The sequence below is a fragment of the Paraburkholderia gardini genome, from assembly GCF_907164545.1.
Taxonomy (GTDB): Bacteria; Pseudomonadota; Gammaproteobacteria; order Burkholderiales; family Burkholderiaceae; genus Paraburkholderia; species Paraburkholderia gardini.
In genome coordinates this window covers 113,546-169,127 of the sequence record NZ_CAJQZB010000005.1, presented here as the reverse complement: position 1 = coordinate 169,127, position 55,582 = coordinate 113,546, and the positions used below count along the sequence as shown (strand labels likewise).

At 63.3% G+C, this 55,582-nt stretch carries 59 protein-coding genes and 1 tRNA gene (2 of these 60 cut by a window edge); 40 read left to right on the top strand and 20 right to left on the bottom strand.

Annotation, left to right across the window (positions count from 1 at the left end; genetic code table 11):
- The 3 genes in view from LPA37_RS06220 to LPA37_RS06210 are tightly spaced (at most 1 nt apart) and all read right to left on the bottom strand, a layout consistent with a single transcriptional unit that may run on beyond the window.
- Positions 1-289, bottom strand: partial view of an amino acid--[acyl-carrier-protein] ligase gene (locus LPA37_RS06220; RefSeq protein ID WP_229012079.1) — the start only. It extends 740 nt beyond the left edge of the window; the window shows 289 of its 1,029 coding nt (coding positions 1-289); it begins with the start codon at positions 287-289; the stop codon falls past the left edge of the window.
- A 1-nt stretch (position 290) separates the two neighbouring features.
- Entirely contained in the window at positions 291-1,550 is a 1,260-nt protein-coding gene (locus LPA37_RS06215; RefSeq protein WP_228974641.1) for an acyl-CoA dehydrogenase family protein, read from the bottom strand.
- Positions 1,547-1,798 carry an acyl carrier protein gene (locus LPA37_RS06210; RefSeq protein ID WP_228974639.1) on the bottom strand — a complete coding sequence of 84 codons (252 nt, stop codon included), beginning with the start codon at positions 1,796-1,798 and terminating at the stop codon, positions 1,547-1,549. The genes LPA37_RS06215 and LPA37_RS06210 overlap by 4 nt, the downstream gene beginning before the upstream one ends.
- A 264-nt stretch (positions 1,799-2,062) precedes the next feature.
- Between LPA37_RS06210 and LPA37_RS06205 the strand changes: the two genes are divergently transcribed.
- From LPA37_RS06205 to LPA37_RS06170, 8 genes are all read left to right on the top strand, one after another.
- Positions 2,063-2,596, top strand: coding sequence for a GNAT family N-acetyltransferase (locus LPA37_RS06205; protein WP_228974637.1), 534 nt, complete (start codon positions 2,063-2,065; stop codon positions 2,594-2,596).
- Positions 2,597-2,674: 78 nt separating this feature from the next.
- Positions 2,675-4,198, top strand: a complete 1,524-nt coding sequence (locus LPA37_RS06200; RefSeq protein WP_228974634.1) for a hypothetical protein — start codon at positions 2,675-2,677, stop codon at positions 4,196-4,198.
- Positions 4,199-4,209: 11 nt separating this feature from the next.
- Positions 4,210-5,388: a glycosyltransferase family 4 protein gene (locus LPA37_RS06195; RefSeq protein ID WP_407672490.1), complete on the top strand. Its 1,179-nt coding sequence runs from the start codon at positions 4,210-4,212 to the stop codon at positions 5,386-5,388.
- Positions 5,385-6,539 carry a glycosyltransferase family 4 protein gene (locus LPA37_RS06190; protein ID WP_228974630.1) on the top strand — a complete coding sequence of 385 codons (1,155 nt, stop codon included), beginning with the start codon at positions 5,385-5,387 and terminating at the stop codon, positions 6,537-6,539. The genes LPA37_RS06195 and LPA37_RS06190 overlap by 4 nt, the downstream gene beginning before the upstream one ends.
- A 14-nt stretch (positions 6,540-6,553) precedes the next feature.
- Complete coding sequence (locus LPA37_RS06185) at positions 6,554-8,983, top strand: NHL repeat-containing protein (RefSeq protein ID WP_229012078.1); 2,430 nt, start codon at positions 6,554-6,556, stop codon at positions 8,981-8,983.
- Between the two features lie 15 nt (positions 8,984-8,998).
- On the top strand, positions 8,999-10,123 hold the full coding sequence (locus LPA37_RS06180) for a glycosyltransferase (protein WP_229012077.1): 1,125 nt from the start codon (positions 8,999-9,001) through the stop codon (positions 10,121-10,123).
- On the top strand, positions 10,120-11,067 hold the full coding sequence (locus LPA37_RS06175) for a glycosyltransferase family 2 protein (protein ID WP_228974624.1): 948 nt from the start codon (positions 10,120-10,122) through the stop codon (positions 11,065-11,067). Before LPA37_RS06180 ends, LPA37_RS06175 begins: the two co-directional genes overlap by 4 nt.
- A gap of 23 nt (positions 11,068-11,090) precedes the next feature.
- A complete protein-coding gene (locus LPA37_RS06170; protein WP_228974622.1) occupies positions 11,091-12,242 on the top strand; it encodes a glycosyltransferase family 4 protein in 1,152 nt (383 codons plus the stop codon).
- Positions 12,243-12,414: 172 nt separating this feature from the next.
- Here the strand turns inward: LPA37_RS06170 and LPA37_RS06165 are convergent, their stop codons facing one another.
- The 5 genes from LPA37_RS06165 to LPA37_RS06145 form a co-directional block, all read right to left on the bottom strand.
- A complete protein-coding gene (locus LPA37_RS06165) occupies positions 12,415-13,470 on the bottom strand; it encodes a glycosyltransferase (RefSeq protein ID WP_228974620.1) in 1,056 nt (351 codons plus the stop codon).
- Positions 13,471-13,496: 26 nt separating this feature from the next.
- Positions 13,497-14,990, bottom strand: coding sequence for a flippase (locus LPA37_RS06160; RefSeq protein WP_229012076.1), 1,494 nt, complete (start codon positions 14,988-14,990; stop codon positions 13,497-13,499).
- A gap of 203 nt (positions 14,991-15,193) precedes the next feature.
- Complete coding sequence (locus LPA37_RS06155; protein ID WP_229012075.1) at positions 15,194-16,123, bottom strand: hypothetical protein; 930 nt, start codon at positions 16,121-16,123, stop codon at positions 15,194-15,196.
- 3 nt (positions 16,124-16,126) lie between these two features.
- Positions 16,127-17,677, bottom strand: a complete 1,551-nt coding sequence (locus LPA37_RS06150) for an MBOAT family O-acyltransferase (RefSeq protein ID WP_229012074.1) — start codon at positions 17,675-17,677, stop codon at positions 16,127-16,129.
- A 129-nt stretch (positions 17,678-17,806) separates the two neighbouring features.
- Positions 17,807-19,528 carry an ArnT family glycosyltransferase gene (locus LPA37_RS06145; RefSeq protein WP_228974611.1) on the bottom strand — a complete coding sequence of 574 codons (1,722 nt, stop codon included), beginning with the start codon at positions 19,526-19,528 and terminating at the stop codon, positions 17,807-17,809.
- 357 nt (positions 19,529-19,885) lie between these two features.
- Between LPA37_RS06145 and LPA37_RS06140 the strand changes: the two genes are divergently transcribed.
- From LPA37_RS06140 to lepB, 7 genes are all read left to right on the top strand, one after another.
- A complete protein-coding gene (locus tag LPA37_RS06140; RefSeq protein ID WP_229012073.1) occupies positions 19,886-21,754 on the top strand; it encodes an alpha/beta hydrolase family protein in 1,869 nt (622 codons plus the stop codon).
- Positions 21,751-22,575 (top strand): class I SAM-dependent methyltransferase, encoded by an 825-nt coding sequence (locus LPA37_RS06135; protein WP_228974607.1) that lies wholly within the window; start codon positions 21,751-21,753, stop codon positions 22,573-22,575. The genes LPA37_RS06140 and LPA37_RS06135 overlap by 4 nt, the downstream gene beginning before the upstream one ends.
- A gap of 59 nt (positions 22,576-22,634) precedes the next feature.
- Positions 22,635-24,290 (top strand): mannose-1-phosphate guanylyltransferase/mannose-6-phosphate isomerase, encoded by a 1,656-nt coding sequence (locus LPA37_RS06130; RefSeq protein ID WP_229012072.1) that lies wholly within the window; start codon positions 22,635-22,637, stop codon positions 24,288-24,290.
- Complete coding sequence (locus LPA37_RS06125; protein WP_228974603.1) at positions 24,262-24,849, top strand: flavin reductase family protein; 588 nt, start codon at positions 24,262-24,264, stop codon at positions 24,847-24,849. Before LPA37_RS06130 ends, LPA37_RS06125 begins: the two co-directional genes overlap by 29 nt.
- Positions 24,850-25,209: 360 nt before the next feature.
- Positions 25,210-25,929: a FadR/GntR family transcriptional regulator gene (locus tag LPA37_RS06120; RefSeq protein ID WP_228974600.1), complete on the top strand. Its 720-nt coding sequence runs from the start codon at positions 25,210-25,212 to the stop codon at positions 25,927-25,929.
- A gap of 117 nt (positions 25,930-26,046) precedes the next feature.
- The gene (locus LPA37_RS06115) at positions 26,047-27,027 is read left to right on the top strand and encodes a Gfo/Idh/MocA family protein (RefSeq protein WP_229012071.1); all 981 of its coding nucleotides are present in this window, start codon (positions 26,047-26,049) and stop codon (positions 27,025-27,027) included.
- A gap of 91 nt (positions 27,028-27,118) precedes the next feature.
- Complete coding sequence (gene lepB, locus LPA37_RS06110) at positions 27,119-27,805, top strand: signal peptidase I (protein WP_228974731.1); 687 nt, start codon at positions 27,119-27,121, stop codon at positions 27,803-27,805.
- 24 nt (positions 27,806-27,829) lie between these two features.
- Here lepB and LPA37_RS06105 read toward each other — a convergent pair whose 3' ends face one another.
- From LPA37_RS06105 to LPA37_RS06085, 5 genes are all read right to left on the bottom strand, one after another.
- Positions 27,830-28,876 (bottom strand): quinone-dependent dihydroorotate dehydrogenase, encoded by a 1,047-nt coding sequence (locus LPA37_RS06105; RefSeq protein ID WP_267478120.1) that lies wholly within the window; start codon positions 28,874-28,876, stop codon positions 27,830-27,832.
- Between the two features lie 39 nt (positions 28,877-28,915).
- Positions 28,916-29,788, bottom strand: coding sequence for an arginyltransferase (locus LPA37_RS06100; protein ID WP_228974597.1), 873 nt, complete (start codon positions 29,786-29,788; stop codon positions 28,916-28,918).
- Between the two features lie 117 nt (positions 29,789-29,905).
- Entirely contained in the window at positions 29,906-30,643 is a 738-nt protein-coding gene (gene aat / locus LPA37_RS06095; protein ID WP_228974595.1) for a leucyl/phenylalanyl-tRNA--protein transferase, read from the bottom strand.
- Between the two features lie 13 nt (positions 30,644-30,656).
- Positions 30,657-31,202, bottom strand: a complete 546-nt coding sequence (locus LPA37_RS06090; protein ID WP_228974593.1) for an NUDIX hydrolase — start codon at positions 31,200-31,202, stop codon at positions 30,657-30,659.
- A 187-nt stretch (positions 31,203-31,389) separates the two neighbouring features.
- Positions 31,390-31,466, bottom strand: a tRNA-Met gene (locus tag LPA37_RS06085).
- Positions 31,467-31,683: 217 nt separating this feature from the next.
- On the opposite strand from LPA37_RS06085, the gene LPA37_RS06080 reads away from it, so the two are divergent.
- Both LPA37_RS06080 and LPA37_RS06075 read left to right on the top strand, forming a co-directional pair.
- Entirely contained in the window at positions 31,684-32,181 is a 498-nt protein-coding gene (locus LPA37_RS06080; RefSeq protein WP_228974588.1) for a heme-degrading domain-containing protein, read from the top strand.
- Between the two features lie 10 nt (positions 32,182-32,191).
- On the top strand, positions 32,192-32,524 hold the full coding sequence (locus tag LPA37_RS06075; protein WP_407672489.1) for a DMT family transporter: 333 nt from the start codon (positions 32,192-32,194) through the stop codon (positions 32,522-32,524).
- Positions 32,525-32,565: 41 nt separating this feature from the next.
- Here the strand turns inward: LPA37_RS06075 and LPA37_RS06070 are convergent, their stop codons facing one another.
- Together LPA37_RS06070 and LPA37_RS06065 are read right to left on the bottom strand one after the other, a co-directional pair.
- Positions 32,566-32,919, bottom strand: coding sequence for a hypothetical protein (locus LPA37_RS06070; protein WP_228974584.1), 354 nt, complete (start codon positions 32,917-32,919; stop codon positions 32,566-32,568).
- Between the two features lie 73 nt (positions 32,920-32,992).
- A complete protein-coding gene (locus tag LPA37_RS06065) occupies positions 32,993-33,190 on the bottom strand; it encodes a hypothetical protein (RefSeq protein ID WP_228974582.1) in 198 nt (65 codons plus the stop codon).
- Between the two features lie 246 nt (positions 33,191-33,436).
- Here LPA37_RS06065 and LPA37_RS06060 point away from each other — a divergent pair, with 246 nt between their 5' ends.
- Positions 33,437-33,724 (top strand): DUF1488 family protein, encoded by a 288-nt coding sequence (locus tag LPA37_RS06060; RefSeq protein WP_228974579.1) that lies wholly within the window; start codon positions 33,437-33,439, stop codon positions 33,722-33,724.
- Positions 33,725-33,754: 30 nt separating this feature from the next.
- Here the strand turns inward: LPA37_RS06060 and LPA37_RS06055 are convergent, their stop codons facing one another.
- Positions 33,755-34,723 (bottom strand): NAD-dependent epimerase/dehydratase family protein, encoded by a 969-nt coding sequence (locus LPA37_RS06055; RefSeq protein ID WP_228974576.1) that lies wholly within the window; start codon positions 34,721-34,723, stop codon positions 33,755-33,757.
- Positions 34,724-34,863: 140 nt separating this feature from the next.
- Between LPA37_RS06055 and LPA37_RS06050 the strand changes: the two genes are divergently transcribed.
- Together LPA37_RS06050 and LPA37_RS06045 are read left to right on the top strand one after the other, a co-directional pair.
- Entirely contained in the window at positions 34,864-35,607 is a 744-nt protein-coding gene (locus LPA37_RS06050; RefSeq protein WP_228974575.1) for a TetR/AcrR family transcriptional regulator, read from the top strand.
- A 39-nt stretch (positions 35,608-35,646) separates the two neighbouring features.
- Positions 35,647-36,777 (top strand): enoyl-CoA hydratase/isomerase family protein, encoded by a 1,131-nt coding sequence (locus LPA37_RS06045; RefSeq protein ID WP_228974572.1) that lies wholly within the window; start codon positions 35,647-35,649, stop codon positions 36,775-36,777.
- 110 nt (positions 36,778-36,887) lie between these two features.
- Here LPA37_RS06045 and LPA37_RS06040 read toward each other — a convergent pair whose 3' ends face one another.
- A complete protein-coding gene (locus LPA37_RS06040; protein ID WP_228974570.1) occupies positions 36,888-37,313 on the bottom strand; it encodes a hypothetical protein in 426 nt (141 codons plus the stop codon).
- Between the two features lie 376 nt (positions 37,314-37,689).
- On the opposite strand from LPA37_RS06040, the gene ssuD reads away from it, so the two are divergent.
- The 4 genes from ssuD (at position 37,690) to LPA37_RS06020 (ending at position 40,986) form a co-directional block, all read left to right on the top strand.
- Positions 37,690-38,847, top strand: a complete 1,158-nt coding sequence (gene ssuD / locus LPA37_RS06035; RefSeq protein WP_228974569.1) for an FMNH2-dependent alkanesulfonate monooxygenase — start codon at positions 37,690-37,692, stop codon at positions 38,845-38,847.
- Positions 38,848-38,919: 72 nt separating this feature from the next.
- Positions 38,920-39,726 carry an aliphatic sulfonate ABC transporter permease SsuC gene (ssuC, locus tag LPA37_RS06030; RefSeq protein WP_228974567.1) on the top strand — a complete coding sequence of 269 codons (807 nt, stop codon included), beginning with the start codon at positions 38,920-38,922 and terminating at the stop codon, positions 39,724-39,726.
- Complete coding sequence (locus tag LPA37_RS06025) at positions 39,723-40,721, top strand: ATP-binding cassette domain-containing protein (RefSeq protein WP_229012070.1); 999 nt, start codon at positions 39,723-39,725, stop codon at positions 40,719-40,721. Before ssuC ends, LPA37_RS06025 begins: the two co-directional genes overlap by 4 nt.
- Before the next feature lie 49 nt (positions 40,722-40,770).
- Positions 40,771-40,986, top strand: a complete 216-nt coding sequence (locus LPA37_RS06020) for a TOBE domain-containing protein (protein ID WP_228974564.1) — start codon at positions 40,771-40,773, stop codon at positions 40,984-40,986.
- 122 nt (positions 40,987-41,108) lie between these two features.
- Here the strand turns inward: LPA37_RS06020 and LPA37_RS06015 are convergent, their stop codons facing one another.
- Positions 41,109-41,369: a hypothetical protein gene (locus tag LPA37_RS06015; RefSeq protein WP_229012069.1), complete on the bottom strand. Its 261-nt coding sequence runs from the start codon at positions 41,367-41,369 to the stop codon at positions 41,109-41,111.
- A 248-nt stretch (positions 41,370-41,617) separates the two neighbouring features.
- On the opposite strand from LPA37_RS06015, the gene LPA37_RS06010 reads away from it, so the two are divergent.
- From LPA37_RS06010 to LPA37_RS05945, 14 genes are all read left to right on the top strand, one after another.
- A complete protein-coding gene (locus tag LPA37_RS06010) occupies positions 41,618-41,812 on the top strand; it encodes a hypothetical protein (RefSeq protein ID WP_228974561.1) in 195 nt (64 codons plus the stop codon).
- 358 nt (positions 41,813-42,170) lie between these two features.
- Positions 42,171-43,541: a tyrosine-type recombinase/integrase gene (locus LPA37_RS06005; protein WP_229012068.1), complete on the top strand. Its 1,371-nt coding sequence runs from the start codon at positions 42,171-42,173 to the stop codon at positions 43,539-43,541.
- A gap of 31 nt (positions 43,542-43,572) precedes the next feature.
- Complete coding sequence (locus LPA37_RS06000; protein WP_229012066.1) at positions 43,573-43,890, top strand: type II toxin-antitoxin system RelE/ParE family toxin; 318 nt, start codon at positions 43,573-43,575, stop codon at positions 43,888-43,890.
- 3 nt (positions 43,891-43,893) lie between these two features.
- On the top strand, positions 43,894-44,175 hold the full coding sequence (locus tag LPA37_RS05995) for a helix-turn-helix domain-containing protein (RefSeq protein ID WP_229012064.1): 282 nt from the start codon (positions 43,894-43,896) through the stop codon (positions 44,173-44,175).
- 495 nt (positions 44,176-44,670) lie between these two features.
- A complete protein-coding gene (locus tag LPA37_RS05990; RefSeq protein WP_229012062.1) occupies positions 44,671-45,240 on the top strand; it encodes a hypothetical protein in 570 nt (189 codons plus the stop codon).
- A complete protein-coding gene (locus tag LPA37_RS05985) occupies positions 45,237-45,617 on the top strand; it encodes a hypothetical protein (protein WP_229012060.1) in 381 nt (126 codons plus the stop codon). The genes LPA37_RS05990 and LPA37_RS05985 overlap by 4 nt, the downstream gene beginning before the upstream one ends.
- On the top strand, positions 45,610-45,882 hold the full coding sequence (locus LPA37_RS05980; protein WP_229012058.1) for a hypothetical protein: 273 nt from the start codon (positions 45,610-45,612) through the stop codon (positions 45,880-45,882). Before LPA37_RS05985 ends, LPA37_RS05980 begins: the two co-directional genes overlap by 8 nt.
- A 162-nt stretch (positions 45,883-46,044) precedes the next feature.
- A complete protein-coding gene (locus tag LPA37_RS05975) occupies positions 46,045-48,243 on the top strand; it encodes a hypothetical protein (RefSeq protein ID WP_229012056.1) in 2,199 nt (732 codons plus the stop codon).
- A 129-nt stretch (positions 48,244-48,372) separates the two neighbouring features.
- Positions 48,373-48,576 carry a DNA-binding protein gene (locus LPA37_RS05970; RefSeq protein WP_229012054.1) on the top strand — a complete coding sequence of 68 codons (204 nt, stop codon included), beginning with the start codon at positions 48,373-48,375 and terminating at the stop codon, positions 48,574-48,576.
- Between the two features lie 4 nt (positions 48,577-48,580).
- A complete protein-coding gene (locus tag LPA37_RS05965; RefSeq protein WP_229012051.1) occupies positions 48,581-49,054 on the top strand; it encodes a helix-turn-helix domain-containing protein in 474 nt (157 codons plus the stop codon).
- On the top strand, positions 49,011-49,877 hold the full coding sequence (locus LPA37_RS05960; RefSeq protein ID WP_229012049.1) for a DUF7146 domain-containing protein: 867 nt from the start codon (positions 49,011-49,013) through the stop codon (positions 49,875-49,877). The genes LPA37_RS05965 and LPA37_RS05960 overlap by 44 nt, the downstream gene beginning before the upstream one ends.
- Positions 49,874-51,127: an AAA family ATPase gene (locus LPA37_RS05955; protein ID WP_229012047.1), complete on the top strand. Its 1,254-nt coding sequence runs from the start codon at positions 49,874-49,876 to the stop codon at positions 51,125-51,127. The genes LPA37_RS05960 and LPA37_RS05955 overlap by 4 nt, the downstream gene beginning before the upstream one ends.
- On the top strand, positions 51,120-51,524 hold the full coding sequence (locus tag LPA37_RS05950) for a single-stranded DNA-binding protein (RefSeq protein WP_229012045.1): 405 nt from the start codon (positions 51,120-51,122) through the stop codon (positions 51,522-51,524). The genes LPA37_RS05955 and LPA37_RS05950 overlap by 8 nt, the downstream gene beginning before the upstream one ends.
- Before the next feature lie 203 nt (positions 51,525-51,727).
- Positions 51,728-52,015: a hypothetical protein gene (locus LPA37_RS05945; RefSeq protein ID WP_229012043.1), complete on the top strand. Its 288-nt coding sequence runs from the start codon at positions 51,728-51,730 to the stop codon at positions 52,013-52,015.
- Positions 52,016-52,241: 226 nt separating this feature from the next.
- On the opposite strand, the gene LPA37_RS05940 is transcribed toward LPA37_RS05945, so the two are convergent.
- Positions 52,242-53,204, bottom strand: coding sequence for a hypothetical protein (locus LPA37_RS05940; RefSeq protein WP_229012041.1), 963 nt, complete (start codon positions 53,202-53,204; stop codon positions 52,242-52,244).
- 987 nt (positions 53,205-54,191) lie between these two features.
- On the opposite strand from LPA37_RS05940, the gene LPA37_RS05935 reads away from it, so the two are divergent.
- Positions 54,192-54,806 (top strand): hypothetical protein, encoded by a 615-nt coding sequence (locus tag LPA37_RS05935; protein ID WP_229012039.1) that lies wholly within the window; start codon positions 54,192-54,194, stop codon positions 54,804-54,806.
- 8 nt (positions 54,807-54,814) lie between these two features.
- Positions 54,815-55,297 carry a hypothetical protein gene (locus LPA37_RS05930; RefSeq protein WP_229012038.1) on the top strand — a complete coding sequence of 161 codons (483 nt, stop codon included), beginning with the start codon at positions 54,815-54,817 and terminating at the stop codon, positions 55,295-55,297.
- A 136-nt stretch (positions 55,298-55,433) separates the two neighbouring features.
- Here LPA37_RS05930 and LPA37_RS05925 read toward each other — a convergent pair whose 3' ends face one another.
- Positions 55,434-55,582, bottom strand: partial view of a hypothetical protein gene (locus LPA37_RS05925; protein ID WP_229012036.1) — the final stretch only. Its footprint extends 328 nt past the window's final position; only the last 149 of its 477 coding nucleotides appear in the window; its start codon lies beyond the right edge, outside the window; it ends in the stop codon at positions 55,434-55,436.

The window sequence follows — 55,582 nt, the reverse complement described above, 5'->3', positions numbered from 1 at the left end:
TGCCGGCGAGGTCCGGAAAACTCTTCAGGTACTCGCTGTCCTCGAAGTCCGTGCGGCGCATCGCGGGCGGGAAACGCAGCACTTCAGGCTGCTGGTCTGCGCCGAGATGCGTGATCGCGACGTTGAGGCGGTCGATCACGTCCTCGAAGACCTGGCTGCGGCCATACAGGCCGTTTTCTCCCGTGTCGATCAGAATGCCCTTTGCGAGCAGTTCGTCGCGAAAGGTCGGCGCGGCCGCTTCGTCGGGCTGTGCGGCGGCGAGCGCCGCGGCGTCGGTCATCGTGTTCATGTCAGGCTCTCCCCGGTGCGGCCGGACGCTGCGCCAGCAGCAGGCTCGCCGTGTTTTGCGCAATACGGTCGTTGTTGATCATCAGCGGCGCCGAGTGCAGGTCGCGCAGATGGCGTCCCACGCTGTATTCGGTGCCGTTCTTGTAGCCGGCCATGCCGCAGATCATCAGCACTTCCTGAACGACCAGCAGCGCGGTCGACGAAATGCTCGTCTTCAACGTGTTCATGTCCGAGGCAAAGCCGAGCATCGCCGACAGCGGCGCATCGGCCTGGCAGGCGCCGTGTTTCGCCTGATGCGCGGCGCGGGCGGCGTCGAGCGCCACCGACAGGCGCGCCTGCATCATCTGCAGCAGGCCTACGGCTTCGGCGAGGCGCAACCCTGCCGGCGGCACGGAACCGGGCTTCGAACGCGCCTGGGCGCGGAAAAACGCCTTGGCGCGATTCACGGCGTCGGTCGCGATGCCGGTCCATACCGACGCCCACAACGTGTGCGAGACGGGCAGCATGGTCTGGTCGGCGATATCGGCGAACGGTGTCGGCAGGATCTGTTCGGCAAGACCGGTGGCGACGAGACGAAAGCCCTCGCTGCAGGTGCCGCGCATGCCCATCGAATCCCAGCCGCCACGCTTTTCCAGCTGCGTTCCGGCTTTCAGCGCGACGATCAGCACCTGGTCGGCGGCAGCCGATTCGGCCGTGCGGCGCGCGGTGACGAGAATGCCGTCCGCGTGTGCGCCATACGAGATCGTCGGGGCGAGCTTTTCGATGCGAAAGCGCGCGCCGTCGAGTTCGACCGCGCAGGCGCTGGTGCGCATGTTGCCGCCGATCGTTTCTTCAGACGTAGCCGACGCAAGCAGCCATTGCTGCTCGACCAGCTGCGCGAGCAGGTTCTGCTGCCATGGCGTTTCGCTGCCGTGTTCCTCGATGCACGCGACCTGGATCTGGTGCATCGCATACACCATCGCGGTCGACGCACAGCCCTGCGCGAGAATTTCGCAGATCGCGGCGACGTCCGCGAGCGACAGCCCGGCGCCGCCGAAGCGGGCCGGCACCATCGCCGACAGCAGGCGTTCGCGCTTGAGCGCATCGAACGCTTCAACCGGAAAGCGCGCTTCGCGATCGACCGAATCGGCGTGCTGGGCGGCGATCTGCGCGGCACGCTGCGCGGCCGCGCGCCAGCCGGGCTCCGGTTCGACGGCGGCGAGCGCCGGTGTCGCGGGCGCATCCGCCGTGGGCGCGGCGGTCTGCATGAGCGGGGCGTTCATGCTGCCGCCTTCGCCTGTTGCAGTTCGGTGATCGCGGCGGCCAGCGAATCGATGCTCGAAAAGAGCCGGCGGGTCAGCATCCGGTCCGGAATCTCGATGTCGAATTCGTCTTCGACCGCCAGCATCAGATGCACCGTCGCGAGCGACGACAAGCCGGCCGCGTAGAGATCGGCGTCGTCGGCCAGGGTATCCGGCGGCACGTCGAGACGTGTCGATTCAGAAAGAATGCGTCGCAGTGCGGTTTTCATGGAAAGCGGCCCCCTCGTTGAGCTGTCACAAATGCCATCGCGTCGTTGGTTAACCGTGCCCCGGCGCCACCGTGGCCCTGCGGCCGCCGACGTCGCCAGTCGGATCCGGCCGCGCATGGCACGCCACGAGCCGGTTGTCCGTATTTAACGGATTGCGAAGCACCAGCGTCAGTGCGATTCCGCACGGAACCAGACCGGTCGCGGACGTAACGTGTCGCCATCGCAACGAACAAATCCGGTATTACGAACGGTCTGGGAGTAGAGATGAACTGGAAAACGCTGGAATTCGAGCAGCTCACCGCGCGGGAGATCTATCTAATCCTCCGGGCGCGGAGCGCTGTATTCGTCGTCGAACAGTCGCATGTGTATCTCGACGCGGATGGTCACGATGAACGTGCGCTCCATGTCTTCGCGGTCGAGGACATGTCGCGGCCGATGCCGGTGGTGGCCTATGCGCGTATCCAGCCCGGCGATCTCGAAGACCCGGAAGTGGTGATCGACAAGGTACTGACGAGCCCGGTGCGACGTGGCGACGGCACGGCGGAGATGCTGATCGAACGGGTGCTGGCCGCGATCTCGGAGCGCTGGCCCGGACGCGTCATGCGTGTGACGGCGCCGGTTCGTCTGAAGAGTTTTTACGAGCAGTTTGGCTTTCGCAAGACGGAAGGACCGTTTCTCGAGCACGGTGTGCCGTTCATCGGACTCACGCGTCAGCAACGCGGCGGGCCGGCGCTGTTCAACGGCCTGCGCCGTGAGCGCGCCGGGCTCGTGGTTGTCAATACATTTGAACTACTTTGACGGCGACGCGGCTACGCGTCGTTCCGCGATGTCCCGCGTTGCGGAATGTCGCATTGCCGTCCATTCCGGGGAGTGTGCATGTTGAGTTCGCCTTCCACGCTGCCGCCGCCCGCGCGCGCGTCGCGGATGCTGCCGGACGGGCGCAGTGGAGAGGCCGCGCCAGCCGTCCGTACGATGACGGGGACGCGGCCGGCCTTGCGTCGCCCGCTACGGTTGCCGCTGGCGCTGTTCGGCGTGACGGCGGTGCTGCTGATTGCCCACCAGGGGCGGCTCGTGGAAATCTTCTTTCCGCTCGGCGCGTTCCTCGTCGCGTTGAAGTTCTACCGCAGCTCGCCCGCGCACTACCTGGGGTTCGTCTGCTGGCTCTTCTTCCTTTCACCCGAAGTGCGCCGGCTTGCCGACTTCATGAATGGCTCGTTCAATCCGAAAAGCCCGGTCATGGTGGCGCCGCTCATCGCGGTCGCCCTGTCGGGGCTGACGCTTGTCACGGATTTCCGCGCGCTCGGCCAGCGCCGCGCCGCGCCGCTCGTGATGATCATGCTGGCGCTCTTCTACTCTTTCATCGTAGGGATGGTTCAGGTCGGACCGACGGGCGCAGCCTATACGCTCGTCAACTGGCTGTTTCCGGTTCTCATCGCATTCCAGATCGTCGTGACGTGGCGCGAGTACCCGGTCTATCACCGTGTGCTGTTGAAGACCTTCGTCTTTGGCGGCGCGGTCATGGGGCTGTATGGCGTGATCCAGTACGTATCGCCGCCGCCCTGGGACGCGTTCTGGCTGATTGCCTCGGGTATGGAGTCGGAGGGTGCGCCCGTCCCGTTCGGGATGCGCATCTGCAGCACGATGAATTCGGCCGGTCCGTTTGCCGTCGTGATGATGGCCGTGCTGCTGATGGCATTCGCGGCACGCGGCAGGATGCGCGTCCTGATGGTCGCGGTTGGAATGCCGGCGTTGATGTTCACCGCCGTGCGCAGCGCGTGGGGCGGTCTCATCATCGGCCTCATCTATCCGTTGATGATGCTGGACGGCAGAAGCCGGATGCGGCTCATCGGCGGCGTACTCGGTTTTACGATCCTGTGCTCGCCGGTTGTGATGATCGACCAGATCTCGGATCCGCTGATCAAGCGCTTCGACACGATCCAGGATCTCGGCAACGACAACAGCTACCAGGTGCGGGCGCAGTTCTACAAGGAGTTCCTGTCCTCGGCGCTGGAGGACATCGCCGGGCAAGGGCTCGGCACGACGGGTCTTGGCACGAAACTGTCCGCCGACGATTCGACCCAGCTCAATGTCGCGTTCGACAGCGGCCTGATGGAAGTGCCTTATGTGATGGGCTGGCCCGGCACGCTGCTGTATGTGAGCGGCATTCTGATTCTCATGTGGCGCGCGTTTCGCACGAGCCTTGTCTGCTCGAAGGACCGTTTCGGGATTTCTGGTGTCGGCGTCGCGCTCGCCATCGTCGCGATGATGGTGTTTGTGAATACGCTGACCGCGATGCCCGGCATGTTCTTCTTTCTTGGCGTGATCATGCCGGTGATCGGCTTGCGCTATGCGCGCGAGTCGCGGGGCACGGCACCGTCACCCGCGAAGGAGCCGTCATGACCGGCCGGCGCATGCGAATCCTGATCGTGACGCACGTCGTCGCGAAGAACGACGGCCAGGGGCGGGTCAATTACGAAGTCGTGCGGGCCGCGCTCGCGGCGGGTCACGCAGTGACGCTGCTCGCAACGCGCATCGCGGACGAACTCGACGCTCATCCCGATGTGCGTTTCGTGCCGGTCGAAAAGAGCCGCCTGCCGACGCGTCTTCTCCAGTATCAGGTCTTTGCGTGGCGCAGCGGCATGTGGATCCGTGCTCACCGGCGCGAATTCGACGTGATTCATGTGAACGGCTTCATCACATGGGCAGGCGCCGATCTCAACGCCGTGCATTTTGTGCACGACGGATGGTATCGCAGCGGCTTTTATCCTTATCGCTTCTTTCACAGCGCGTATCACGCGTATCAGGTTTTCTACACGCGACTCAACGCACGGCTCGAAAAATGGGCATTCCGGCAAGCGTCAATCGTGGTGCCGGTGTCGGAGAAAGTCGGCGCGGAAGTGCGAGCGCTCGGCATCGACCCGGCGCGCCTGCACGTCATTCACAATGGCGTGGACGTCGATGAATTTTCTCCCGGCACGTCGCAGCGCGCGCGTTTCGGGCTCCCCGGCGAACCCTTCCTGCTGCTTTTCGCGGGCGATCTGCGCGTGTCCCGCAAGAATCTCCAGACCGTGTTGCGCGCGCTCGTGCTCATGCCGCCGCATGTCCACCTGGTCGTCGCCGGGATTCTCCGCCACAGCCCGTATCCGGCGCTGGCGGCTTCGCTCGGCGTCGCCGGACGCGTGCATTTCACGGATCTCGTCAAGGACATGCCGGCGCTGATGCGTTCGGTCGATGCCTTCGTCTTTCCTTCACGATATGAGCCGATGGGGCTCGTGCTGCTCGAAGCGCTTGCCGCCGCGCTACCGGTCGTCACCGTGCGCACGGCGGGCGGCGCAGAGGTGATCGGCCCCCACTGCGGCATCGTGCTCGATTCTCCCGATGACGCAAGCGCGCTTGCCGCCGCGATCGGCGAGCTTTGCGGCGATGAAGCGCGGGCGAAGCAGATGGGCGCCGCCGCGCGCGAGTGCGCAAAAGGGCTGGGCTGGCAGACGATGGCGGACCGTTATCTGACGCTCTACGAGCAGATCGTCGCGCGACGGGAAGCGGCACGTCTGCCGGCTTCGACACCCCCTGTGTCGGCCGGGTCATGAGCCCGACAATCGATTCCCTGCAACTCGGCATGCACTGGTTCGGCGAGCGGCCTGGCGGCCTTGACCGCATGTTCATGGCGCTCGTCAAGTCGTTGCCCGCGCAGGGTGTGAATGTGCGTGGGCTGGTCGCGGGCAGTCCTGCCGTGCGTGAAGCGTCGGGCGGTGTGGTGGAAGCGTTCGCGGCGGCACAGTCGAGGCTCGGGACGCGGCTGTGGGCCGCTCGCGTGCATTCCCGCCGGCTGCGGGAAATCCGCATGCCCGATGTCGTCGCGACTCACTTCGCGCTTTACACGATGCCCACGACGGGCATTTTCCGCAGTGTGCCGAAAGTGGTTCATTTCCACGGCCCCTGGGCAGACGAGTCCGGTTCGGAGGGGCGAGGCCGCCTTTCACGCACCGTGCGGCATTCGCTCGAACGGTTCGTCTATCAGGGTGGTACCCGGCACATTGTGCTGTCGAACGCGTTTGGGGATCTTTTGCGGACCTCTTACCGCGTGCGCGAGGACCGCATTCACGTGGTGCCCGGCTGCGTCGACGTGAACCGTTTCGATACGGGCGTCACGAAACGCGACGCGCGCGAGCGGCTCGGTCTGCCGCTCGACCGGCCGCAGCTCTTTTGCGTGCGGCGGCTCGTGTCGCGCATGGGGCTCGAGGACCTGATCGACGCGATGTTCGTGGTCAAGCAGGCCGTGCCCGATGTGTTGCTGACCATCGCGGGCAAAGGTCCACTGGAGCCGGCGTTGCAGGCGCGTATCCAGATGCGCGGTCTCGAGAAGCAGGTGCGGCTCGCCGGTTTCGTATCCGATGAGGCATTGCCGCTCTGGTTCACCGCGGCGGATGTCACCGTCGTGCCGACCGTCGCGCTGGAAGGCTTCGGGCTCACGACCATCGAATCGCTCGCAGCGGGTACGCCGGTGCTGGTGACGCCGGTCGGCGGCCTGCCCGAAGCCGTGACGCCGCTTTCACCCGACCTGGTCTTGCCGTCGGGCGGTTTTCACGCGATCGGCAGCGGACTGTCCGATGCGCTGCTCGGCCGGCGCGTATTGCCCGATGCCGAAGCCTGTCGTGCCTACGCGCGCGCGCGCTTCGACCATCCCGTCGTGGCAGCTCAGGTCGCCAGGGTCTATCGCGAAGCCATCGACGCTTTCTGAGCGGAATGACAGCCATGCCACGCATCGGACGACGTACCTTCGATTACCTTGTCTTCACGGGTGCGCTGTCGCTGCCGTTGCTGGCGATGTTTCTCGGCGCGGGGCAGGGTGGCGCGGCGACGAGTCCGGCGGAAACACCCGGGGCTGCGTCGCGCATTGTCGCCACTGCCGCTTCCATGTCTTCCACACCGGCTGCGATCGACATGGAGGCCGCGGCTGCCGCAACGGTTCCGCGGGCGCTGGGCGTCGTCGCGCGCCCAGGGCTGTCGTATCGCACGTCGTGGATCGGCAATACCTGGGGTTACGCAAACCAGCGCTGGGTCCAGATCGACGTCGCGGCGATCGCCGTCACGCCGGAGGGCGATGTATTCACGAACGCCCCCTGGGACGAAGGCGGCGGCGAGATCGGCCACTATCGCGACGGCCAGCTGCTCGGCTACGGCGGTGAGTCGCATAGCTGGGGCAAATCCGGCGGTGACGCCATCGCCGTCAACAACGATTACGTTTTTGTCGCGCAGCTCGTATCGAGCCAGGGCGCAAAGGCAGCCATCGAGAAAAACCTGCCGCCGGAGGGCGTCGAATGGTACGGCGTGTCCCGTCGCCTGCGCTCCGACATCCGCAAGGGTGTGCCGTTCGAAGGGCAGATGAACTGGGCCGGCAGCCCGAACACGTTCCTGCGCATCGCGACCTCGCCGGCGAGTGAAGACCAGTCGATCCACGGGCTCGCCGCGGATGCGACGACGCTTTTCGTCTCGAACATCGCGGAGAACCGCGTCGAGATATTCGACGCGCGTTCGATGCAGCCCACCGGCAGCTTTCCGGTTCACGAGCCAGGTCGTCTCGCGCTCGCGCCGGACGGTTCGCTGTGGATTATTGAGGGCATCCGCACAGACGGCCCACGCCGGGTTGTCCACTATAAACGCGATGGCACTCCGACCGGCGAGCTGACGTTGCCCCCGGACACGGTGCCTGTGGATCTGACGCTCGACGCGCGTGGCCGTCTGTTCATCGCGGACAACGGCCCGCGTCAGCAGGTGCTGATCTTCACGGCTGCGGATGCGGCGCTCGCGCCGGACCACAAGCTGCCGGACCAATCCGTTCACGGGGGAAGTTCCATGCGACTGTCGGCGACGCTGGGCGAAACAGGCGGGATCTACGCCGGCCGGGCCGGCGCGGTGGGGCCGTTGCGCTTTAACGGGTTGACGGGCGTCGGCGTGGATCGCGCCGGCAATGTGTACGTGTCGATGAACAACTGGGGGCCGCGTGGTTTCGACAGCGGCACCGGCCACAACGATGGTGCGCTGATCGAGAGCTATACGCCGGACGGCAAGCGGCGCTTCAGTCTGCAGGGTCTGCTGTTCGTCGATGGCGCACAGTTCGCCGGTGGCGATCCGCCGTCGGTGTACAGCGGCAGCAAGCGCTTCACGCTGGATCTGTCGCGCCCGCCCGGGCAGGAGTGGTCGTATGCGGGCTATACCGCCGACCGCTTCCATTACCCGTGGGACCCGCTTTTTCATATGCGGCAGGGCAATCGCGGGATGCCGCTCGTGCGCGATGTCGACGGGCGGCGTCTGTTGTTCACGATCGATATGACGTCCGAGTGCTTGCGTATCTACCGCTTCACGTCCGATAGCGAAATCGCCATCCCGTCGGGCATGTTTTCCGGGTCTCATATCGCCGGCGCGTGGCCGCCGAAGCAGCCGCCGGCTGGCGAATGGATCTGGCGCGACACCGCGGGCAAGGGCCGTTTCGCAGTCCGCGATTTCGAGCAGACCGCAGGCGCGAAAAACGCGCCGACGCTCGGTGGCTGGTGGGTCGATGAACGCGGCGCCGTCTGGGAAGCGACTGAATCGACGGGCATCCGGCGCTTTCCGCTCGAGGGTTTCGACAGCACCGGCAATCCTGTCTATCACTATGCATCGATGCAGTTGTGGCCGATGCCGTCCGGATTCACGCGCATCGATCGTCTGAACTACGTGGCGGCGGATGACACGCTGTTCGTTTCCGGCTCGACGCCTGAACGGCCGTATGTGTCGAGCAACTGGAACAGCGCGGGCTCGACGCTCGCACGCTACGACCACTGGACGAGCGGACACCCGGTATTGCGTTACATGATCGATCTGCCGGACCAGGGGCCGCCGGAGACTCAGGCAATCAATGGTTTCGCTGTCGAGGGCGACTATATCTTCGCCGCCGAAACGATGACCGGCATCGTGCGCGTCTATGAGCGCGCAACCGGCCGCGACGCGGGCCGTCTCGTGCCCGGTCCGGAAGTCGGCGCGACGAGCGGCTGGATCGACGTATCGATGCCGGTTACCGCGCATCGTCTCGCCTCGGGTGAATACCTCGTGTTCGTCGAGGAGGACGCGCACGGCAAGGTCATGATGTATCGCGTCACACCGCCACCGCATCCGGTCGCCGTGTCCTCTCTCACTGCTCACTGAACCCGCGGACGACTCATGAAAATCGTTCACCTCGCCAATCACGTGCGAAACACCGGAAATGGCATCGTCAACATGATGATCGATCTCGCCTGCCTGCAGGCCGACGCCGGTCACGAGGTCACGGTGGCATCGTCGGGCGGCGGCTTCGAGGAATTGCTTGCCCGTCACGGTGTGCAGCACATCGTACTGCGCCAGGCTCGCGAGCCGTGGCGCATTCCCGCGATGCTCGCCGGCTTCAACCGGCTGCTCGCGCGCATCGGGCCGGACGTCGTTCACGCACACATGATGACGGGCGCGCTGCTCGCGCGCTTCGGCTCGATACGTCGCGAATACATCCTCGTGACAACCGTGCATAACGAGTTCCAGAAAAGCGCCTGGCTGATGCGCTTTGGTGATTGTGTCGTGGCCGTGAGCGAAGCGGTCGGCGCGTCGATGAGCCGGCGCGGCGTGCCGCGGCAGCGCATTCATGTGATTCGCAACGGGACGATCGGCACACCGCGCTTCGCGGGTGTGCCCATGCCGGCATCGCCGGCGCTCGCGCATCCGAATATCGTGACCGTCGCGGGCATGTCGCAGCGCAAGGGCATTCAGGACCTGCTGCGTGCGTTTGCCCAACTCATCACGCGGATGCCAGGCGCGTCGCTTTACCTGGTCGGCGAAGGTCCCGATCGTCAGGCAATGGAAGCGCTCGCGGAGCAGCTCGGCGTGGCCGGGCAGACGCATTTCACCGGCTTCATCGCGAATCCGCGCGCGTATCTGGCCGAGGCCGATGTATTTGTGCTTGCTTCGCACAAGGAGCCAGGCGGTCTCGTGCTGAGCGAAGCGCGCGAAGCAGGGTGTGCGATCGTCGCGACGCGCGTCGACGGCAATCCGGAGATGCTGGACGGCGGCGAGGCGGGTCTGCTCGTGCCGCCGGCGGCACCGGAGGCGCTCGCGGCCGCGCTCGAGGTGCTGATGAAGGATGAAGATGCGCGCAGGACACTCGCAAGACGGGCGCGGCACAACATCGAGTCATTCAGCGCGGCGCACGTCTGCGAAGCGTATCTGTCCCTGTACGAACGCACGCTCGATGCACTCGGTCCTCGCCCGGCGGCGGTGCCGATGCGGCGTCCCGCTTCTCCCGACGGAGTCGTACGATGAACACCTTCACGAAGGATCCGGTTTCTCCGGACTACGTCGATCCCGCTCATGCGCCGGCTTTTGGCGTCTGCGTGACGACGATGAGCCGCGTCGACACACTGGCCGCCTGTCTCGACAATCTTGAGCGCTGCGTGCCGCGCGCGGACTGCGTCGTCGTCAGCGACGACTCTCCGGACGCCGCGACACGCGCGGCGAATGCAGCGGTCGTCGCGCGGCATCCGGGTGTGGTCTATCTGGAAGGGCCACGCCGCGGTGTGTGCGCGAACCGCAACAATGCGATGCGCCACTGCCTCGCTCATCGGCCCGAATGCGACTATGTGTCGTTCGTCGACGACGACATCCAGCTCGCGGTGGATTTCTTTGCGGTCGCGCGCGATCGCCTTGCGCAACTACCACCAGCAAGGCGCCATGCCGTGATTCTGACGGGCGGCGCGTCGAGTGGACCGCACATCCATGAATGCCGGCCGCTGCGCCTTTCGTTCATGGGCTACTTCACCGAAGGCGATGCGCCGCAATGCGTGAACATTCACGCGGCCGTATTTCCGGCGGCGCTGTTCCGTCATGACGAGTGGGACGAAAACATCTTCTTTGGCATCGAGGATGCGGAACTGCTGCTACGGGCGCTGCGGACCGGCCACTCGATCGAGCTCGTGCCGGCGCTGCGTGCGCGCGATACGCTGCCGGGTAGCGGAGTCCTGCACAACCGCGATCCGCGCGGCGGACTCACGCGCTATCAGGTGAACTGCGAAGCGGCCCGACTCTACGTCGGCATCAAGCGCTATGGACGGATCGAACCCGATGTGCTGAAGCTGTGCGCATTCACGAGCTGGTATTTCATCCACCTGTTGCTGTATCTGGTGCGCAGAAAATCGATCGGCTCACTGGTGCCGATCATCCGCCGTTCCAATGTCGCGCGCGTCGTTGGCCCGCGCAAGGCGATCTGAGACGCTCACCCTGCAAAAATCCCATGAACATTCTTCTCTCGATCCATCATGAACTCGACGGCAGCACGGGCGCGCCCGGCGTGACCGTCAAGCTTGCCGAAGCACTCGCGCAACGGGGACATCGCGTCACGACCGTATCGTTCGACAACATCGGCTGGGCGCGTGGAAAACTGCGCGCCATTCTCTTTCCCTGGTTTCTGTTCGGGCATGTGCTCGCGCATCCGGAATACGATGTACTCGATCTGTCATCGGGAGACGGCTGGGTCGTCAATCTTGCACGGCGCCTGACAGGATGGCGTCGACATCAGTTGACCCTGACGCGCAGCCATGGTCTCGAACACATGGGCCACGATCTGTTCGTCGAGAGCTGCAAGGATGGTCACACCGCCATGTCGTGGAAATATCCGATCTACGGCGGCGGCTACCGGCTGTGGGAGTGCCGCCGCTCGTTCAAGCTGGCGGATGTGTCGCTGGTCCTCAATGAGGCCGAACGCGAGTATGCGGAGACCCGCTTCGGTGTCGATGCCGCGCATATCGAGAAGATCGGCAACGGCATCGACGAGTGCTTCGCGCGCGTCGCGCGGCACCTCATCGCCGGCACCTCCGCAACGGCAGGGCCGGTCAACGTGGCGTTCGCCGGCCGTGCGGTCTTCTGGAAGGGATTTACCTATCTGACCGAGGCCATGACGAACGTCCTCACGCGCTATCCGCACGTGAATCTCGGCCTGTTTGGTACGGGCAGCACCGAGGCCGAGGTGCTGGCCGCATTTCCAGAGGCGGTCCGCGCGCGGATCACAGTCGTCCCGCGCTATGACAACAAGGAACTGCCGGCGCTGCTTGGCGGCTATCAGGTCTTCGCTTTCCCGTCGCTGACCGAAGGATTCGGCATGGCACCGCTGGAGGCGATGGCCTGCGGACTGGTGCCGGTCATCTCCGACATCCCGGGGCCTCGTGAATACATGCGCGATGGTGTTAACGGGATTGTCGTGCCGCCGCGTGACGCGAACGCACTGGAAATGGCGATTGCCGGCGTGATCGACGATCGCGAACGATGGCTCGCGCTGCGCCGCGGCGCGCTGGCAACGGCTGTCAACTACTCGTGGACCGATCTCGCCGCCCGCTTCGAGCTGCTGTATTGTCAGCGCCGGCAACGCCGGATGCCGGTACGCGCCTGACGCTGACGGCGGGTCCTTGCGCCTTGCGGCACGAGCCTGTCGTCGCCTGGATGGCAACGACGGGCGCGTACTGCTTCAGTTGCCGCGCGCGAGGCGCGGCCGTGCCCGGACACGTGCACCGCGACTGACAACGTTTTGGGGCGACACGCTTTTCATCGCCCGCCCGCTTCGTTCAGGATTTCGTTTCCACACTGGTGGCTTCCTGCGCCGGCATCGCCCGTCGGGGCAACGGTCTCCATACTGCGCAGAGATCTTTGGCAAAGGCCTGGAGCGGCGGGCGCACCGGATTGAAGCGATACAGTCCCAGCACGCTCAGCCGGGCGAACAGGTAGAGTCTCGCGGGCAGACTGGTTGCCCGATACAGCGCCGCACGCGCCAGCAGGAAATCGCGCGTTCGTTCATACCGGCGGGCCGCTTTTTCCAGACGTTCCCGCCAGCGCGCATCGGGTGACGATGCGGCCAGTTCATGGAACACCTCGCTGTAGCGCTGCGCGAGCGCGGCGTTGTCATGATAGGTCGACGCACCGGCGGTCGTGACCAGGTGCCATCTGTTCTTCAGCGTCCGTGGCGCCGCTCCGCAGGTGTTCACTTCGTGCTGCCGGTACAGCGTCAACGACTTGCGGATGTACCTGACTGTCCCCACCGCGTCGGCGATCGTCGAGACCCATTTGTCGTGAGCCGCCTCGAAACGGTTGTTGTGCGCGTCGGGAAAGCGGGAATGGGCAAGCAGGGGCAGCAGCGCCGCGTCGAATGCGATGCACAGTCCGGCGAAGAACCCGAGCGGAGGAAGGCGTTGCGGCCCGTTGCCGCGACGCACACGGCAACGGGCGGCCACGCCGGCGATCGGGCGTAGCGCGGCATCTACCGTTTTCACGCCATGTGCGACCATCGATACGCCCGGGCGTGAAGCCGCGTGCACGATCTGTTCGAGCTTGTCCTTGAGCCAGACGTCGTCCTGATCGCAGAACGTGATCCAGTCGCCCTGGCATAACGACGCGGCGCGAAGGAAGTTGTCGGCGAAGTTCAGGCGTCGGGGGTTGCGGTGGATCCGCACAGGAAACGGCGCGTGTTCAGCAAACCCCTGGACGATGTCGAGCGTTTCGTCGGTCGATCCGTCGTCGGTGACGACGAGTTCGTACGGCAGCAGCGTCTGGCCGGCGAGACTGTCGAGCTGCTCCCGGATGTACCTTGAGCCATTGTAGGTGGCCATTGCAACGGATATACGCATGACGATGTGTCCGATGAAAAAAGCAGTCAGTGCTCCGGTCTCGGTGCTCCGGTTCGCTGTCCTCTGCGCGCGAGCACCGGGGATAGCGCGCGCGCCGCCATCGAGCGAAACAGCGGCTCGGCGATCGACACCCACACGAGCGACGTGCCGGTCAGGACGATCCACGCCGTCACGATCTGCCACGACGGCCATGGAAACAGTAGCGTGGCGCCGTATGCCACGAGCACGAGCAGGCCGGGCATCAGGAGATGACGGGTCAACTGTCTGCCAAGGCCCGCCGCCCGGAAAAGCAGGAAGCCGTCGACCGCGCAGCGCGCGCTCCATGCGAGCGCGGCGCCGATCAGGCCGAAAGCGTGCAGTGACCACCAGAGCAACGCGACAAAGGGAACCAGTTCGAAGAGGTGAAAGCGCGCGACAACATCGGGCCTGCCCGTCGCCTGCAGATGCCCGTACGGGATGAAGGCGAGCGAATTGATCCAGACGCCGACCAGTATCGTTTCACCGACCGACGTGGCTTTCGACGCGAAATCGTGGCCGGTCCACAGCGTAAGAAACGGTTGCATCAGGAAAATGCCGAAAACGATCAACGGCGTCATGGCCGCGGCGAGGCCGCGCACGGCGTTCGTTGCCAGTTCGGCGGCGTTGTGCGTCGCGAGTGCCGACATCCGTGGAAAGAGCGTGCGTGAAATGACGCCGGGCAGGATTCGCACCCGCACCGCGAGGTTGAATGGGACCTGGTAATACGCCACCGCCTGCGGCCCGAGCGCACTGCCGATCAGGAGCCGGTCGGCGGTTTCCAGCAGCGGACTGGCGAGATTGGTGACCGTGATCCAGGCGCCGTAGGAAAAAAGCGGTTTGATGAGCCGCCTGCGCGGCCGCCCCGCGCATCGCAATGGAAACTTCCGCCACACCACGACGATCATCAGCAGCAGCGATACCGCGCTGCCGAGGATCGCCGCCGGAATCAGATACTGCAGTTTCGCCCCGACGACGATCGCGGTGACGAGCGGCACGATCTGGAACAGCAGCATGCCGACGAACTGGACCGCGTTGAGCGGGCCGAACTGTTCCCGGCCGCTTAGCGCACCGGAAAAAACGCCGGTGATGGTCGCGAGCGGAACGGAGCAGGCCATCCAGGGCAACGCCGCCAGCACCTCGGCGTTGATCGACGCATCGATATGAAACTGCGCAAGCAGGGTGCGCGCGACGGCGAACAGAACGAGACCGCCGATTAAACCGAAGCCTGTGTTCAGAACCAGCGCGGTCCACAATACCGATTCGCGTTCCGCCGGCGATGCGTCCGACAGTTGCGCGATCCGGTTCGATGTCGCCGCGGAAAGGCCGAGGTCGAAATAGCCGAAGTAGCCCTGCATCATCCATACGATGGCGAGGACGCCATACCGCGCCGCGCCGATGTGATGGAGATAGAGCGGCACCGTGACCAGCGAAACGATGATCGGCAGTGCGCTTCCAAGGAAATTGAAGAGCGCGTTGCGTTTCAGGCTGGGCTTGGGGTTCATGGCGTGTCGCAAGCAGACGGTTCAGTGGCGCCCGGCGATATCGCGCCGTACGGAAGGCGTGTCCATTCTGCGCGCCGGGCGGTGTTCCGTTTGTGTGCCGCCACACCCTGCACCACGGGTTGGCGCGCGGCGCCGCGCAGTGCGCCCGGCCGCCGCGGCGACAGCCAGTCAGCGGGCGGATTCATCGCCGTGTCACCATACGCTCACACCGCGTTTAGCGAACGGGCAAACCAGCGCGTGAACTGTCCGGCGCCGCAGCGGTTGAGATGGAGGAAATCGGCGAAGGATGAGTCGTTCAGCGTGAGTTTCGTCTGTCCATAGATGAATTCGACGCCCTGGGCGTGCACGAACCCTTCGATCGGCTGCCAGAATCCCGGCAGCGCGGCGCCGAAATGGTTACGCGCCGCGGCCGCGACCGGCGTCGACACGATGATGAAACGTGCGCCGTCTGAGCGAATCTGTGCGGCGAGTTTCGCGAGCGCGACATAGGTGCCGGGACGCGGAGAAGTGATGCCGTGTGTGCGCCAGGCATAGACCCGCTCATCGGGAAGATCCAGTTTTCCGCAGGCGAGCAGCACGGAGCCACCGTGATCGAAGTCCAGCGAATCGACGTTGCCCGGATGGTCCCGATCGCGCCATCCCGACGTGATACGTCGTGTGTAGTAGTAAAGATCCGGCGTCTGGACGTAGGGCTGCAGTTGCGCGCCGGACAGGTAATGCTCGAACGCCTGCCAGTCAATTTCCTTGTCCCAGTGCGATTCGAAATCGATGTAGGTTGTGGCGAGAATCACAGTCCGGAATTTGCAGTGCTGCGAGAGGTGCGAATAGAAGGCCGGCAGGTCTTCGATGTTGAGCCCCCACGACGCCGCGTTGATGATGTTCGACGTGTGCAGGCTTTGCGCCAGTTCCTGATTGTCCACGTCATTCAGCGCAACCGAGGAACCGATCACGAGGACGTCGCATTTCGACGGCGCCAGCTGTGTGCGCAGCCACGCAGCTTTTTCGTTGAATGCTTCACTCGCTGAAATGCGCGGTCCGGGAATACGGATGCCGGCCGCGAACGACAGAAAGATCGCCGCGATGAACAGCACGAGCGGCAGGCAAAAGCCGATAAAGAAAGTGCGCGCTTTCATGGTTCAGAACTGGAAGTAGAGAAACTCGGCTTTACGCGCGAGAAACAGCAGGCAGAAGATGAACGTGACGCCACAGCCGAGTCCGCTCAGCAATGCGACCGGGTCGGTCCGACGCAGCCGTATGGAACTGGCGGGCTGGGTCAGGCGGGCAACGACCTGCTGCGAGTTCGGGCATCCCCAGACGACTGCGGCGCTTATGGCGATCAAGGCCAGGTATTTTTTTGCTTCGGCGATGCCGTACGGCGAAAGCACCTGCCAGGGGCCCACGAACTGCACGAATGACGCGTGATGTCCCGTCAGCCTTGTAACGACAGGTTGAAGTGCGTTCGGCAATGCGAGACCGTGCGTGCCGGCCATGCCGCCAAGCAGGTTGAACGCGCCGTGAAATGAAGGCGCGCGAAAGAATACCCACGCCGCCACCACGGCGAGGAACGTGAGCGCGGTGCTCGTCGCGCGATAGCTTCGGCGCGTTTCCCAGCGCACCAGCGCGCCGCGCGTGACGTACCGCCACGCGTGATTGATGCAGAGAAACAGGCCGTGCAGGCCGCCCCAGATCACGAACGTCCAGTTCGCGCCGTGCCAGAGTCCGCCGAGCAGCATCGTGATCATGAGATTCCGGTAGCGTCGCGCGGAGCCGTTCCGGTTACCGCCGAGCGGCACATAGAGGTAATCGCGCAGGAATCGCGAAAGCGTCATATGCCAGCGCCGCCAGAACTCGACAATGTTGGTCGCCTTGTACGGGGAATCGAAGTTCAGCGGCAGCACGACGTTGAACATGCGCGAAATGCCGATCGCCATGTCCGTATAGCCGGAGAAATCGAAGTAGAGCTGGAATGTATAGGCGAGCGCGCCTGTCCAGGCCGCGAGCATATTGAGCGCGACGCCGTCGTTCGCCGCGTTGAAAACGGGCGATACATACTGGCTCAAACTGTCGGCGAGCAGGACCTTCCTGGCGAGTCCGATCGTGAGGAACAGCATGCCTGTGGCGATGTTGGCGGGAATGGGCCGGTAACAGCGGCGGTCCGCGAACTGCGGCATCATTTCCTTGTGATGCAGCACAGGTCCCGCGATCAGATGCGGAAAATACGTGACGAACAGCGTGTAGTGAACGAAGTTGAATTCGTTCGCGATACCGCGCCACGCATCGACGAGGAAGGCGATCTGCGTGAACGTGAAGAACGAGATGCCGAGCGGCAGGACGATATCGAGCAGGGGAAGGTGCGCGCCCACGGTGTGATCGATCGTGGCGATGAAAAAATTGCTGTACTTGAATACCGCCAGAAGCGCGAGATTGCACCCGATGGCGAGCGCCAGCAGACGCTTGCCCGCCGGCGTGCGCTGGTGCCGCGACAGCAGGCGCCCGGCGACATAGTTGCCGGTCACCGACAGCATCAGCAGCGCAACGAAGTGAGGGTTCCACCAGCCGTAGAAAAAGAGCGAGGCCAGCGCGAGCCATCCTGCGGCGGCGAGGGGGCTATGGCGTCCGATGATGAAGAAGACGCACAGCACCGCCGGCAGAAAGGCGAACAGAAATTCATAGCTGTTGAAAAGCATACCCGACTCGCTCCCGATGACAGGATCGCCGCACTTGCGGCCGGATTGTCGATGAGCGATCGTGCGTCGTTCCGCTTGTGAAGTCTGTGTCCCGCCGAACCAATGGGCTATGGCAACGGATTGCAGCGGTCAACGCTCCGCGCGCTTGAGTGCGAACACGGTCGAGCTGAACGGCGGCAGCCACCGGCTGACCTCGATGCTGCTGTCGACGCGATAGCCGGGCAGACGCGAGAACGTGATCATGTACTCGTCGCTCTGGACCCACCACCAGCTCTTGCCCGGGACGCGGCGATAGTGCGGGTCGTACAGATACAGGCCGTTGACCTCGAGGCCGCCATCCACCATTCGAGGCGATACGCCGGAGGCGGTCAGGGTATTGACCAGTTCCCAGCGCGCGCGATTCCAGTTCAGGTAATCGTGCGTGCCGCCCACCGAGAACCACATCATCAGCACGAACGCCGCAAGCGACACGAGCGACGTCATCGCGCGTGGCCGCTGCAGTGTGAACGGACGGAATGCGGTGGCCGCACCGGGTGTTCCTGCTGGCGTGGGCATGCTCGCGAGCGCCAGCAGCAGCACGGCTGGCGGGAGCAGATAGCGGTCGAAATAACCGGCCACGAAGAGCGGCGCCATGTATATGACGACTCCGGCGATGAGAAACGCGCGGGCCAGTCCAGCCGGATTTCGCTTGCGGGCACGGAACATCGCGACGAGCCGGATCGCCGTGAACATGGCTTCGAGTGCGAGCATCGCGCCGCCAGCCAGTCCCATCGCGGTCACGATGAACCAGAACGACTGCGGCAGCGACGGAACCGCAACGTCCAGCGTGAAGGCATCCGTCAGCGTGAGCGGTCCGATACCGCTGTCCACGATGACGTTTTCGCTCAGTGGCAGCAGACGGTCCGCCATCGTCAGAAGGATGAGGCACGATACGAGCAACACGGCCATGCCGGCGAGTGTGGCGGTACCGGTCCAGCGGGCACGCAGCGAACGGTAGAAACCAGGAAGGCGCAGGATCAGGACGGGAAAGGTAAACCAGCCCAGATAGAGCAGCGCGACGAGCGTGTGGCGCAGGATGAGCGCGAGCCGTTGCGGGAAGTCCTCGATGTTTTCGACCAGTTGCTCCGATTGCGTGTGAAACGTGGACGGCAGCATGCCGTGCGTGCGGAACCACAGTTCAAGCAGCACGATGGCGGCAGCGCACGCGCCCACACCGGCGACGGCAAGCCGCAGGGGACGGGCGGCGCGCGGGCGTTCGAGCAGCAGCGCCACGACCATCGCCATCGGCAGGAAGAGCGCCAGCTGGCGAAGCAATGTGGCCGCCAGCGCGACGACGAGCGCCGCGATGAGATAGCCCATGCGCTGGCTGTGCAGATAGCGCACGAAAAGGAGCGCCGACCCGATCGTGAGCGTCGCAAATCCCACGTCGGTCATGAAGGTGTTCGAGAGCGCGAAGAAGATCGGATTGAACGCCAGCGTCACCGATGCAAGCAGCGCGATTCGCCGGTCGCAGCCGAGCGCGCGCAGCAATGCACCGAACAGCCACAACCCGAGCGCTCCCGCGACGATCGTCGCGAAGCGCAGCGTGACGAACGAGGCGCCGAACGGCAGGCTGAACAGCGCGCCCCACAATACGTGCGTCAGCAGCGTGGTCGAGGTCCAGTCAGTGGGATGGAACTGACCGGTCTCGAGCAGGCGCTGCACGGCGATCGCGTACGACCAGTCGTCGTTCAACGGAAAGTTGCCGAACGGATCGACCGCGGCAATGCAGACTATCCAGATGGCGACTGGAATGAAACGCACGCTGACCGCGAAACGGAGCGGCCGGATAAATGCCAGCGAGTTCAGCACATTGACACCTTGTATGCAGGCAATGAGAAAGCCATTGCATGCTAGGCGCTGCCGTCGTCTTCGCTCTGTTCGATTCCCAACACGTGGCGGCCGCTCGCGTGCGGGAAATGCTGGCGGATGCGACGGTTTCCGGAACCATGAGTTCGAGGCTCGCGCGCGCGGCAGGCTTATCTGGCGGCACGACAGGGGTAGTGTGCGCGTCCGAACAGATGGATTTGCGCTACATCGATTAAATGATCCTCATGCCTGGAACCTGCGGAAGTTCGCGGGCGTCCGCGCGTCGCATACGTAGCGAAAAGCCGCAAAAAGCGTTTGTGAACGCCATTTTCCGGCTCGGCCATCGCATGAGGACCTTCGATGAAACCTGTCGTTTTCGACGGCTGCTTCGGCTGGCTGCATCCAGCCAGTGGTCGCACCGGTGTCGTCTTGTGCAATCCCTTCGGGTACGACGCGCTGTGCACGCACCGGAACTGGCGCAAGCTGGCGGACCGCATCACGGCGGCAGGCATGCCTGTGCTGCGGTTCGACTATCCCGGCGCGGGCGATTCGACCGGCTCGGAGGACGATCCGGGACGGCTCGATGCATGGCTCGACAGCATTGCGGCGGCTGTCCAGCGGTTGCGCGACTGGACCGGCGTCGAGCAGGTGTCGCTCGTCGGTTTGCGGCTGGGCGCGACCCTTGCGGCGCTGGCTGCGCAGCGCCTCGGGGACATCGACGGACTGGTGCTGCTGTCGCCCGCGGTCACGGGGCGAAACTATGTACGGGAACTGCGCGCGCATCGGCAGAGCTGGCTTAGCACGCCCGCGGGCATGAACGCGGATCCGATACCGGATCACGAGGCGTATGTCGAAGCGTTTGGCTTCGGGATTCACAACGACGATATCGCGCAACTCGGCGCACTGGACCTGCGGCGCGACACCGGGGCGCCGGCACGCCGTGTGTTGCTGCTCGATTCGAGCGATCGCACCCGGGCGGAGGCACTCGCGGGGCACTACTCGGATAACGGCGTCGAGGTCGAGCGTGGTGCGTTTGACGAGTGCGACCGGCTGATGGTCGAGGCGCTGCTCAGCGAAGAGCCGGTCGAAGCGTTTTCGCGCGTGACAACATGGCTCAAGGCGGGCGAACTCGCTGCAGGCGCCAGCGGGCGACAAACTGGCCTGAAATCCGTCGCGCAGCCCCCGGAGCCCGTGCTGCCGCTGCCGACGTGCTGCGCTGTCGAGCGGCCGTTCGTCTTCGGGCGTTACTTCGGCATTTACTGCGCACCCGACGTACCGCGCGCCGATGCGCCCGCTGTCCTGTTCGTCAACACCGGCGCTACTCACCATATCGGTGACGGACGCATTTTCGTGCTGTTCGCGCGACGCCTCTCGGCGCTCGGCATTGCTTCGCTGCGAATGGATCTCGGCGGCCTGGGCGATGCGGTACCGGCCGCCAGCGAGGTCACGCTGGACACGATCTATTCCGACGCATCGTGCCATGACGCGATGGCCGGCGTGGACTGGCTCGTCGCCCGCGGACATCCGCGCGTCGCGATCTTCGGCGTCTGCGGCGGTGCTTTCGTCAGTCTGCATGCCTGCGGACGCCATCCGGCGATCGCCGGCGCATTTGGCGTCAATCTGCAGAAGTTCATTTGGGACGGCGGGCAGCGCACGCCGGGTGCACGACGCTTCGCTTCGTCGAGAGTCTATTGGCGCGCGGCGCTGACGCCGTCCAAATGGATCCGGGCGTTGCGTGGACAGAGCCATCCGGTGCGCGTAGCCCGCGTTGTCGGCGAGCGGATCGCGCGGCGCTGCTGGGTCGGTGCGACCGGCTGGATCGAACAGAAAACCGGTTGGCCCGTGACGGCCAGCGAAGTACGTACGCTGATGAGCACCATTCACGCGAAGGGTGTGAATCTGCGTCTGGTGTATGGCGAGTATGACGTTGGACTCGATGAAGCCCGCGTGCAGTTCGGCGCACGCCTTGCCGCGCTGCGCCGCTATCGCCGCGTGTGCGCCGCGACACTGCCGAAGCTCGATCATGCGTTGTTCACCCGACCCGCCCGGGAAGCGACGATGGCCGATGCAGAACGCTGGCTGTTTGCTGAACTGATCCGCTCAGGAGTGTCTCGGGCCGCCGCTGCTTCGATGACTGGAGTCGCTCCTTCTCCGCCCGTCAGCGCGCCGGCTGACGACCCGCCGCCACGACCTCCGGAACGAGGTTGCCTCGATGGAGCAAGCCCGTGAATACCCATTCAGAACTTGACCGCATTAACCGGACTGCGTGGATGTCGCACGACGCGGTTCGCGAATTCACGACGGACAAGACCTGGACCGACCCCGGCGAGCAGGCCGCGTTCGAGTGGATCGCACCTCACTGCTCAGGCGTTCCGGTGCTCGATATCGGCATCGGCGCGGGGCGCACGATTGAACTGATGAAGTCGATGTCGAGCGACTACACCGGCATCGACTATACGGAAAAACTGCTGGACATGGCGCGCGAGCGCTTTCCCGGCACCGATCTGCGGCATATGGATGCGCGCGACATGTCGGAACTGCCATCCGGTCATTTCGGTCTGGTCGCGTTCAGCTGGAACGGTATCGATGCCGTGGACTACGAAGGGCGCGTGCGGATCCTGAACGAGATGTACCGCGTCCTGCGGCCAGGGGGTTATGTGCTGTTCTCGTCGCACAACCGCGACGGCCCAGGCTATGGCGAGAACGTCTGGAAGCTGCTGCCGCGCCTCACGCTCAATCCGGTGAAACTCGGCTGGCGGACGTTGCGCACGTTGAGACGGCTACCGGTTGCGAGTTTCAACTATGTCCGTCACGCGAAGCTGAACCGCGATTTCGAAGGCTATTCGATCATGACGGCGGCAGCACACAACTTCGGCATTGTCATCGTGTACACGACGCTCCGGGAGCAGCGCCGGCAGCTCGCGGAGGTCGGCTTCGAAAGCGACGTGGTGTTCGGCAGCTGCGAAGGAGACCGTATCCCGGACGACGCAGAGAAAAGCGACGCGTGGTGGCTGCATTTCATCGCGCACAAGCCGCATGCCGTTTCGTAGCAGCACGCGAAACGGCAAGTAGAAACCATAAAGACAACAGATCAGCAGGGGCTCCCGTCATGAACCGTATTGCCGAACCGTGCGTCTTCGAACCATCCCATGCACCGGCGACAAACGTCGCATCGCAAGTGACGGTGCAACCTGTGATTCTCGCGGGCGGTTCGGGTACGCGTCTGTGGCCGCTTTCGCGCGAACAGTATCCGAAGCAGCTGATCGGGCTGATCGAGGACGAGTCGCTGCTCGAAGCGACGGTGCGCCGGCTCGACAGCGCGTTCATGCCAGTGGCGGTACCGGATGCCGTTCATGCTGGCGAGGCCCCCGGCGTGCCGCTTTTCACGAAGGCGCAACCGCTCGTGGTGTGCGGTGAAGACCTGCGGGTACTGACGGTGGATCGACTGGAGCGTTGCGGCAAGGCTGCGAGGATCGTACTCGAACCCGTGCCGCGCAATACCGCGCCCGCGCTGACCATCGCCGCGCTGGCCGCGCAGGCCGATGCACCGCCGGGCAACGATCCGGTGCTCGTCGTCATGCCCGCCGATCATCTGATCGCCGACCGTGCCGCGTTTGTCCGTGCGCTCGAACAGGCGGTCGCACATGCGGTGAGCGGTGCGATCGTGGCGCTCGGCGTGCCTCCTGAACGGGCTGAAACGGGCTACGGCTACATCCGTACCGGTGCGATGTCCGACGCAGCCGGCGCGCGCGCGATCTCGCGCTTCGTCGAAAAGCCGGATCCCGAACTGGCCGCGCATTACGTGGCGTCGGGCGAATACTGGTGGAACAGCGGCATTTTCGTTGTGCGCGCATCGGTCTGGCTCGCGGCCATCGCGCTGTGCGGTCCGGCGATTGCGTCGGCGTGCGCGGCTTCGTTCGAGCTTGCGTCGATCGGGCACGACGGCGCGGTGCGGCTCGATCGCGCGTCGTTCGCGGCGTGTCCCTCCGATTCGATCGACTACGCGGTGATGGAACAGATCACGTCCGATGCGCGGCTTGCCGGCGTCGTCGTGCCGCTCGTCGCGGGGTGGTCGGATGTCGGTGCGTGGGACGCCGTCTGGAACGTATCGGACAAGGACGCGGACGGCAACGTCGGACGCGGTCGCGTGCTGTTCGAGGGATCGACCGATACCTTCGCCCATTCCGATGGACGACTCGTTGCGTGCGTCGGCTTGTCAGGTGTCGTGGTGGTCGAAACGGCCGACGCGGTGCTGGTTGCGTCGAAGGAGCATGTGCAGGACGTGAAGGCGATCGTCGGGCGCCTGAAGGCCGGGCGCGGCACCGAAGCGAAGGAACATCGCAAGGTGCAGCGGCCGTGGGGTCACTATGATTCGATCGATCACGGCGAACGGTTTCAGGTGAAACGTATCGTGGTGAAACCCGGCGGGCGGCTGTCGCTGCAGATGCATCACCATCGTGCGGAACACTGGGTTGTGGTGTGCGGCACGGCACGCGTGACGCGGGGCAGCGAGAGTTTTCTGCTGTCGGAAAACGAGTCGACCTACATTCCGCTCGGCGTCACGCACCGGCTCGAAAACCCGGGCAAGACGCCGCTTGAAATCATCGAGGTTCAATCGGGCAGCTATCTCGGCGAAGACGACATCGTGCGCTTCGACGATCAATACGGACGTGTCAGCACACCGCTGGATGCGCCCCCGGGCAAAGTCACACCCGATACACTCGCGAAGGGGACCGATGATGAACGCACGGACGTTTCCCGTTAGCGAGGCCGAAGGGTGCACCGGTCAGGCCGGTTGCAACGAAGTCCGCGCCGCGGTTGCGATCGAAAGCCCGTGTGCGCCGGTTTTCGACGAGCATCACTTCCGTCGCGCGCTGGGCCGTTTCGCGACCGGTGTCGTCGTCATCTCGACGGGCCACGGCGACCAGCTGCACGCGATGACCGCCAACGCATTCATGTCGGGTTCGCTGAAGCCGCCGCTCATCGTCGTATCGGTTGGGCACCGTGCGCGCATGCACGAGCGTCTGATGCAGAGCGACCTGTTCGGTGTCAGCGTGCTGTCCGACGAACAGGAACCACACAGCCGCCACTTCGCCGGCGAGCCGCAGACGTGGCTTGCACCGCGCTTCACGGAGGTCGACGGACTCGATGGCGTCGTGCTGCTCGATCGCGCGGTGGCGCGGTTCGGCGCGCGCGTCGTCGACCGGCATCCATGCGGCGATCACACGCTGTTTGTCGGCGAGGTACTCGCGTTCTCGCTCGACGAGCATGCGCCGCTCGTCTTCTTCGGCGGCCGCTACGCTTCGGTCGCACGCGATCATTGAGCGGCGTCGTGGGCCGCCTGGCGCTTTCGGCACGGCCGCACCGCGCGGGCGCTTTCATGCGTGGGATTCCGGTGTGGCGCGTATGACCGTGCGCGTGCGCCGGTGGCGTTCTCGCATCGCATGCAAGGCAGTGCAATTTTTTCATGGGATACCCGCCTCTGTGCCATGCAACGCGAGCCTTTCGTGGATGAGCGTTACGCAGACGAAACAATTTGTCAGAGGGATAACCCTGTCAGGACGTATCCCAACTGGCGCATCTCGTATGAACGAAGCAACGTACAGAAAAGCAATCAGCAAAGATACGAGGGCGCAGGGTCAAGGGGCAACACAGGCGACAGACGCCGTATCGGGGAGAGTGTCATGGAACAGCCGAACAAGGACCGCTCGCTGGTGAGCAAGGTCATGGATGGGCTCGTCACGGGCATCGTCGAGGAAAAGTATGGGGCGGTGCTGCCGCCGCAGGATGTGCTGTCGAAGGATTTCGACGTGAGCCGGACGGTGATGCGCGAGGCGCTTTCAATGCTGCTCGCGCGCCACATGCTCGACGTGCGGCCGAAGATCGGCACACGCATCCGGCCCATGCGCGACTGGCGCATGATCGATGAGGAAGTCGTGAACTGGCGCTTTCGGGCGAAGCCGGATCCCGCTTTCCTGCGCGACGTGATCGAGTTTCGCATGCTGATCGAACCACGCGCCTCGGCGCAGGCGGCCGCACGCGCGACGCCCGCCGAGATCGCCAGCATCCGCGATGCGTACACCGCGTTCCGCGCGCTGCACCCGGGCGACGCCGGTTACGTGGAAGCGGACGAACTGCTGCACACACGCATTCTGGTCGCGAGCGGCAACCAGTTCTTCCAGCAGATGGCGGCGATCATTCGCGGCGCGCTTTCAGCGGCGCGCGAGGTGGTCGACCAGAAGGATGGCGTCTGGCAGGCCACGGTCGATACGCATGCCCGCGTGGTGGACGCCATCGAGCGTCACAACCCGAAGGATGCCGAAGCCGCGTCACGTGCGCTGATCGACTTCACGGCCGACGAGATCTGTCGCATGTTCGAGGCAGAACGGCCGATGTCGGGCTAAAGCGGTATCGATGCGGTTCCAGTGAAGGACAGAGGCGGGCGAGCGCGATATCGTTGGCCCGGTGCTCACATGCGCGACAATGTCGCCTGTCAGCAACCGCACTGGAACAAGCCATCGATGAAAGAAGATACCGTGATCCGCTGGGGCATCGTCGGAACAGGGCGCATTGCGCGTCGCTTCGCACAAGGTCTCGCGCACGTGCCCGCCACGCGGATCGCCGCCGTGTGGTCGCGCCGCGCTGAACCCGCAACGGCGTTCGCCGCGGAATTCGGCGGCGCCGTGTACGACAGCCTCGACGCGCTGCTCGCGAGCGGCATCGACGCCGTCTATATCGCCACCCATCAGGACAGCCACGCGGATTACGCGCTCGCCGCGCTCGCGGCCGGGGCTCACGTGCTGTGCGAAAAACCCGCCACCGTCAACGCCGCGCAACTCGATCGCGTGGTCGCGGCGGCGCACGCCGCGCAACGGCTCTTCATGGAGGCGATGAAGCCGCCGTTCTATCCGCTCTATCGCCAGTTGCGCGCGCATCTCGAAGCCGATCCGGTCGGTGCGATCGGGCTCGTGCGCGCGGGCTGTTCGGTGCCGGGCGTGCCGCCGGATCATCCTTCGCTGTCGTTCGATCACGCGGGCGGCGCGCTGCTCGACATCGGCATCTACGAGATGTTTCTCGCCGTCGACTGGCTCGGTGCGCCGCTCGACGTGCAGACCATCGGCCGGCTCGGTGCGACAGGTGTCGATATGTTCGCGAGCCTCAACAGTCGTCACGAGCACGGCATCGCACAGCTCTTCTGCGGCATGGACCTCGCCGGCAAGGGCGACGCGCTGCTCGCCGCGACGGGCGGCCACGTCACGATCCACGAAAACTGGTGGAACCCTGCACGCGCGACGATCCGTTACGCGGATGGCCGTGTCGTCGAACTCGATGCGCCGTTCGAAGGCGGCGGCCTCAACTACGAGACCGCGCATTTCTGCGAGCTGATCCGCGCGGGACAAATGGAAAGTCCGGTCATGACGCACGCGAAATCGCGGCAGATGATCGCGATGGCCGACGCCGCGCGCGCGACGCTCGGTCTGCGCTTCGCCGCCGACGAGTGATACGATCTGCCCGGTCGATGCGTGGCAGCGAGCCTGCCGCGCTTCGATCGAGCTTTCGGATTCCTTGCCGCAGGAGCAGGTCGTGACACGTATGTTGATGAAATTCTGGCGCAGCAATAAAAGCCTGATCGCCTTTCTTGCGCTGATGGTGCTGTTTCGCAGCGCCGTGGCCGACTGGAACGTCGTGCCGAGCGGCTCGATGCTGCCGACGATCCGCGAAGGCGATCGCATTCTCGTCGACAAGATGGCGTACGACCTGCGCATTCCATTCACGCATATTGCGATTGCGCACCTGCACGATCCGCTGCGCGGCGATATCGTGACGATCGATTCGTCGGCGGCGCATGAACTGATTGTGAAGCGGCTGATCGGCCTGCCGGGCGACCGTATCGCGATGCGCGACAACGTGCTGTACGTGAACGGCGTGCGCGCGGATTATCAACCGATGCAGCAGCTGCCGCTGCCGGGCGATGCACTGTCGCCGGGGGATTATCTGCGCGAGCGTTTTGGCGGCGTGTCGCACGCGGTGCGGCTCTCGGAGATCGCGCCGAGCCCGCGCCGCTCGTTCGGTCCGGTGACGGTGCCCGCGAACGCCTACCTGATGCTCGGCGACAATCGCGACGACAGCGCCGACTCGCGCTACTTCGGCTTTTTCCCGCGCAATGAGCTGATGGGCCGCACGCGGCGGGTTGTGTACTCGCTCGACCCGGATCACTTCTACGAGCCGCGCTTCGACCGTTTCGGCGCGGCGCTCGACGCGCCGGCGCGCGGTGGTTAGCACACCGCGCGCCGGCTTGCGGGCTTATGCGTTGTTCGCCAGCGCCTGCGCGCATTCAGCGACCAGCGCCGGGCCGCGATAGATGAACCCCGTATAAAGCTGCACCAGCGAAGCACCGGCGGCGAGTTTGGCACGGGCATCGGCGCCCGAAAAAATCCCACCGACGCCGATGATCGGCACCGTGTCGCCGACTTCCGCGCGCAGCTTGCGGATCACAACGTTGGACGCATCGAACACCGGACGACCCGACAGCCCGCCGGCTTCGTCCGCATGCGGCAGACCCTTGACGGCTTCGCGCGAGAGCGTCGTGTTGGTGGCGATCACACCTTCGAAGCGATGCCGGAGCAGCGTACCGGCGATCGACTTGATCTGCTCGTCGTCGAGATCCGGTGCGATTTTCAGCGCGAGCGGGACCAGCTTGCCGTGCAGGTCGGCGAGACGCTGCTGCTTGTCCTTCAGCGCGGCGAGCAGCGCATCGAGTTCGTCCGCGCCCTGCAGCTGGCGCAGGTTCTTCGTATTCGGCGACGAGATGTTGACCGTCACGTAGCTCGCGAACGGATACACGCGTTCGAGACAGTACAGGTAGTCTTCGGCGGCACGTTCGATCGGCGTGTCGGCGTTCTTGCCGATGTTCAGGCCCAGAATGCCGCGATAGCGCGCGGCCTGCACGTTCTTCACGAACTGGTCGACGCCGGCGTTGTTAAAGCCCATGCGGTTGATGACCGCGTCCGCTTCCGGCAGCCGGAACATGCGCGGGCGCGGATTGCCCGGCTGCGCGCGCGGCGTGACCGTACCCACTTCGATCGAGCCGAAGCCGAGCGCGGCGAGACCGTCGATGCATGCGCCGTCCTTGTCGAGCCCGGCGGCGAGGCCGACCGGATTGCGGAACGTCAGACCCATGACGGTGCGCGGCGAGTCGGGCACGCGCGGCGCGAGTGCGCCGGCAAGGCCGCTGCGGCCGGCAGCGCCCAGCATGCGCAGCGTCAGATGGTGAGCGTCTTCCGCGTCCATGCGAAAGAGCTGGGCGCGCGCGAGCGGGTACAGGGAGCTGAAGAAGGGTGAGCTGAACACAGGACGAAGCCGGGCGGCCGGAAATGAGAACCCGCTATTTTAGCCGATGCGATCGCCGCGCTTGCCGTCGGGCTTCATATCGGCTTTGTCATCGGGATTGGCAGCGGGTTTGGCAGATAAGGCCGCGCTGACCGGAGAAACATCGATGTTCGCGGTGTCGAACACTTTCCACAGGCCGTCGTGCAGCCCTTCAAGCGGCCGGAAATTCGCCTTGTACGCCATCTTCTGGCTCTCGCGAATCCAGTAGCCGAGGTACACGTAGGGCAGATTCAGGCTGCGTGCCTGCTCGATCTGCCAGAGGATGTTGTACGTACCGAAGCTCGCGTGCTGCTGGTCCGGATCGAAGAACGTGTACACCGACGACAGGCCGTCGCCGAGAATGTCGATCATGCTGATCATGCGCAGGATGCCAGGCAGATCGGGGTGGCCGCCATGCGGCGCCTCGCGGAACTCGACGAGCCGCGAATTGATCCGGCTTTGCAGCAGGAACTGTTCATACTGGTCGCGGCTGTCGCGATCCATGCCGCCGCCCGCGTGCCGCGCCGACTGGTAACGCATGTAGAGCGCGTAATGCTCCTCGTCGTAGTGCAGCGGCGCGACGGACGCGATCAGTTCGCCATGCTTCTTCCATACGCGGCGTTGCGTGCGGTTCGGCTGGAAGCGCTCGACCGGCACGCGCACGGGTACGCAGGCATGGCAGCCGTCGCAGTAGGGGCGATACGTGAAGACGCCCGAACGCCGGAAGCCTGCCTTGACGAGTTCGGTGTAGACGTCGGAGTTGATCAGATGACTGGGCGTGGCGACCTGCGAGCGTGCGATACGCCCTTCCAGGTAGCTGCAGGGATAAGGCGCCGTTGCGTAAAATTGCAGCGCCGAAAGCGGTGACAGCGGCAGCTCATTCGGGTGAGTCACGTTGGCAGCTCTCGAAGCGTTTTCGGGTCCCGCAAACCCGGCGGTTCATGAGCGGCACGATCTGCGTGATCGCCTTCGCGCCGGCCGTGCTCCACCGTTTGCCCTTCAGTTTGTCCATCACGCCGCGCGCGTGACGATGTCGGTCAGTACGGTCTTGTCGAAGCGCCAGGGTATGGAAGGAGCATCGACAGACGCGCGGACATGCGCGACGAACGCCTTGCGCGCTATCTCGCGACCGCCCAGCGACGCCAGATGCGACGTGTTCTGCTGGCAGTCTATCATTTCTATTTCGTGACGTCGCAGGTGCGCGACAAGCGCGGAGAGCGCGATTTTCGACGCATCCGTGACGTCGGCGAACATCGATTCGCCGAAGAACATCTGCCCGAACGACACGCCGTACAACCCGCCGACGCGCCGGCCTTCGTGCCAGGTTTCGATGCTGTGCGCGTCGCCCGTGCGATGCAGCGACGTATAGGCTTCGACGACATCCGCGGTGATCCATGTGCCGCGCTGGCCGTGGCGGGGCGCGAGCGCGCACGCGCGCATCACGCTCGCGAAATCGTGATCGACGCGGATTTCCCATGCGTCGTCGCGCAGCACGCGTTTGAGGGTCTTCTTGAGCGAAGGCGAGACCTTGAATTCGCCTGTTCGCAGGATCATGCGCGGGTCGGGGCTCCACCAGAGCACCGGCTGGCCGTCCGAATACCATGGAAAGATGCCGCGCCGGTAGGCGTCGATGAGCCGTGAGGGCAGCAGATCGGCGCTCGCGGCAAGGAGGCCGGGTGCGCCGCTCGCCGCTCCGAGCGCGCGCTCGACGGGCGGAAACGGATCGTCGGGTCCGAGCCAGGGCACCATGCTCGCGGCCCGCTCAGCCGTCGCGCAGCGAGCGGAAGATATCGCCGGTGTGCAGGCCGTAATTGCCCGACGCGCGATCGGCAAAGAAGAACCGGAGTGTCTGGCCGACGGTCGGGAACGCGATGTCGTCCCACGGAATTTCGTGCTCTTCGAAGAGACGCACTTCGAGGCTTTCCTCGCCCGCGGCGACGTCAGGATCGAGCAGCCGCGCCATGTAGAACAGGTGGACCTGATGCACGTGGGGCACGTTCAGCAGCGAGAACAGGTTCTGCACCTCGACGCGGGCACCGGCTTCTTCCAGCGTTTCGCGCGACGCGGCCTCGGCCGTGGTTTCGCCCATTTCCATGAAGCCCGCGGGGAGCGTCCAGTAGCCGTAACGCGGTTCGATCGCGCGACGGCACAGCAGCACCTTGTCGCCCCATACCGGAACGGTGCCGACCACGTTGCGCGGATTCTGATAGTGCACGGTGCCGCAATCGGCGCAGATGAAGCGCTCGCGGTTGTCGCCGGGTGGAATGCCGAGGCTGACTGCGTGGCCGCAGACGGAACAGAATTTCATGGACGAGGGGAGGAGGAACGGTGGTGGGAGTTTATCACCGGGGCGGCCGTTCACGTTCGATGCTACTTCCAGCTGGAAGCGCCGATCACAAGAGGTGGCTCCCTCATGCATGGGAACGCATTGGCAATGCGCAAACAAAAAAGGCCTGCCGTATCGGCAAGCCCTTGGTGTTTCGACGAAAACTAGCTGGTTGCGGGGACAGGATTTGAACCTGTGACCTTCGGGTTATGAGCCCGACGAGCTGCCAGACTGCTCCACCCCGCGTCCGTCGAAGAAAAGATTATAGGACAGATCGAAAGCTGGCGCAACAGCTATTTATGAACCGGCTTCAATGCCTGCGTGACGGGCGTTTCGCACATGCGCCTCGTGGCTGCCGCGGGAAGGTCACGGGGAAGTTCGGGCAACGCGCTGCGCTAGAATTGAGCCCTTCCTGAGCCGCCGTGGCGTGGCTCGCTCTCTCATCTCCCGTTTCCCTGCTCCCATGGACATCGCTCACGATCTGCAGTCGATTCTCGCCCAGGAAAAAGCACTGGTGTTTCCCCGCTTCGATACCGGTCGTGCGTGGCAGCTCGGTGTGTGGCTGCGTGAAGTCGCGCAAGCGCGCGGCCTCGCGCTTGCGATCGATGTGCGCACGTTCGGCCAGCCGCTCTTTTTCAGCGCGCTCGAGGGCGCCACGCCCGACAACGTCGACTGGGCGCGCCGGAAGAGCAATGTGGTCGCGCATTTCCGGCGCAGTTCGTACGCAATCGGCCTGCGTATGCAGCAGGCCGGCGCGACGCTCGTTGAGAAACACGGTCTGCCCGCGAGCGAATATGCGTCGCATGGCGGCGCGTTTCCGCTGACTGTCGCGGGCGCGGGTGTTATCGGGTCGGTGACCGTGTCGGGTCTGCCGCAGCGCGCCGATCATGAGCTCGTGGTCGAAGCGCTGTGCGCAGAGCTCGAATTCGATTACAGCAAGCTCGCCCTCGCGAAGGCCTGACCCGATGCGTCTGCCTCCCTACCTGTGGCTCGCCATCGCTATCGTCGCGGAAGTGATCGCGACTTCCGCGCTGCGTGCCGCCGATGGCTTCTCGCGGCTCGTGCCTTCAATCATTGTCGTCGCGGGTTACTTCGTCGCGTTCTACTGTCTTTCGATGACGCTCCGGACGATGCCCGTGGGCATCGTCTACGCGATCTGGTCGGGCGTCGGCATCGTGCTGATCACGCTGGTGGCGATGATCCTCTATCGCCAGGTGCCGGACCTTGCCGCGATCTGCGGGCTCGGACTGATCGTCGCGGGCGTCGTCGTGCTCAACCTGTTTTCGAAGATGCAGGCGCATTGACCGTACGCCCGCCGCGTACGTGCGTCAGCGTAGCCGCAATGCTACTTGCAGCGAATCACCATCGAGCGGTTCTTCACGTTCGCCGAAACGACGTTCGTGACGCCGCCGCCCGCGGTGCCGCCCTCGTCGTTGTCCTTCGAGACGATGTCGTAGCCGGTTGCGCCACACGCCTGGCCGGCCTGCACGTAGCACGACGCCCAGCTCGACCCGGCATCGGCGCCGCTGCAGTTCACGGCGAAACCGGTCTGGCCGTTCGGCAGGTTGATCAGCGACGTGGTGTTCGACGACGCACACGCGGCGAGGCCCGCGATCAGCAGGGCAGCGCAGGGCAACGCGGCGACGCGTGCCGCGGCAAAGAGGGCAGACTGGCGCAAGCGCCGCTCGGATAGCTTCATCGTGTGTCCTTGTGACTGAAAGTGTGTGCAGCGATGGACGCGGGTTGCGTGCCGGCCGCCCGGGCGACGTGCGTCAACTGATCTCTGGATCGATGCGGATACCCGCACCGCCGACGATACGACGACTTTCAGCACCGCTTTCGGTTGCCGCGTCTTCCCAGATGCTGATGGCTTTCGGCATGTCGATGCCGTGACGCCCGGCATACGTAAACCACTTGCTGGCGGCATCGGGCTCCGGGACTTCCGTGTCCTGCATGAAATATTTTCCCATATCGACGTTGCTTTCTCCGGATCCGGGCAGATTGGGTGGCTTGCTTACACTGGTTCGACCATGCTGGCGGCGACAAGTGCATGGCAATCGTCGCCGCCGGCATGGCAGTGCAGGTCAACGAAGGGCAGGGCGCGGAAGGCCGCCGGTCATGTGTGCCAGCGAGTAGCATAATGTGCTGCGCACGCCTGGCTTTGAAGCAGCCGGATTGCGATGCGATCCATGCCGGATTTTCCTGATGAGGTGACCATGGAAATTCGTTTTCTCGCGGAAGCGCCCGCTTATCGCGACTTCAACCTGACCCTCGTGTTTCCTGCGCTCGTGAACGGCGAGCCGGTGCCGTGCGCGATTTCGGTCGAAGCGCTCGAAGATCATTTCGGCGCGCAATCCCACGACAGTGAAGGGTGGCGCCGCGCGTTCGACGCTGGCCGCGCGCGCATCGAAGCCGTGGCGCGCGAACATCTGCGTATCAGCAACGGCATGCCGGTTCTGCTGAAAAGCGGCCACTTTCCGCCGGGCAACGTTGCCGACGTGTAAGGATTCAGTCAACCGCGCTGTCCGCGCATTTCAGGCCGCGCGAATGGCCGCGCGACGCGCGGCTTCGACTGATCGTGCGATGCCTTCTTCGTATGATGTTTTGCTGACCGGTCCGATGAGCGTGCGCAATGCCGTGTCGTCGAGCACGACTGGATCGGTTACGAGGTAATGCATTTCCACCAGTTCCCGCATTATCGGGTTGAACAGTCCCATCACGCGCAGTGTGGGCTTGCCCGCCACGATCAACCTTGGCGCGCGGCCCGCGAGCGCGTACGCCTTTTCCGCGATTTCGCGCTGCGTGATCGTGCCCGTGCCGGCCAGATGCAGCACGCGGCCGTATGCTTGCGGTGTGCGCGTCAGGGTTTCGACAACAGGGCCGACGTCCGGCATGAAAACAAACTCGTGCGGCACGTCGATCGGGCCGATCATCTGCGCACGCGCGCCGCGCGCGGCGCCCTCGAATACGCCATGCAGGAAACTGCGCTCGATGCCCGGACCATAGAAGTCTGGCAGACGCAAAACAAGCGTTTCAAGCCCGTGGTGCCCGTGCGCGTCGAGCACGAGATTTTCCTGCGCGAGACGCATCTTGCCCTTGAACGTATGCGGGTTGCGCGGATGTGCTTCCGTTACCGGCGTCGTCTGCGCGCGCCCATACGGATAAACGGTGCCGATCAGGATCAGCCGCCGCACGCCGGCTGCAACCAGCCCGTCGAGCGTTTTCTGCATCAACGGCGGGTGCGTCGCGAACTGGTGGTAGGGCACGCCGACCAGATACACAGCGGTGTCCAGACCCGCTAAAGCCGATTTGACCGATGCCGGATTCGTGGGATCCCACGTGACGATTTCCGCGTTCGGATCGTTGCCGAATGCACGCTGCAAGGCGCTTTGCCCGCGGCCGATCGCGCGGTACGGGCGGCCCGCCGTGCTCAATGCCGCCGCGATGCTTTGCCCGGCCGCGCCAGCGGCACCGATCAGACCCACTTTCCCTGCAGTTTCCATATCGACCCCTGGTTCCAGCGCGGCATCGGGAAGAGCCCGTACGCCATGCAAATTAACGTTTGAAATAAACTGAACGATGTTCAATGAACAGTGTTCAGTTTAATTTGACTTTTCAGTTTGTCAACCCCAAAATGCACAGCATGGGAATCGCCGAACGAAAGAACCGTCAGAAAGTAGCGCTGCGCGAACGCATCCTCGATGCGTCGCGGCGCATCGTGATGCGTGAGGGCTTTGCTGCGCTGTCGATGCGCAAGATCGCCGACGCCATCGAATATTCACCCGCCACGCTGTATCTGCATTTCGCGAGCCGCGACGAGATCGCGCGGGCCTTATGCGCGGAGGGCTATGCGCAGTTGCAGGCAAGCTTCGAGCCGCTCGCGCGGATCGCCGACCCGGCGCAACGGCTGCGGGCACTCGGACACGCGTATGTCGCGTTCGGCATTGCGCATCCGCAGACATACCGGCTGATCTTCATGGAAGATCCCAGCTATACCGACGCAGCGCTGACCGAAGCCGCCGGGGCATCGGACGAAACGGGCGACGCATCGTTTCGTCTGATGGTCGATTCGATCGATGAACTCAGGGCGGCGGGGCGGCTGCCTGCATCCACGCAGGGCGAGGTGTGGGCCGAGGCGTTGTGGGCAACGATGCACGGTGTCGTCGCGTTGAAGCTGACGTGTCCGGTTTTTCCGCGCACGCCGGTCGGCACACTGATCGACGTCGCGTTCGACGCGTGGTTCGGTTCCGCCCGGCAGGACACGGGCGCGGATGTGACGCAGACAGCGGCGGATCCGCAGCCGCCATCACAAACGCAAACCGGACCGAAGCCACGCGCCAGACGCACACGCCGCGCAACGGCGAAACCGGAATCGCCTGTCGCGTGATACCGTTCAGTTCCCGATTCATTCGACCCTTCGCAGCCCATGTCCATCACCGCAACACCCGCGACGAGCGACGAGATCGTCACCTATGTCGCGAATTATATTGGTTTCATTGAACTCGAACGCCCGAAAGCGCTGAATGCGCTTTCCACCGGCATGATCCGCGCGATGCACGCCGCGCTCGACGGCTGGCGTGAAAATCCCGACGTGCTCGCGGTCGTCATCCATAGCCAGCATGCGCGGGCGTTCTGCGCGGGCGGCGATATCCGCTTTCTGTACGAGTCCGTGCAACGCGGCGAACGCGACGCGCTGGACACGTTTTTCATCGAGGAATACGCGCTCAACCACGCGATCTTCACGTATCCGAAGCCGTATATCGCGCTGATGAACGGCGTCGTGATGGGCGGCGGCATGGGCATTTCGCAGGGCGCCCATCGCACGCACGGCCTGCGGGTCGTGACCGGTTCGACACGCATGGCGATGCCGGAAACGCGCATCGGACTCTTTCCGGATGTCGGCGTGAGCTGGTTTCTCGCGCGTACGCCGGGTGCGCTCGGACGCTATCTGGCGGTCACGGGCGAGACGATCGGCGCCGCCGACGCGCTCTACGCCGGTCTCGCCGATATCTATATCGAAGACGCCGCGCTGCCCGCGCTGATCGATACGCTGAAGCGCGAATCGTTCGAATCCGGCGCCGACGTGGCGGCGTGCGTCACGCGTGAGGCGGCGCGCTGCGAGGTCGTGCCGCGGCCGGACGCATCGCCCCTCGCGCAGGTACGCACGCTGATCGACCGGCATTTTTCGAAGCCCGACATCGGCCAGATCCTGAAGTCGCTGGAAACGGAAGCGGAGTGCGAGGCAGCTGAATGGGCCGAGCAGACCACGGCCGTGCTGCGCGAACGTTCGCCGCTATCGATGGCAATTTCACTCGAAGTAGTGACACGCGCGGAGGGATCGATGGCGGAGTGTCTGCGTCGCGATCTCGATCTGACGCGCTCGTGCTTTACTCAAGGCGATGTGATCGAAGGCATCCGCGCACGCATCATCGACAAGGACAACCGTCCGGCATGGCGCTTCGCGCAGATTGAAGACGTGCCGGCCGAAGCGGTCGAGAAGATGTTCGAGAGCCCGTGGCCGGCGGACGCGCATCCGCTGCGTGAGCTTCAGGGCTAGCCGGCGTTGGCATCGGTGGCAACCGGGCCGCGACGGCCCGGAATCAGCAGTTTCAACGGCGCCCGCAGCGACGATCTGAACGATCGCTGCGCGTGCCGTTCCACAAACGTCTATTCCTCTTCGTTCGAGGCCATGAAGGCCCGCATGAAGACCAGCGCGCCCCAACCCCACATCGCGTTGGCTGCAAAGCCGACCGCAAGTCGCGGCAGCATGTTGCCGCTCGGCCAGATACCGCGCAGCGGATCGACGACGAAAACGTCTGCCGCCGTCAGCACGACGCCGCCGAACACGAACGCCTGAACCCACGGCGCGATTCGCTCAGGCGAGACGCGCAGCAACCAGGCCATCAGCACCGCCCAGCACGCACTCCAGATTGCATTCGCGATGAACGTGGGCAAACCGGCTGGCAGGAACGGGTCGGTCGAGAACCCGCTCGGGTCGATCAGCCCGGCAGCGTGCAGCAACGCGAGCGTCGATTCGTGAAAGAACAGGGAAGCCAGAAAGCCGGACACGAACGGCAGGATGATCTTTTGCATGCGGTGCACCGCCAGGGGCACGTCGACGCGCTTCATGGCGCCGTGCCGGGTTATCGGAAAACGTGCGTCATTATATAGAGCGCGGCCGGGCACGCCTTCGCCTTCAGTGCGCCCGTATGTTAAAGCGCCTGGCTAATCACGAAAGTGGAAAACCTAAGCTCAAATAAATCGTTCAAAAGCTTCAGGGCCGTCCATAGACTGTTTCTCCATGCAGACGCGATAGCCGTCACCCCTCTGGCGCACGCAGGTTTGCGTCGCGCGTTCCCCGATGATGCCGTTGCATCGCCGTGTGTCATGAACGGCGATGCGTGGTGTCGCGTGCATCGCATGTATGTGCCCGGCGGGATTCCGTTTCGAATAAAGGCAGGAGCAGCCCATGAATGTGTTCTGGTTCATCCCGACGCACGGCGACAGCCGTTACCTCGGTACGTCCGAAGGCGCGCGCGCGGCCAGTTACGACTACTTTCAGCAGATCGCCGTCGCAGCCGATACGCTCGGCTACGAGGGCGTGCTGCTGCCCACCGGCCGTTCGTGCGAAGACGCCTGGGTGGTCGCTTCGAGTCTGATTCCGGTCACGAAGCGTCTCAAGTTTCTCGTCGCGATCCGTCCGGGGATCGTGTCGCCGGGTTTGTCGGCGCGTATGGCGGCGACGTTCGACCGCCTTTCGAACGGGCGTCTGCTCATCAACGTCGTGACGGGTGGCGATGCGGCGGAGCTCGAAGGCGATGGTCTCTTCGTCGATCACGATACGCGCTATGAAATCACCGACGAATTCCTGCGCATCTGGCGCGCGCAGTTGCGCGCGTCGCACACGAACGATTCGATCGATTTCATCGGCCGGCATCTGACGTCGAAGGGTGGCAAGGCGCTGTATCCGCCGGTGCAGGATCCGCATCCGCCATTGTGGTTCGGGGGTTCGTCGCTGGCTGCGCACGCGCTCGCGGGCGAGCACATCGACACGTATCTGACGTGGGGCGAGCCGCCCGACGCCGTCGCGCGGAAGATCGCCGACATCCGCGCGCGCGCCGCGGCGCATGGCCGCGAGATCAGGTTCGGCATCCGCCTGCACGTGATCGTGCGCGAAACCGAAGAAGAAGCGTGGGCCGCCGCCGACACGCTCATCAGCAAGCTCGATGACGAAACGGTTGCGCGCGCGCAGGCGTCGTTTTCGAAGATGGATTCCGAAGGCCAGCGCCGCATGGCCGCACTGCACGGCGGCAAGCTCGGCAACCGTCAGGCGCTCGAGGTGTATCCGAACCTGTGGGCCGGCGTCGGTCTCGTGCGTGGCGGCGCGGGTACCGCGCTCGTCGGCAATCCGCAGCAGGTTGCCGCGCGCATGAAGGAATACGCGGACCTCGGCATCGAGACGTTCATCCTGTCCGGCTATCCGCACCTCGAAGAATCGTATCGCTTCGCCGAACTCGTGTTCCCGCTGCTGCCAGGCCGTCTGAAAGAGCGCACGAGCGGACCGCTGTCGGGACCATTCGGCGAGATCGTCGGCAACAACTATCTGCCGAAAGCCGCGCAAAGCTGACCGGAATGTGCGCATGCGTGATGCCTTGAAAGTATCACCGCGCGACGCTCGACAAAGAGGGAGAACGCCATCATGGCTGAATCGCTGATCGAAACGGGGTACCTGCGGCGGCTCGGCGCGCAGGTCGCGCCGTGGATCGCGCCGCTGCTCATCCTGCTCGCGTGGGAAGTGGCCACGCGAAGCGGTGTGCTGTCCGCGCGCGTGTTGCCCGAGCCGCTTGCGGTCGTGAAAGCCGCGTGGTCGCTGATCCGCTCGGGTGAAATGTGGACCGATGTGAAAGTGAGCGCGTGGCGCGCGGTGTCGGGTCTCGTCATCGGTGGAGGCATCGGCCTTGTGCTCGGTCTCGCGACGGGTCTTTTCCGGTCTGCCGAAGTGGTGCTCGATTCGACCGTGCAGATGATCCGCAACATCCCCGCGCTTGCGATGATTCCGCTCGTGATCCTGTGGTTCGGCATCGAGGAAGAAGCCAAGGTTTTTCTGGTCGCGCTCGGCGTGTTCTTTCCGATTTACGTGAACACGTATCACGGCATCCGCTCAGTCGACGCAAACCTGATCGAGATGGCGCGCAGTTATGGCGTGAAGGGTTTCCCACTGTATCGGCATGTGATCCTGCCGGGTGCGTTGCCGTCGATTCTCGTTGGCGTGCGGTTCGCGTTCGGGCTGATGTGGGTCACGCTGATCGTCGCGGAAACGATTTCCACGCAGTCGGGTATCGGCTACATGACGATGAATGCGCGTGAGTTCCTGCAGACCGATGTCGTGGTGGTCGGCATCCTGCTGTATGCCGCGCTCGGCAAGCTTGCCGACATGTTCGCGAAGTACATCGAGCGCGTCGCGCTGCGCTGGCACCCTGCATATCAACGAGGAGCGAAAGCATGAGCGCAACGCTTTTTTCCGCATCGTATGCGGGTGTCTCAGGCCTCGATCTCGAAACCGAACTCAAGCAGACACGCACGTCCGGTCATGATGCGATCGAGTCCGATGTTGCCCGCGTTCGCGACGAAGCGCGCATCGCGGGAACAACGCCTGCGCTTCCGCGCGAAACGCCGCGCTCGGCGGATTACGCTGTCGAGCTGCATGGTGTCGGCAAACGCTACGGCGAGCGGACGGTGTTGTCGGATTTCAGTCTGTCGATCGAGCGCGGCAGTTTCGTTGCGATCGTGGGTCGTAGCGGTTGCGGAAAATCGACGCTGCTGCGCCTTGTCGCTGAACTCGAAACACCCAGCGCGGGCGTGCTGAAAAAGCATGACGCCGGGGGCGCGCCGCTCGATACGCGGATCATGTTTCAGGACGCGCGTCTGTTGCCGTGGAAGACCGTGCTGCAGAACGTGATGCTGGGCTTGAGCCGCGGCGCACGCGACGATGCACGCGCGGTGCTCGCCGAAGTCGGGCTAGCCGGTCGTGCGAACGACTGGCCCGCACAGCTTTCCGGCGGTCAGCGTCAGCGCGTCGCGCTGGCGCGTGCGCTGGTGCACCGTCCGCAACTGCTGCTGCTCGACGAGCCGCTTGGCGCGCTCGACGCGCTCACGCGCATCGAGATGCACGCGCTGATCGAACGGCTGTGGCGCGAGCACCGCTTCACCGCGCTGCTCGTCACCCACGACGTACACGAAGCCGTGGCGCTTGGCGACCGCATCCTGCTGATCGAGGAAGGACGCATTGCGCTCGACCAGCCGGTGCCGCTCGCCCGTCCGCGTGCGCGTGCGTCGTCGGCGTTTGCCGCGCTTGAGGAACACGTGCTGCATCGTGTACTGAAGAGCACGCCGGACGACAACGCGCCGCCGTTTGATCCGTTTCACGATGCACGTTCCGCTGGAATATCCGCTCCGTCGACCCGTTCCGCACGGCCGGCGGACGTCCGCTGGGCCATCTGACGTCGCACGGCTATGACGGGTTTTTGTCGTTCTACTGGAGTCAATCGATATGAGCATTGCCGCAATCAACGTACGCAATCAGTTCAAAGGAAAGGTCAGGGAAATCATCCGCGGGCCGGTTGTGTCCGAGATCGACGTCGATACGCCGTTTGGGATCGTGACGTCGGTGATCACGACGCGCTCTGTCGATGAACTGGAACTGAAGGTCGGCGCGGAAGTGGTCGCGCTGGTGAAATCGACGGAGGTGTCGATCGCGCGTCTATGAGGCGCGCCGCGGATCGCGCTTCCCGACGACGCAAGTGACATGCAGGGCGCGGTTTGCTGCGTCTGGTCGCCCGTGGCGCGCGGCTTCGCGTGACGAACCGCAAACGTGCTTGCGTCGCGCAGCTACTTCGCGTTTGCCGCGCTGGCCGGCGGTTCGCGGGTGATCTTGTCTCTGGTCGGTTTGTCGGGGCGTTTTACCGGCATGTTGTCGGGATTATTCGCGTTGTCGGCTCGCGAATTGCCCGATGCTGCCGAAGGCGGAACAACCATCGACGCCGCGCTGTCTTTCTTCGCAGGCTGTTGCGGCATCGCAAGCCCGCTCGCGACGGCAAGAAACAACGCGGCGGCAACACGCACAGCCGGCACACATTCGACGCGTTTCATTCGACTCTCCCAGCGTTTTTCCAGACTCTTCCTCGCAGGCGCGCATCAAACGCACTCGAAGCGCGCGTCCTCTCCCGGCGAATTCGCCCAGAGCCGCAAAAACGCGCGTACCGGCGCATCCGCCTTGCAATCCAGAAGCAGCAAACAACGCGCCCGAAGTGGAGCTGCGTCTGTCCCTGAATCGCGTCGGCGCAATTTCGTGGAAGTGCTAGCATGAATTGAGCAGGTTGATGCCGAAGGAGACAGCCATGTCAAAAGCCCTGAGTACCGAAGCGATCGACGCATTGCGGCAACTGAACGAGGTGGGTAGCGGGCAGCCCGCGCCGCAGTTGCCGTCCAGTGTCGCGGCGGAACTGCTGAGTGCCGGCGTTGCGACACGCAACGCGGACCACGTCGAAATCACCTGCGACGGCAGAAAGTATCTATCCGGCGATTGCGACTGACGTTGGACCTGGGTGCGTGGGCAAGCCGCGAGGCCATCGACGCGGCGCATGCGCTTCGCGCAAACACGAGCTTTGGAAAACAAAAAGCCCAGTTCAATGAACTGGGCTAAGTGCCTGAATCTTTTGGGGTGGCTGATGGGGCTCGAACCCACGACAACAGGAATCACAATCCTCTCAAGGTGGCATTTCCCAGCGTTGACCGAGATTTACGAAATTCCGCTAATCGGCTTATGAGTATTGGATTAGCGGGTTTACGGTTACATTATCCTGTTGACTTGCGTTGACTGGTTTGCCTAGAATCGGGTTACATGGCGGTTACATGGAGAGTATGTAACCCGAAACCCGGATGGTGGCGACAATGGCAAAGGTCAATTTCACGGCGGGACGCGTCAACGGTCATAGCTGCCCCGCTGGCAAGTCTCAGGCGTTTCTGTGGGACGGCGGCGCGTCCGGCCTAGGCCTTCGTGCGACGGCGGCGGGTGGGCTGTCCTATATCTTTCAGGCCAAGTTGAACGGGGCAACGGTGCGCGTCACGATTGGCTCGCCGAAAGACTGGGGCATTGACGATGCACGGGACGAAGCGCGCCGCCTGCAACGCCTCGTTGACGCTGGCAAGGACCCGCGAGAGGAAGCTGCCGAGCAGCGCGTCGCCCATGAGGCACGAAAGGCTGAGGCACGCCGCAAGGATGTGACACTGGCCGACGCCTGGGCAGCGTACATCGAGGCGCGCCGCTCGAAGTGGAGCGAACTGCATCACCGTGACCATGTAACCCTTGCCAGTGCTGGCGGGCAACCGAAGAAGCGCGGCAAGGGATTGACGGAGCCAGGGCCGCTCGCTGCCCTAATGCCGCTGAAGTTGTCCGACCTGAGCGCCGACCGCGTGGGCGAATGGCTGACGGACGAAGCCGCCCGGCGTCCGGCCCGTGTCCGGCTCGCCTTCAACCTCCTGCGCATCTTCGCGGCGTGGTGCGAATCGAGGAGCGAATATCAGGGACTCATCGACCCTCAGGCCGTCGCCACCCGCCTTTCGAAAGATGCCCTGCCGAAGCAGGCCGCCAAGACTGATTCCATCCAGCGCGAGCAACTGGCCGCATGGTTCGGTGCCGTCCGCCAGCTCAGCAATCCGGTCATGGAGGCGTATTTGATTGGCCTGCTGCTGACCGGTGCGCGCCGGGAGGAGCTGGCCGAACTGCGCTGGGACGATGTGGATTTCCGGTGGCGGAGCCTGCAACTGAAAGACAAGGTGGAAATCGAGACCGGGCGGGTCATTCCCCTGACACCTTATTTCGCCAGCGTGCTGCTCGAGCTGAAGCGCATCAACGACACGCCGCCGAACGTTCGGCAGATGCGCAAGTTGAAGGCGGACGGCAAGACGTGGGAGCCGTCGCGGTGGGTGTTTTCCAGCTCCGCCGCTGCCGATGGCCGACTGGCCGCGCCGAACAACGCCTTGCATCGCGTTTGCGAGATTGCCGGCATCGCCCCCGTGACGTTGCACGGCCTGCGGCGGTCATTCTCAAGCCTGGCCGAATGGACGGAAGTCCCGTCAGGCATCAAGGCACAAATCATGGGCCACAAGCCGTCCGCCATTGCTGAGCGTCACTACAACGTGCGCCCGCTCGACCTGCTGCGCATGTGGCACGACAAGCTGGAGGCGTGGATTCTCAAAGAGGCTCGCATCGACTTCACGCCGCAGCAGAACCACCAAGGATTGCAGGCGGTCAGCCAGTAATGTGCAAACATAGCAAAAAAGAGATAAACTGATGACGTGGCATGTTGAGTTGATACCCGAGGCCGAAGCCGAATTGCTGGCGCTGCCGTCCGATATGCGAGCCCGTTTCCTGCACATCGCGGAAATGCTGGCGGAGTTTGGCCCGCAGCGCGTCGGGATGCCCCACGTACGCCCCTTGGAGGGAAAGCTGTGGGAAATCCGCATGACCGGCCGTGACGGCATTGCACGGGCGATATACGTCACACGGACAGGGCAGCGCCTGGTTGTGCTGCATGTGTTTGTGAAAAAGACGCAGAAGACACCGCGCCGGGCCATCGAGACGGCCTATACCCGGATGAAGGAGGAATGAACAATGACTGACCTTGCAACCCTGAAGAAGCGCCTGCTGGCTGACCCGGATACCCAGGCTGAGTACGACGCTCAGGCACCGGAATTTGCCGTTGCGCGCGAGCTTATCGCCGCGCGGGTGCGGGCCGGACTTACACAGGAACAGGTGGCCGAGAAGATGCAGACGACCCAATCGACCGTCGCACGCATGGAAAGCGGACGCACGATGCCGTCGCTGCGCACGCTGTCTCGCTACGCCGAAGCGACGGGAAGCCGTGCCGTGGTGCGTCTTGAGGCCGCCAAGTAGTATGACCGCCGCCTGACGGTATCGGGCAGAAGCGGCGGCGCAGGTGTTGGAGCACTTCACGCCGCCGCACCAATAATGCCGACTCTCCCGGCGTTCATGGCGCGAATTGCTGCGTCTATCTCCTCTTGTTCCCGCCTTCGCATTGACGCCTGCCTCGATAGTCTTTCCGAAGGCGCGGCGGCTCTTCGCTCTATGTCTCCATCTGCACTGACTCCGCTTGTGTTTGGAGCCGAAGCGCCGTAAACTTTTCCTGTCGCGCAAACAAACGCGACCGGGGGTGAGAGCCCGAAAACCAATGGCGGACGACCGCCGCCACACGGCGGTATTTTTTCGTCCGTACGCCTTCGCGCGTCCTCTTCACTGGGCGGGCCTCGGCTGGGGTGCGTTCGCGCACGCCGGTTGCCATTGGTTCCGGTCTCTCAAACCCTGTCGATGTGCCCGCCCACCCCGCCATTCCCGGCGGTCGGCGGTTCATCTCAATGCAAGAGGTAGACCGTGAACCAACTGTCGAGCAACCCACAAGAAGCCGCAGCCATCGCCGAAGCGGAGATGCGGGCCACCCAAACCGAACAGCACGCCATTGCGCCGCCGCGTTCCATTCGCGTCTATCAGATGCCAGACAATTCGATGCACCCGCGTATCAGGCAGGGCGAGTTTGCGTTGCTCGAGGAATGCCGTGACATCTCCGACGAATTGGATGAGGAGGTGCTGGTGCAGCTTGGCGACGGAAAATGGCAACTTCGAACGGTACAGGCATGCTCGGCCCGTACGGTGACGCTTTCTGCCTATAACCCGCCATCTCCCTTGAAGGTGCGCCGGTGTGACATTGCAGCGATTTACCGGGTTGAGATGATTGTGCCGCCTGAGACCTTCGCCTATATGACTGACCAGTTGGTGCATTGGGCGGTTAGAGACGCGAACGGCAACGAGTACGGCACCTTTCCCACCCACGCCGAGGCGATAGCATTTGGCGACGTGGTAGCCGAACGGCTCGACCTGGACGAAATGCGTTATTGCCGTGTTGTCGTTTCCTCGGACCGCGCGCAAGCGGAGGTGACGCAATGAGCAAATCGGCCCTTTCTGTTGGCTATGCCTTGGTGTCACCGTACAACTGTGCGATTCAGATTGATGGTTCGGGGAGCCGCGAACGATTCTTCTCGACCATCGACGTGGCAATGACCCGCCTGGTCGAGGCACACGCCAACGCGCGCGCCGAAATGCTGAGTGCGTCAGATGAAGTGGCGGCGGCCAATCTCACTACATCGGTCGGTTCGCTCAACGGCATCCACTTAGCCAATATCAGCATCCCGGCAACGATGACCGCAGAAGAGCTAAACGGCTGGCTCCCGAAAATTCGCGCGTGCGCAATCGACCTGTTCGAACACGTATCGGAACTGACGACACACGCTGATACGATGACCGAGGAGAGCAACTATGCATAATGACTCACGACACTTTGAAAGCTCGCAATTGCAGGCAGAATTGCGAATCACGACAAACCGAGGCGGTGCGCGTGTGTTCAGGGACCTTCGGGACGTGCGTGAGTTCTCTATGGCAACGGCGGAAGATGTGGCCGTGCTGACTGCCGTTATCATGGAATCGACGGCTGATAGCGGCCTCGTAGAGCGTACGTTGGGCGTGGTAAATGACCTTGCGTTCCAGTTACAGCAGTCAGTTGCTCTGATGTGCGAAGCCGAGGCGGCATAACCGCGTTGCGCTCGCAACTTGCTCATGTTGCTCATGTTGCTCAACGTGGGAAGTATGAGCAAGTTGAACCGTTTTGCCCCTGCCTAGCTCGACGGAGCGAAAAGCCGGACCTTCACGGCCTGGCAGGGGCACCTAATCGAAGGTTGCGCATGAAGGGCGTAGATGGATGCGGCTGAGAAATACAAAAATCGCCATCGGGCGGTAATCGAATATGCGAATGGCGCAATGTTCAACGTGGCTGAGTTGGACGCGTGGGCAGCATCGAACAAGGTGCCTCTTTCCTTCCAGAAGCTGCTCGAAGACGAAAGTTTGAAAGACAGTTACGACGCTACTCGTCACTACGTTTCGTACGAAATCCTGTCCATCAACATCGCGTGGGGCATGGTGCCGAAAGACACGGACCCGGACGATGCTCGGGCTCAGCTCATGGCAGCCCACGATACTGCCGAGCCAGATAACCCAGTGTCCCGGTTGCGTGACCTCGTGATGGTGCGCTACGACCGCCAGCTACTGAGCGCGGTTTTCGACGGCGACCTGCTCCTGTACGACACGCTGGCAATGTCGCGGATTGACGTAACTGCCGGCCGGCTTCGCTATGAGGCGCATCCCGAGTCTTATATGCCGCCCGCCACGGCAGAATTGATACACGAGCAGGCCGCCTACTGGGCGCGCCGCCAGCCTGCTCCGCTATTCGCTGGCCCCGGCTTCAGCGACGAGGCGCTGAAGCAGACGACGCTAACCAGGTATCTGCAGTACGACACCTGGACGCCCGAAGCCGCTGCAATGCTCGTTGCTGGTCTGCAAGCTCCCATCGTTGGCGGGCATCTGTGCACGGAGATTCCCACCACGCGCGTGAAGGGCCTGGACGCCTGCTGGAAATCGGCAGATTTCCCCGCCTTCCGCGCAGCAGAGAGCGTGCTGGGTATCTGGCGCAGCCAGGCCAATCCGCCTGCGCGTGTTCGTCCGCTCGACTTCATCAGGTGGTGCCAAGGCCGGGGCATCGATACTGCCTGGTTGAGAAGCGTCGAGGAGGATGCTGTCAGCAAGAGCCGGGCGGCGATGCGAGCCGCCTTGGGTTCGGGCGTAGTAGTGATTCCAAGTGCTCCGCTGATTTCCGCTGAACAGTTGGCAAACGACATTGCTTTTTCCTTAGTCGCCATCCCAAACGATGAGCGCCTGACCACCGTTTTCAAAGTGACAGTTGTCAAGCAGACGCAGAAGGAAACGCAATCCAGACGTGAGCCGCTGACGGGCGACGACTGGCGGCTCGTCCGTTCGATATGCGGAAATCCGCCTGAGCGATGCTCGCATGCTCAATTTGATGAATGGTGCGGGAAACTCGACGCGGCAGAGAATAGGCCCGCGTGGTCGCTAGATGGGGATTTTCGCGCGAGCGATGAGATGGCGAAGGCGCAGGCTCGCTGGTGCGAAGTGTCGGTAGCGCACAAACAGCAGATTGTGCAATGGGTCCGTGACAACGGCCTGTCGTTTGTGAAGGCGGGCGGTATTGAAACAACGGACCTCTACGATAACGCAGGACTTCCCGTCGGTTGTCTCCGTATCGCCGATGCAAAGGCGTATCTCGACCAATGCTGTATCGCTTGGAAAATCGCTGGTGCTCAGACTGAGATTGTGCAGCCCGCAACGGCGGTTCCCCATGAGGATAAACCGGTTGTGGCTGGCAATCCCCATAACCCGAACTGGAATCTGTGGTGCCGCAAACATAAGGTCACGCTGCGGGAAGCTGTATGCCTGTCTTGCGACACTGACCCAAAGGAGGTCCAGCGTGATTTGGGCTCAGTCCTCGCGGCTGCATTGTTGCCGCAATTTTCCGCCAGCAAGGAAGTCCGCGGCGAAATATCGGACAGACTCGAAATTGCGCAGAGCCATACGGGAACCGGCGGCACGTTGTCGACAGTGACCGGCGAAAAAGATGGTGAGGTGTACCTGGCGACGTTCGCGGAATGGGCGCTAAACACGATGAAGTGGGATATGCCCGATGAACTGCGAGCTCTGACACATGCTGCTCCGTCTGCTGCTCTCGGACCCGGCAGCTTTATCACGCGAGCATCTACGGATGACGCGGACGACGCTCCGGGCACTAAGTCCGTTATCGGTTGGCGGATTGCCGTAGAGAAACAACTGGACAAACTGATGGCGGCGCACGGAGGAATATATCCGGGCCACAAGGTCGCGCTCAAGTGGTTCAAAACCAACGATGCCGAAGCGGCATTCGTTCCCGATAACAAAGATGATGAGTTCACGTGGGTTAAAGCTGACGGCAAGCGAGTTACCTCAACCTTGAAGACGTTTCAGAACGGCATGGCGGACATCCTGAAGTCCAAGCAGATTCCCGATTAGTGCCCGCTATTCCCGGTGGGGTTCCCGACCGGTTTCCCATTCCCGATGGGAATCATAAGGCGCAGAGGTAGTCGGCAAATTGCACTCCAAGCGATTCGCGTTGAGTCGCGCAACCTTGGAGTGCATCACATGACTGTGCAGCAACTTGCGGCGATTGAGACTCACCGTCCCATCACGACCGAGGAGCTGGCCGCGCTCCTCAGCATCCGTCCTCAGTCCATCAGGAAACGGTTTTGCCAGACCGGCGCGTACTTCACGCTGCGTCCGGTCAAGTTGCCGAACGGCCGGTTGCTGTGGCCGGCGGATGCCCTCGATAAGCTGGCGGAGGGCTAAGGCGATGGAAAAAGAAAACGCCCGCCAACCGAAGTCAACGAGCGCCGAGGGACACGGCAATCATACCGCAGGCACGCTGCCCACGCGCAAGAATACCGTGACCGCGAGCGTCCTGGCCGCACTGCTGGAAGGTCAGGCTGTCACGGGTATGGAAGCAGTCTTCGAGCAGTCCACGACCCGCGCCGCCGCCTTCATTTACTACCTCGAAGCGAAGTACGGCTGGACCATCGAGCGTCGCGATATTGCCGCCGGCACGAACGACGGCCGCATTACGTGGGTTTCGGTCTACTGGCTGACTGCCCAAGCACGCGAGGCGGCGTTTGTCGCTGGCGCGCGCGCATGGATTGACGACGTGAAGACTGCCGCCAGCAAGCGCCGCAAGGGGGCGGATAAAGCCAAGGCGACTGCCGCGAAGCTGAATAAAATGCGCCGGATTGACCCGCGCCAAGGCGACATGTTCGGGGGCGCTCATGGTTAATTTCGACGCCTACGACATCGGCAGTCACCGCCTGAGCTGCCCAGCCTGCAGTCGCGGTCCGCGTGACAAGACGCTGGGCCTGACCATCGAGGCGGACGGTGCAGGCGTAGCGCATTGCTTCCGGTGCGCCTTCACGGAGAGCTACCACCCGGAGCGTGGCGCGCATCTCACGACGCCGAGCAAGCCGCGTATCAAGGCTGCTGCGCCGACCGCAAAACACGACACGCTGTCTGATTATGGCCGCAACCTGTGGGCCGCCAGCAAGCGGCTTTCCGGCGAGGCGCTCGACTATCTGGCGGCGCGTCACTGCCGCATCCCGCCCGTTGATGGTGACCTTCGCTATCACGCATCGCTGAAGCATCCGAGCGGGTATGTTGGCCCCGCACTGGTGGCGCTCATAACTGATGTGATGACCGGCGAGCCAATGAGCCTGCATCGCACCTGGATTCGCGCCGATGGCCGCAAAGCGGACGTTGACCCGCCGCGCTTGCTGCTGGGTTGTCATCGCAAGCAGGGCGGCGTGATTCGCTTGTGGCCGGACGAAGCAGTGACCACCGGGTTGGGCATGGCCGAAGGCATCGAGACCGCACTCTCGCTCGCATGGGGTTACGTGCCGGTCTGGGCGCTCATCGATGCGGGCAACCTGAAAGCGTTACCGGTGCTGGCGGGTGTCGAATCGCTGGTCATCGGTGCCGATAACGACGCGGCGGGCATCGCTGCTGCCGACGAGTGTGCGCAAAGGTGGGCAGATGCTGACCGTGAAGTGTTCGTGACGCAGCAGCCGCAAAATGACCTGAACGACGCACTGACGGAGACTGCATGAACGCACCGACTGAAATCATGCGTGGCGTGCTGGCCAATGCGAAGCGCGTCACCAAGCCCGAGCCGGTGAGCGATGGCGTCGTTCTCGTGAACGGTGCCGACCTGAAACCGGAGCCGATTAGCTGGCTCTGGCATGGCTGGCTGGCGTTGGGTAAGCTGCACATCCTGGCCGGTGCACCGGGTCAGGGCAAAACTACGATTGCACTCGCCTTCGCCGCAACCGTGACGAGTGGTGGACGCTGGCCGGACGGTTCGCGCTGCGTGCCCGGTAGCGTGCTCATCTGGTCCGGCGAGGATGACCCCGCCGATACCCTTCTGCCGCGCCTGCTGGCTGCTGGTGCTAACGCTGGCCGGGTGTTTTTCGTGACCGGTGCGCGCGTGAAGGGCGAACTGCACTCATTCGACCCAAGCCGCGACATGCTGGCACTTCAGGAGCAATGCCAGCGCATTGGCAACGTCCGTCTAATTATCGTTGACCCGGTGGTGACCGCCGTCACTGGCGACAGCCACAAGAACACGGAGACGCGCCGCGCGCTGCAACCGCTGGTTGACCTTGCCGCCAACATGAACGCCGCACTTGTGGGCATCACGCACTTCAGCAAGGGCGGCCAAGGAGGCGACCCGACGCAGCGCGTAGTCGGTTCGGTTGCCTTCACGGCGGTTGCTCGCGTGGTGCTGGTCGCTGCCAAGGTGAACGGTGACGACGGTGAAGACCGCCGCATCTTGGCGCGCAGCAAGTCCAACATCGGCCCGGACGAAGGCGGGTTCGAGTATCACTTGGAGCAATCCGAGCCGGTACCCGGTATCTACGCATCCTACGTGGCATGGGGTGCATCGGTTGCGGGTTCCGCGCGCGAGTTGCTGACCGACCCGAACGAGGAAAACAGCGAAGCCGAAAGCGCGCAGGATGCTGCTGCCGACTTCCTCACGCAAGTCCTGGGCGATGACGTGGTGCCGAGCAAAGAGGTTGAACGCGAAGCGAAAGAGGCCGGTATCTCGTGGGCGACCCTGCGCCGCGCATCCGACAAGCTGGGCGTGAAAAAGCGCCGTGGTGACGGTGGCAAGTGGTATTGGAGCCTGCCGAAGTCGTCCAACTTGCTCAAGTTGTCCAACGCTGAAAACGTGAGCAAGTTGAGCAACATGAGCAAGTTGACCACGCCGAGCAATGGCGATGCTGACGAATCAACAACCGCCAGCAATGCCCATGAGCAAATTGAAGCGGACAACGAAATCGAGGTGAAACATGATTGACGGACTGGTGAGCGGGAAGCTATACGGCGCGGCGAGCAGCCGGACAGGACAGAGCGGCAAGACGTTTGTGACCGCCAAGGTGCGCGCCGCCATGAGCGACGGTGAATCGCTTTTCGTGAACGCGATTGCGTTCGATGACGAGGCGAAAGCGGCGTTGCTGGCGCTCGGCGACGGGGACAGCGTGGCGCTGGTGGGCACGCTCACGCCGAAGGTGTGGACGGACAGGAACGGCGAAGCGAAACCTGCTCTCGACCTGGTGGCGCACGCGGTGCTGTCTGCCTGCGACGTGAAGCGGCGGCGCGCTGCGGTGCAGGCAACCCGCCAACCGGCGAACGACACAGAGCAGGCGTGCCAGATGTACGGCGGCGGCTTGGACAGCATGAATGATGACCTGTGAAGCAACCATGAACGGACGACCAGGAAAGTGCTGCGCTAACTGCACCTCGTTCGATGAGGCTGATGGTTGCTGGAACGCAGTGAGCTTCATCGACCGGGCCAGCGGAGAGCCCCGCCGAGCGACGGCCGGCGACTGCTGCCACGACCATGAACGCAAACCGCCTCAGTTCCGCATCGTCAGCGGGGGAACGCAAGGAGGTAACCGTGACCTGCACTGAATCCGAGGTGGTCGAAGTCGAACGCCTCGTGCCGCTCGAAACGTGGCTGCATGAGAACGCACGTGCGCGGTCCATCTGGCGCTTCGGCAGTCCGCGCCTGACCGGCCCCGCCGAAATGGGCAAATGGTTACGCCGCAACGAAGCGCGACTGACCGAGCGCGGAGCAGTGATGCGACTAGGCTCTGCGTGGCGAATTATCGAGCCGACGTTCCTCCCGGTGCTATTCGAGATACTGAGCGAGGAGTGTGAGCGCGCGACCAAGACTAGGTCGTGACGGGATTTACCTTGACCCAGCTTTGACGGATTCCGACTGCTCATTTCCCTAAAACCCTTGCTAGGCGGTTCTTTCAGGGAAATCGGCTCACATTGCGGTCAAAGTAAATCGACCTGACGCTGGACCCGGATTGCGCGGGCGGCGCGAAGGAGGTATTTTGAGTCCCTAAAGGCGCCCGTAGCCGAGCCGAATTGTGCGACCAGTACGCGCGTGCGAGGCGCTGGCTTCACATAGCCATGTCTTCCTTGCATCCTCCGACGGCGGTAGTATCTTGTTCCGTCGTCATGCCGGGAAAAATCTCCATATAAGCCGTGGCGGCGCGCATCCTCACCATATCAGTCCCGGGAGCGCGCCAAGTAATCACGGCGGGCACCCCGCGCGGCCCCGATACCTGATATTCCGGCCTCGAGTCGCCATAACATACCCGCTGTATGGCAACGCCTGCGCGCTGAAGTGACTGCCGAATGTCGTCCGTGCATACACTCGACTGGGTGGAAGAACAATCATTCATGCTGATGCCGACCTGCGTTAGTCCATCGGCCTCAGAAGCGATATGAATATCGCCAGTCGCGCCGTTTCCGAAGACGAGGACACCATCGCGTTTCGAATTGCCGTACTGCTTGGTCCATTTCACAGGTAGACCGCCGCTGTTTGTCCACGCTGCCTGGGTGCCCGCTGTTGATAACAAGACGGCGGCCAGTTTCCCGATGTCCACCACCGGTGTACCGCACGCGTATCTGTCCCGCGATGGATTGCATATCATGCTGTCACTGCCATGAGCCGTCACGGCAGCAGCGACTCGCTGTTCAACGGTCAGCGGACTAACGGGCCGCTCGCTCTCGGACGAGTTCGCGGAGACTGCTTGAGCAGGGGCATAACTACCGCCATAGCCGCCGTCTGGATTCTCCCATGCGCTGAAATGATAGTTTTTGTCGACGTGGCCGTCGTCCCAAGAAACCGAAATCGTGCAATCGATTCGATAGCGACCATTGCCGACTTCGCGTGCGTGGGAATTGCCGGCCGGGACAATTCCCATTATTTTCGGGCCGTCCGAAGGGAGGTGGAGCAGTTGCGGTATAGCTGACAGCTCCATGAAGTTTGCCATCGGCGCACGGCAGTTCTCTGGCATCCCTTGGGCGAACGACAGCGTTGGCGCCGCCAGCAGTGCCCCAATCCACAAACGATTCATCTGGTCCTCTCTCTTCGTTTTTATCCGCTCTCCAGATTCTATCGAAGATGACTTCGAGGGCAGATAACGCCGAATTTTTCCGCGCATTTGTTCGCAGGTTTCGAAACTGAGAAAGCCTTTCGTAACAAGGCGAAGCGGCAGATTCAGTGCGGCGTTTCTGAACGAATTTCCTCGCAGATAAATCCACAGATTTAGCTCTACCCAAGACTTACGAAATCGCGCCCCCAGTTTCGAGCAATCCCATGCCCATCAACGCATGGGCTCCTCTCCGCGAGCGGTGCCGTAAGTCTCCGGGGCGAGGGCCAGGTTGATGGCGCGTTGATGGATTCCGGCTAGATGTTCGAAAAATATCAACGGAAACTAAATGCCGAACGTGTCGATAGAGCCGAAATAACTCCGCAATTTCGACGCACTTTCCCGCGCAGTTTCGAAACGGTCAGATTGGCTTGGAGCCATGAACCGCAAGGGGAATGGGCGGATGTGGTCTCGCGTTTCGGAACGATATTCGCGCAAATAAGTTCGCAGATAAATCCGAACGGTTCGCGCAACATTACGGCAAAACTTTCGAATAGCCTACTTTGTGATTTGGGGCGCCGGTAACAGCCTGTGTAACAGCAAAACAGGTGTGCGCGCCGCCGAGGTTCGCACTCTGGTTCGCAGGGAAACCGATGGTTTCCACAGCAAGGTTACCAAGATGGTTACCACGGTTCGAGGTGGTTTCCACTGAGGCTGTTTCCAGTGAGTTTCCACGCTTTGTGCCGGTTGGCGCCGGCGGGTTAGCGGGCTGGTTATTGGAGGATTGGCTGGTAACCACGAAGCGGTATCCACGCCGGTATCCACGGAAACGATGGTTGCCGCGGCGGTGGTTGCCAGATGGTTGCCACGGTTTCGACCGTTTTCGAAACAACCCCATGAACGACTTCTGCCGCGGTGGCGGCGCGTCGCAATGGTAAGCTCCCGAAAACACTTAGGACGGGGGCGCGGGGGATGGGTATCTTCGGGAAACTGTTCGGGCGGAAGCCCTCTGCATTGGCCGATGTGCCGATGCCTCGCCTCGACCCTCACGCGGAGGCGATGACCGTGAAACCTAGTTCCGCGCGCGTCGAATCTGAACGCCAGATGCAGGCGGAGGCATTCGCGCTAATTGAATCGCAACTCACCGCGTCAGGTCTATTCAAGCCCGAGTTAATCCCCGCGATGATGAGTGCCATTCAAGCAAACAGCCCGCCATTCACGCCGGTCAACGCGCACTTACTTCTAGGGAAAAAAGGGCGTCCCGAAGCCGAGGCGGCGCGAATCTCTCTGGCAGACTGCCTTGTTTCCGCCAGCCCGCCCAGCGCGGACCCTGCAGCGTTTATTCAGGCAGCATGTACGAACAGTGCCAACCTGGCGAGGAATCGGCACGCACTGATTCGCATGAAGGGCATCGGCATCGAGGCCGTGCGGGTAACCTTTGTCAAAGACACGGGCGCCTGTGCGAAGGTCAAGAAGCTGACGAAATCGTATCCAATCAACGACGCTCCTGTGCTTCCGCTGCAGGACTGCAATGGCAAGCGTTGCTTCTGCGCATACAAGGCGATTATCCCGGGCTTGGACGACTGACGACAGATATGAATCTCTTTCGAAAGCTGTTCGGAGCAAAGCAGGTGCAGTCGACTGCTCGCTACGACCACGATGCGCAATCGCCCAAGTCCCTGTCGGATGCCTCACCGCGACGAAGCGCGATTGCGACCGGGGCACCCACGCCTTTTCAGCAATTGGCCAACGAGCGAAATGCAGCCGCCACGACGGGCGGGGCAATCGCTGCAGAATGGAGCTGGCGGGGCGGAACGTCGGGCTGCTGGATACCTGAACACGAGGCGCGTAACGGTCGCGTTTATGCGGTGCGCGGAAACTGGGCCGAGGAAAAAGGCTTCATGACAGCCGGCGACGGTTACACCGACGAAATCACCGGGCCGCTTGAGGAGGACGAGTGCCGGTGCATGTATGTCTACTTATACGCGCTGCGGAACCTTCCCGATGCGATGGTGACATCTGCAGGTAAAGAATCGCTTGCGCGAGCCAGAAGCCTGATTGAGGCGCCGCCGAAGTGACGCCGACAGCAAATGAGGACTTGACGCTACGAGCGCAATCTCCCATCTCATTTGCTGTCGCATAGCCCCTGCGACCTCTCCGACGTTAGAGAAGAGTCATGCAGCCGCGATGACCTGTCCGACGTTACAGGCGCTGCTAGAGAATCGCGGTCACTCGCAAGTCTGATGCGCACAACATCTCCGGCATCTGGAGCGCGGCTACTGGTGTCCAGTATTCCTTTGCAAGCTGTTCGTTCAATGCCACGAACGGAGCACTAGGATTGAAGCGAATCGGACCAGAGAGCA

Excerpts from the sequence above, each read along its gene's own strand:
- LPA37_RS06050 (WP_228974575.1), top strand. The coding sequence starts at position 34,864 with ATGGGAATCGCCGAACGAAAGAACCGTCAGAAAGTAGCGCTGCGCGAA.
- LPA37_RS06005 (WP_229012068.1), top strand. The coding sequence starts at position 42,171 with ATGGCAAAGGTCAATTTCACGGCGGGACGCGTCAACGGTCATAGCTGC.
- LPA37_RS05975 (WP_229012056.1), top strand. The coding sequence starts at position 46,045 with ATGGATGCGGCTGAGAAATACAAAAATCGCCATCGGGCGGTAATCGAA.
- LPA37_RS06000 (WP_229012066.1), top strand. The coding sequence starts at position 43,573 with ATGACGTGGCATGTTGAGTTGATACCCGAGGCCGAAGCCGAATTGCTG.
- LPA37_RS06080 (WP_228974588.1), top strand. The coding sequence starts at position 31,684 with ATGGACATCGCTCACGATCTGCAGTCGATTCTCGCCCAGGAAAAAGCA.
- LPA37_RS06010 (WP_228974561.1), top strand. The coding sequence starts at position 41,618 with ATGTCAAAAGCCCTGAGTACCGAAGCGATCGACGCATTGCGGCAACTG.
- LPA37_RS06165 (WP_228974620.1), bottom strand. The coding sequence starts at position 13,470 with ATGCGTATATCCGTTGCAATGGCCACCTACAATGGCTCAAGGTACATC.
- LPA37_RS06130 (WP_229012072.1), top strand. The coding sequence starts at position 22,635 with ATGAACCGTATTGCCGAACCGTGCGTCTTCGAACCATCCCATGCACCG.
- LPA37_RS05985 (WP_229012060.1), top strand. The coding sequence starts at position 45,237 with ATGAGCAAATCGGCCCTTTCTGTTGGCTATGCCTTGGTGTCACCGTAC.
- LPA37_RS06115 (WP_229012071.1), top strand. The coding sequence starts at position 26,047 with ATGAAAGAAGATACCGTGATCCGCTGGGGCATCGTCGGAACAGGGCGC.
- LPA37_RS05955 (WP_229012047.1), top strand. The coding sequence starts at position 49,874 with ATGAACGCACCGACTGAAATCATGCGTGGCGTGCTGGCCAATGCGAAG.
- LPA37_RS06200 (WP_228974634.1), top strand. The coding sequence starts at position 2,675 with ATGTTGAGTTCGCCTTCCACGCTGCCGCCGCCCGCGCGCGCGTCGCGG.
- LPA37_RS05950 (WP_229012045.1), top strand. The coding sequence starts at position 51,120 with ATGATTGACGGACTGGTGAGCGGGAAGCTATACGGCGCGGCGAGCAGC.
- ssuD (WP_228974569.1), top strand. The coding sequence starts at position 37,690 with ATGAATGTGTTCTGGTTCATCCCGACGCACGGCGACAGCCGTTACCTC.
- LPA37_RS05935 (WP_229012039.1), top strand. The coding sequence starts at position 54,192 with ATGGGTATCTTCGGGAAACTGTTCGGGCGGAAGCCCTCTGCATTGGCC.
- LPA37_RS06015 (WP_229012069.1), bottom strand. The coding sequence starts at position 41,369 with ATGAAACGCGTCGAATGTGTGCCGGCTGTGCGTGTTGCCGCCGCGTTG.
- LPA37_RS05995 (WP_229012064.1), top strand. The coding sequence starts at position 43,894 with ATGACTGACCTTGCAACCCTGAAGAAGCGCCTGCTGGCTGACCCGGAT.
- LPA37_RS06020 (WP_228974564.1), top strand. The coding sequence starts at position 40,771 with ATGAGCATTGCCGCAATCAACGTACGCAATCAGTTCAAAGGAAAGGTC.
- ssuC (WP_228974567.1), top strand. The coding sequence starts at position 38,920 with ATGGCTGAATCGCTGATCGAAACGGGGTACCTGCGGCGGCTCGGCGCG.
- LPA37_RS05970 (WP_229012054.1), top strand. The coding sequence starts at position 48,373 with ATGACTGTGCAGCAACTTGCGGCGATTGAGACTCACCGTCCCATCACG.
- LPA37_RS06025 (WP_229012070.1), top strand. The coding sequence starts at position 39,723 with ATGAGCGCAACGCTTTTTTCCGCATCGTATGCGGGTGTCTCAGGCCTC.
- LPA37_RS06070 (WP_228974584.1), bottom strand. The coding sequence starts at position 32,919 with ATGAAGCTATCCGAGCGGCGCTTGCGCCAGTCTGCCCTCTTTGCCGCG.
- LPA37_RS06120 (WP_228974600.1), top strand. The coding sequence starts at position 25,210 with ATGGAACAGCCGAACAAGGACCGCTCGCTGGTGAGCAAGGTCATGGAT.
- aat (WP_228974595.1), bottom strand. The coding sequence starts at position 30,643 with ATGGTGCCCTGGCTCGGACCCGACGATCCGTTTCCGCCCGTCGAGCGC.
- LPA37_RS06060 (WP_228974579.1), top strand. The coding sequence starts at position 33,437 with ATGGAAATTCGTTTTCTCGCGGAAGCGCCCGCTTATCGCGACTTCAAC.
- LPA37_RS06190 (WP_228974630.1), top strand. The coding sequence starts at position 5,385 with ATGAGCCCGACAATCGATTCCCTGCAACTCGGCATGCACTGGTTCGGC.
- LPA37_RS06205 (WP_228974637.1), top strand. The coding sequence starts at position 2,063 with ATGAACTGGAAAACGCTGGAATTCGAGCAGCTCACCGCGCGGGAGATC.
- LPA37_RS06055 (WP_228974576.1), bottom strand. The coding sequence starts at position 34,723 with ATGGAAACTGCAGGGAAAGTGGGTCTGATCGGTGCCGCTGGCGCGGCC.
- LPA37_RS06090 (WP_228974593.1), bottom strand. The coding sequence starts at position 31,202 with ATGAAATTCTGTTCCGTCTGCGGCCACGCAGTCAGCCTCGGCATTCCA.
- LPA37_RS06125 (WP_228974603.1), top strand. The coding sequence starts at position 24,262 with ATGATGAACGCACGGACGTTTCCCGTTAGCGAGGCCGAAGGGTGCACC.
- LPA37_RS06155 (WP_229012075.1), bottom strand. The coding sequence starts at position 16,123 with ATGAAAGCGCGCACTTTCTTTATCGGCTTTTGCCTGCCGCTCGTGCTG.
- LPA37_RS06210 (WP_228974639.1), bottom strand. The coding sequence starts at position 1,798 with ATGAAAACCGCACTGCGACGCATTCTTTCTGAATCGACACGTCTCGAC.
- LPA37_RS05930 (WP_229012038.1), top strand. The coding sequence starts at position 54,815 with ATGAATCTCTTTCGAAAGCTGTTCGGAGCAAAGCAGGTGCAGTCGACT.
- LPA37_RS06215 (WP_228974641.1), bottom strand. The coding sequence starts at position 1,550 with ATGAACGCCCCGCTCATGCAGACCGCCGCGCCCACGGCGGATGCGCCC.
- LPA37_RS05965 (WP_229012051.1), top strand. The coding sequence starts at position 48,581 with ATGGAAAAAGAAAACGCCCGCCAACCGAAGTCAACGAGCGCCGAGGGA.
- LPA37_RS06195 (WP_407672490.1), top strand. The coding sequence starts at position 4,210 with ATGCGAATCCTGATCGTGACGCACGTCGTCGCGAAGAACGACGGCCAG.
- LPA37_RS06180 (WP_229012077.1), top strand. The coding sequence starts at position 8,999 with ATGAAAATCGTTCACCTCGCCAATCACGTGCGAAACACCGGAAATGGC.
- LPA37_RS06175 (WP_228974624.1), top strand. The coding sequence starts at position 10,120 with ATGAACACCTTCACGAAGGATCCGGTTTCTCCGGACTACGTCGATCCC.
- LPA37_RS05940 (WP_229012041.1), bottom strand. The coding sequence starts at position 53,204 with ATGAATCGTTTGTGGATTGGGGCACTGCTGGCGGCGCCAACGCTGTCG.
- LPA37_RS06065 (WP_228974582.1), bottom strand. The coding sequence starts at position 33,190 with ATGGGAAAATATTTCATGCAGGACACGGAAGTCCCGGAGCCCGATGCC.
- LPA37_RS06040 (WP_228974570.1), bottom strand. The coding sequence starts at position 37,313 with ATGCAAAAGATCATCCTGCCGTTCGTGTCCGGCTTTCTGGCTTCCCTG.
- LPA37_RS06150 (WP_229012074.1), bottom strand. The coding sequence starts at position 17,677 with ATGCTTTTCAACAGCTATGAATTTCTGTTCGCCTTTCTGCCGGCGGTG.
- LPA37_RS06045 (WP_228974572.1), top strand. The coding sequence starts at position 35,647 with ATGTCCATCACCGCAACACCCGCGACGAGCGACGAGATCGTCACCTAT.
- LPA37_RS05980 (WP_229012058.1), top strand. The coding sequence starts at position 45,610 with ATGCATAATGACTCACGACACTTTGAAAGCTCGCAATTGCAGGCAGAA.
- LPA37_RS06140 (WP_229012073.1), top strand. The coding sequence starts at position 19,886 with ATGAAACCTGTCGTTTTCGACGGCTGCTTCGGCTGGCTGCATCCAGCC.
- LPA37_RS06185 (WP_229012078.1), top strand. The coding sequence starts at position 6,554 with ATGCCACGCATCGGACGACGTACCTTCGATTACCTTGTCTTCACGGGT.
- lepB (WP_228974731.1), top strand. The coding sequence starts at position 27,119 with ATGTTGATGAAATTCTGGCGCAGCAATAAAAGCCTGATCGCCTTTCTT.
- LPA37_RS06170 (WP_228974622.1), top strand. The coding sequence starts at position 11,091 with ATGAACATTCTTCTCTCGATCCATCATGAACTCGACGGCAGCACGGGC.
- LPA37_RS06160 (WP_229012076.1), bottom strand. The coding sequence starts at position 14,990 with ATGAACCCCAAGCCCAGCCTGAAACGCAACGCGCTCTTCAATTTCCTT.